This is a genomic window from Treponema parvum (genome assembly GCF_017893945.1).
In the GTDB taxonomy this organism is placed as follows: domain Bacteria; phylum Spirochaetota; class Spirochaetia; order Treponematales; family Treponemataceae; genus Treponema_D; species Treponema_D parvum_A.
In genome coordinates, this window is sequence record NZ_CP054257.1 from 2361533 (window position 1) to 2419203 (window position 57671).

Here is a 57671-nt window from a genome sequence, read left to right on the forward strand (position 1 = left end):
TTCAAGTTCGTTAATTAATGATTTCCTCTCAAAAGCAACTGATTTAAAAGGTAATAGTTTTAATTACCATTTTTCAGATAATATCCAAATAAATTTTTGGAAGAAATTTTCAAATAAAACAAAAGCTCAGATTAATGAACCTGATTTAGTTTTAGAAGATAAGAATAGTATTTTAATAATAGAATGTAAGTACCATTCTCCCTTGGATGAAAAATTTTCAGAAAGTGAGAATGATTACACAAATCAACTTTTGCGATATTCGACAATCATAGAAGATTATTATTCCGAGAAAAAAAACAAAAATATTATTTTTCTAACATTGAAAGATTATGATGTTGAAACTTGTTTGGAAAAAACTCGGAAAAAATTATCACCTGACACAGCAATACGTGTTAAACAGATGTTAGGTGGATTACCCGTTGATTTAATTTACATTACTGAAAAAATAATTGAATTTTAGACTTTAATGCTGCATTTTGCTTATGGAAAGAAAGAGAGATTTCTGTTTTTCCCCACGTTTTTCATTTTCCCTTCTTCTTTTTCGGCGCCGGTAATTCATCATACATCGCGTTAAACAAGCCCGTTATAAATGCTTTGTCCTCAACTCCGTCTACTAAAAGCATTTCTTTTGCGCCCGGGTACGGTAATTCACGAGAAGCGTTCAGCATGTACGCAACTGCCGACGGAAATAAAGCGCTGTATCCAATTATCAAGAAAGTGCATTTGCTCTTTCGTATGAAACCAATGTTCCCCGTCTTTCATGACAGTAAGCGTTGCACCGATTCGATGTGCAAATTCGGAAATTATTTTAAAAGATGTCAAATTGTCTTTTGCGCCGTAGAGAATATGTGTCGGCGCCGTCCAATGGACAGGATGTTCCCTTACATAGCAAAGATATTCCCACGAAAGTTTTTCCCCAAATGGTGTATCGAATTCGCCTTTATCGCGGAGTTCGCTTTCGTTTACATTTGCCTTCTTCATCATGTTTATAATCAGGTTTTCCATGTTCACAACGGGAGAAATAAAATACGCTTTTTCTATCGGCATATCCGATAAAGCGTGCATGGCAAAAAACGCGCCGATACTGTCTGCTATGATCGTCACGGATTTACAGTTTTTAAAAACGGAATCAAAATACGGCGGGAATTCTTTTTTTGCTTCCCATGGAGATTGGGCCCTGTAATCAAAACCGATAACATCACCGTCTGCAAAAAGCGCTTGATAATGCGAGGCTTCTTTTGCGCTCCCGCCTTTTCCGTGTATGTATATGATTGCGTTTTTCATAATTACGCACCATTCAGGCTGACTTTTATTTTCTAAATAACTCAGAATGTGAACCGGCTCTATGCAACATAAGAACAAGGACGTCATTTAGATGCTCATACACAAGAAGCCAATCAGGATCTATGTGGCACTCCCTTGTTCCCTTATACTTTCCCGACAAGGCATGATCTCTATACTTTGCTTCAAGAGGTTTCCCATGCACAAGTAAATCGATAACGCCAAACAACTTATTTAAGTTTCGATTTTGTTTTTCTGCACGTTTAATATCTTTTTTGAATTGAGTTGTAAATTTTACTTCATATTTCATACTTCCAGTGCTTTTCTTAAATCGCTTATATTTGAATATCCTTTTACACTGTCATCATAAGCAATCTTTCTTCCTTCTGTTATTGCCGATTCCGTAAGATTGTTCGGAATATCCAATCTTAAAGTGAAAGGAATGCCATTTTCCCTGAGTGCCGTTCGCAAAAACATATTTACAGCCGCCGTCATAGTAAGCCCAAGCTCAGAAAAAAGCGCTTCCGCACGGTCTTTAATATCTTTATCGGTTCTAATATTGAGATTTGTAGTTGTCACTTGTTAGCCCCCGTTTATATATACATTATGCTTGTTTTTCTGTCTGTTGTCAACATGTTGTCATCATTTAATAATATGATATAAAGATGATAGACGCAATTCCTTTTTTACATGCTATAGACGGAGTGCTATATAGTAATCGGTAACTTTGCGTTTGTATTTTGAGAAAACCGTGCTACAATAAAAATCCACACCATTATTTTAAAAACAAGCGCGGTACCGTCAGAAAATTCACCGCCGTTACACTCCATTAAGCCTTCATAGCTAGACGAATGGGAAATTTCGAGTTTTGTCAAACTCGAAATCGAACCTAAAAGGCCGAATTTCACTGCCGTCGGAAATTCTGATGATACCGCTTGAAGCTTCGTATTTTATTTTATAAAAAGTTTTTTTACGTCAAACTTATTGTCAATCATTCCGGAAGCGTACATAAAGTCAGCGGTTTTTTGCCAACCTTCCATATCCGCCTGCGTAAGTTCCGTTGAAAAATCGTAAGCTGCAGACATGTCTTTTACAGCCTGCTCCGTAAGTCCAAGATATTTTGCCGTTGTTGCAAACGCTTGGTCTTTGTTTTTTGCTATGTAGTCTGCAATTTTTTTCTGTGCTGAAGCCACTTTTTTTATCACATCAGGATTTTGCTTATAAAACTTTTCCGTTGTTGCAACTGCAATAATTGCGGCAATGTATCCGTCGCCGTCGGTAATCTTATGGTAGCCCTGAGCTCCTGCATTATATGCTGCGGCGCCGGCAAGAAGCGCAACATCGATGCTGCCGCCGTCCAAAGCGGCTTTTGCAGCGGGAATTCCCATGCTCACGTAGCTGACATCCGTGATTTTCATTCCTGCAGAAGCCAGATATGCCGTTAAAAGTTCGTGAAGATTTGTTCCGGCGGGACCTGCAATCTTTTTTCCTCTAAGTGATTCAGGGGAATTGAGCGAAGCGTCTTTTGAATACAGACAGAACGCTTTAGGCGCACGGCTGTACATGTTAAGAACTTTGATATCCGCGCCGTTTGCTGCAGAAAGTATTACGGAAGAACCGCCTACGGCGTACAAAACCTGTACGTCACCTGAAGCAAGAGCCTGTGTCTGTTCCGCGCCGGAAGTGATTTCCGCGTATTCCACCGGAGTCCCCTTAAACTCATTTGCAAAAATCTTCTGATCTTTTTCAATGATTGAAGGAATATTAAGCGGAGAAGTTACATAAGTGAACGTAAGCTTCTTTAATTCTTTTGCCTTGGCAAAAACTGCTGACGATGTTGCCATTAACATTGCTGCCGACAACACAATGATAAATTTTTTCATATAAACTCCTCGCACATTCGCAATGAAATGAGAATGTGCAATTGATAAAAAAGTTTGCAACGCAAACTTTGTAAATAAAAACTTTGGCAATATTTATGACAAAGTTTTTATTATGACCTCCTATAAAAAATTTATTTATTAATTAAAATCTAACTGCGCCATAACCTGCCGCTTAAGATTTAAAAAATACTCGTCCATGAGATTTCTATTCTCTTTTTCAAAATCAATATCAAATTCGCGCTTAACCCTGCCCTTTTCTATTATGGCAATCTTATCTGCCAAAGTTATAGCTTCGTCTATACTGTGGGTTACAAACAGAAGGCTCTTGTTTTCCTTTTTTTCTATTGAAATCAGCTCTTTTTGCATTTGCTCACGCGTAAAATAATCCAAGGCGGCAAACGGCTCGTCAAGCATTATAAAATCGGCCTTATAGGCAAGCGCTCTTGCTATCGCAACCCGTTGCTGCATTCCCCCTGAAAGTTGGAAAGGATACGCTTTAATAAAATCCTTGAGCCCTACCATTTCTATAAGCCTGAATACTTCTTCTTTTTTGTATTCCGATTTTTTTAGACCGAACTTCGTGTTTCCAAGCACGTTGAGCCATGGCATTAACCTTGGCTCTTGAAAAACAAATGTTGTCTTAAAATCCTTTTTAAACTCAATTTCTCCGGAATCCGCGGTTTCAAGCCCGCCGACAAGCCTTAGGAGCGTTGTTTTACCGCAGCCGCTTTTTCCGAGCAGTACGGTTATCTTGTTTTCCGGAATCTGCAAATTTATATCGTTGAGAACATCAATTTTTTTTGAATCGACAGTAAATGATTTTTTTATGTGTTTTAAATTAATTCCAGCCATTTTCTGCCTTTCCCTTTAGAACTTTGTTTAAAACAATTCCGAAAACCTTGTCCGTAAGATAGCCGACAAGTCCTATTACGACGATGCCCACTATCACTCTGTCTGTTCTGGACATTGTCTGCGAAAACAAAATCATGTGGCCGAGCCCCGTAGAGGCTGCAACCATTTCCGCGCCGATTATCGCTCTCCACGCGTAACCGAGCCCGACTCTCATTCCCACTAAAATGTCGGAAATTGCGTTTGGAAGAATGATTTTTGAAAAACATTCCAGCCGTGAATATCCGAATGATTTTCCGACTTCTATCAATTTTTTGTCGCAGCCGGTAAATCCTTTAACGATATTCATATACATAGGAAAAAACGATGCAAGGATGATTATTATTGTCTTAGTAGTTTCTCCGATTCCGCACCACAAAATAAGAAGAGGAATCATGCTGATCGGAGGAACGTTTTTAAAAAATTGAATTAAGTATTCAAAAAAATGTTTTGAAAACGGAACTACCGAACTTATCATCCCCAAAACAAAGGCGATTATAAACGCCAGCGAAAATCCCCTTGCCACTCGCGAAAGGCTTATCCCGATATCAATAAAGATGTCTCCCGATTTTATCATTGCGACAAGGCTTCTAAAGCATTTTTCAGGCGAAGGAAGAATATAAGGGCTTATTATTCCCAGTTTGCAGATTACAGACCAAAGGAGCACAACTGAAAAAATAGTGAGTACCGCAGGAATAAATTTTAAAGAATCGGCTTTTATTTTTTTCATAAAACGCCGTCTCCGTTGTTGCAGCCGTTTTTGCAGTAGAGCATTTCAATCAACTTATAGCCGGACACATCCTCTTTTTCAAAAAAATTTTGTATTTCTTCGCTTCCGGTTATGCTTTTTGTCTTTACTTTAAGGGGAGAAAAAAATCCGGGAGGAATGGGACTTTCGCTGAGAATTGTTTTTTTTAAACCGCATCCGATTTTTTTTGCAAAATCATTCCACGTAATAAAGATTGTATTTTGCAGATTGAGCGCATTACCGTATTCCGCTAAAGATTCGCACGGCGTGGTTATAAATATTTTTCCTTTATCCGCATAGTTTTGCGATATTTCTTTTGCGCAGTGAATCAAAATCGGTTCTATCGAAGGATATCTGACATCCAATTTCGGAAAGGAATTTTTTACTAATTGAACGGCAGGAGGGCAGCGCATATCTATTACGGTTTTATTTGCAGACAAAACCCTTTGTTTATATTTATTGATAACTTTCTTTATCCAGTCGGTTTTACACTCGACAATTTCAAAACCCTTAGCTGAGATAAAGTTGTTTAATTCCCTCTTGTCGTACATGTTTTTAGAAACGGGATTTATAAATACAAAGTTCATAAAGTTTATCTGTGCTAACAGAGAGTAGCAAAAACTAATTACCTAGTCAATTATTTAAGAAATAAAACTTCTTCAGCAAAAAAAAGGAAATTAAATCGGCGGCAACTTCGATTCTTAAAAAAAATATGCAGTTATAAAAATCTTTTTAAAAAGCGTGTTTTCGCTACGCTCACCCTTCCAAGCCCTTGTGCACACGGAGGTACGACTTACAAGACGCTTGCTTAACCGGACACACTAGTCGGCGTTGCGAACAAGGCGGAAGCCATAGTAACGAGTGCGGTTTTGAGGATTGTTATTGCTACGTTCAGAAACCTTTGCATCATTTGCACCAACATACCAATGACCGCCACGTCGGCAGCGGTAAGAGCCGGACGACGAGCCTATATAAGGTGTGGTATCAGATATAGTTCCGTACCAGTCCCAGCACCATTCTCCAGCGTTGCCGCTCATGTCGTACAGCCCATAGCCGTTCGCTTTCCTTACATTGACTTCCCTCGTCCCGTTTTTGCCTGTGTTTGAATCATACCATGCAACTTCATTTATATCGTTGCTTCCGGCGTAGGTATAGTTTTCTCCGCCACGAGCAGCCCATTCCCATTCCGCTTCCGTCGGAAGACGATAGCCGTCGGCAGCAAAGTCGCAGGTTACGGCGTTCCATGTAGCGTTGCCTGAAGTTGTTGGAACAGCACCCCAGTCATCGGGATTAGTCGAATTGCTAATTGTATAGCATGGGGTAAGCCTTTGTTTGATGGAAAGTTTGTTGCAGTATACAATTGCGTCATACCAGTTGACTCCGGTTACGGAATTCTTTCCTGCATCGTCTCCTGTAAGTTCGTTGCCGGTTTTGTCGTAAGCCTTTGCCATATCATTCGGGAGGCTTTCCATAACGTTCTTATACTCCTCCCTCGTAACTTCGTGATCGCTCATGTAAAATGTTTTTATCTCCAGAATGCGACCGTTTATAAATACGCTTGAAGCCGGTATCCAGTTTTCCGTTCCTGCGATTGATTTGCCTCGAACTTCCCTAAAATCTTCAGGGATTCCGACTTTTCAGTCCATTTTGCGTCAATTGAAATATTTTCCGCACCAAAGCTATAAGGCGCATCGCTTTTATCGGAGCTTACAACCCAGCGATATAAATTTTTTCCGAGAGGAGCGTCAAGTTCGGTTGCTTTAGGTTTTTGTACAGCAGAACCGAAAAGCCCTTTTATCTCTTTTGTTTTAGCTCCGTCTTTAAACGCTCCTTCTCCTGTGTTGAATGTGTAGATAATCTCGTTTCTGTCGTAAAATATATAGACCGCGCTTTCGTTTTGGCTCATCGATTTTGCGGTAAAACCTGTATATGTTTTTGCAAGAGCGGCAAGCATTGTGTTTGCTTCAACCGTTTTATCGGTTTCCGTATCAGATGTTTGTAAAACATAATCCGCAATTGCCTTACCGCCTGTCGGCTTTTGTTGTAGGTGGTAAATAGTATAAGTCCCTGTCGGAAGGGCTGTTGTGTATACCGGCTTTTCAACTTCCACAGTCGTCGGTTGAGTTACAATCTTGCATCCTGTAATTCCAATTAACGTGATGAGCGCCGCTACTGCAAGTATTCCAATTTTTCTTAAAGCGTTCATGCCTTCTCCAGCAAAAGTTTTCGCTAGAAATATTTTTTCCGTCCCATTCTGTTCCACTCAAGTTTATGTTTCTCCGAAAACTCTTGTCAAAAAAAATCCCACCTTTTGTATTATAACGCATTTTTTCGGATTTTTCAATTATGTGGCTCAAACTTATACAATAGAACAAATTTACGCAAAAAATATAATATCGTTCAAGTTTTTTAACATATCTTTAAAAATAAACGGTTCAACAAGTTGCATAAATTCCGGCAGAGTTTCATAATATTATACGGTTAGCGTTCGCTAACAAATTATAGCGAGGTAGCATTATGGTTCAAAAAAAATCTGCTTTGGGCTGGATTTTGGATTTTGCAAGTTCTAAAAAACGGCTTTACGTTTATTCCGTTTTTCTTGCAACCGTCGGCGTTATGTTCAGCGTTATTCCGTATGTTATTTTAGGCGGAATAGTTGTCAAGCTGATTCAAGGCAACACGGATTGGAGCTTCTACCTAAGGCAATGCGGATTTATGGCTGTGTGCTGGGTTTTGCGCGGACTTTTTCACAGCTTTAGTACGTCATGTTCGCATATTGCAACTTTCAACGTGCTTGCAAGAACAAGAGCTCTTTGCCTTGATAAAATTGCCCGAATGCCGCTCGGTGATGTTCTTGATAAATCAAGCGGAAGCATTAAAAACACAATCTGCGAGCGCATAGATCAAATGGAAACTACTCTTGCTCACGTTACGCCGGAATTTACGGCAAACATTCTCGGTTCTATCGCGGTTTTCGTTCTGATTTTCAATATCAACTGGAAACTCGGACTTTCATCCCTTGTTACAATTCCGCTAGGCTTTTTGTTTTACTCGTTTATGACAATCGACTACAAGCCCAAATTTGAACGCACCGTAAAAAGCACAAAGGTTTTAAACGATACCGCCGTTGAATACATAAACGGGATTGAAGTGATCAAAGCCTTTGGAAAAGCCGACAGTTCATACGAAAAATTTGCTCTTGCCGCAAAAGAAGGAAGCGCGTGTTTTGTGGACTGGCAAAAATCCGTAAACGTTTGGTTTTCTCTTGCGATGTCGATTTTTCCTGCAACGCTCGTTTCCGTTCTGCCTTTAGGCGCAATTTTGATAATCAACGGAACGCTTGAACCTTATCAACTGATTTACGGAATTATATTGAGCATCTGCTCAGTTCAGCCTTTGTTAACCGTAGCGACATATACGGATGATCTTGCGCAGATAGGCGTTATCGTAGGCGAAGTTGCCGATATTTTGCAAAGCGAAGAACTTACACGGCCTGCAGTTTTGGCAAGCGATGATAAACAGTCGCTCAAAAACAAAGAGTTAAACGTAACCCTTGAAGACGTTCATTTTGCCTACAAAGAAAAAGAAATATTACATGGAATCAGCATGGAAATTCCTTCCGGAAAAGTTACCGCCTTTGTGGGGCCGAGCGGTTCCGGAAAATCAACCGTAGCAAAACTCATAGCAAGTTTGTGGGACGTTAAAAAAGGTTCTATAAAAATCGGCGGCGTTGATGTTAAAAAGATTCCGCTTGAAGAATTGAACAATCTTGTAGCGTATGTAAACCAGGATAACTTTCTTTTTGACAGAACCGTACGCGAAAATATACGAATCGGGAAACCCGGTGCAAGCGACGCGGAAGTTGAAGAAATTACTAAGAAGGCGGGCTGTTACGATTTTATAATGAGCCTTGAAAACGGCTTTGAAACAATGTGTGGAACATCCGGCGGGCACTTGAGCGGCGGAGAAAAACAGCGCATCTGTATTGCACGGGCAATGCTCAAAGACGCTCCGATCGTAATTCTTGACGAAGCGACGGCGTACACGGATCCCGAAAGCGAAGCGGTTATTCAAGCCTCCGTAGCGTCCCTTGTAAAAGGCAAAACTCTGATCGTAATTGCCCACAGGCTTTCCACGATTTGCGAATCCGACAGAATCTATGTAATAAATGACGGGAATATAGAAAACTTCGGCACGCATGCAGAGCTTCTGAACAAATGCGCTCTGTATAAAACTATGTGGCAAAGTCACATAGGCGTAAAAGATGAATAGGGTTTGGGCGGATTTATGGCACATCCGTGTGCGACTGCGGCAGGGATTGGAGGGGCGCGGAGCGTTGGCGGCTTGCCGCCAATGGAGCGAAAGCGGAACCCCGAAAAGCCCGGTTTTGCGAAGCAAAAGCCGCCCGTAAAGTTTTGAAGATACGTATTTTTGGAGAATTTTATGATAAAGATTTTTAGAAACTTTTTTAATTTTTGTGGAAAGCAAAATAAAAAGAAAATGGTCGCTTCCATGTGGCTGGGCGTTTTAAAGTCCGTGTTTGAGGCGCTTAGAATTCCCGCCGTTTACATAATGCTAACCGCTCTTCTTTCAAACAGCGTTACCTACACCGTTGTTTTTGAATGCCTTGGCGTAATGATTTTAAGTATTACAGGCTCTGCGATAATTCAAAGCCGAATAACAATGCTGCAATGCCAGGCTGGCTACGGAACTTGCGCCGACAAACGAATGGAAATTGCAGAACATCTGCGCTACGTGCCTATGGGCTACTTTAATAAAAACTCGCTCGGCACAATAACAAGCATTACGACAAACACCCTTGAACTATTGGCAAGCATGGCGACCAGAGTTGTTATGATAAGCACTCAAGGCTATCTTTCCACGGCGGTAGTTACTCTTATGGTTTTACTTTGGAACTGGAAGATCGGACTTATTCTTTTGTGCGGAATTGTTTTTTTTATTATTGTAAACTCATATATGCAAAAAAAGGCAAGTCTTTTGGCAAACAGAAAATATACTTCCGATTCGAATCTTGTCTCAAAAGCGATTGAGTACATTCTTGGAATTGCGGAAGTTAAGGCGTACAACATGACAGGTTCTTCAAGGAAAGAACTTAACGACGCAAATAACGAAAACAAGGACGTAAATATAAAGTTGGAACTTACCTTTGTTCCGCTAATGTGTTTGCAGGGCATGATTATAAAACTTACGGGCGTTGCAATGATTTTGGCTTCTCTTGGATTTTATTTTGCAGGAACGATGAAGCTTGTCGACTCGCTTTGTATGATAATATGTTCTTTTATAATTTATTCTCATCTCGATTCTGCAGGAAGTTTTTCTGCGCTCTTAAAGAATGTGAATCTCTGTATGGAGCGAGTAAACGAGGTCTTAAAAACGCCTACAATGGATTTGGAAGGAAAACAGGGGCAGGGCGAAGATTCTACGATAAGCGACGACAGGAGCATTTTTATCAAAGATATTTCGTTCAGTTATGAAAATAAAAAAATCATAGACGACATAAGCTTAAAAATTCCTCTCGGAACTTCAACCGCATTTGTAGGCTCGTCAGGAAGCGGAAAAACGACGCTTTGCCATTTGATAAGCAGATTTTGGGACGTGGACGAAGGTGCGATTTATCTTAAAGGCAAAAATATAAAAGATTACAAATACGACGATCTGATGAAAAATTTCAGTTTCGTATTCCAGAACGTATATCTTTTTAAAGACACGGTTGCAAACAACATTGCATTCGGACAAAACGACGCCCCCAGAGAAAAAATAATCGAAGCGGCAAAAAAAGCCTGCTGCCACGAATTTATCATGAACCTGCCTCAAGGCTACGACACTGTAATCGGAGAAGGAGGCGCAAGTTTGAGCGGAGGCGAAAAACAGCGCATTTCAATTGCACGGGCAATAATGAAAGACAGCCCTATAATAATTTTGGACGAAGCGACGGCAAACGTTGACCCTGAAAACGAAGCGGATTTAATACACGCAATCGAAGAACTTACAAAAAGCAAAACTATTATCATGATTGCTCATCGCTTAAAAACCGTGCGAAATGCGGACAACATTGTCGTCATAGACAGCGGCAAAATAGCCGAAATGGGAAAACACGACAATCTTATGAAAAAAGGTGGAATCTATGCTCGCTTTGTAGAAAGCCGCCAAAAAGCCGCCGGCTGGAAAATTTGAGGAATTGTGCGACGTTGATGTCCATGTTTTAATTAAACTGTGCCGTTTACACAGAAAATTTTACAGGATCAAAATTTTACAAGGCCTAGCAAATAATTAGATAGCAAATCTCAGCTCAGCCAAACCGGCCACTTGTTCTATTTTGCCGTCAATGTGCGTATATAATTCAGGATATTTACTCTTGATTTCTCTGATTGTTGACAGCCATTTATAAAAAACAAGCTTATTTTTCTTATGTGCAAGTTTTTTCAATGTATTTGGAATTAGTTTAATAAATTTTATATTTTTATCATTATCACCGTTCAGTTTTGAAATGATTTCAGCCAACTCTTCTTCCTTATCTTCACAAACACAAAGCTCTAAGCGAGAATGTAATAGTGACAAGGCCTGATTTGACAGTTCATTAATATTATCGGGCTGTTCAATAGTGAAGAAACTGTTTGTTTTTATAACAATCTGTTGATCATTGATTACAAATAACAAAGATTCTTTATCAAAAGAATTACAAACTTCTTTTAATTTTCGTTCATTAAAAGTCTGCTTAAATAACAACATCGCTTTTTTTCTAATAAAGATAGAATCTAATTGTTCTTCTGTTGTTTTAGAAGCTTTTTTTGCAGTATTGATGCAAAGGATAAATTCAATGTTCGTGTTTTGTCTTTTGTTACTCTGTTTTCCACCTCTGTATGTTGTGTACTCATTTGTAACAATAGATACTTTTCCCTTGCTCATACAGATTCTCTGCATTTCTTCAAAAGGAATAATTCCATCGGTACTGTAACTTATAAGAATAGATTTTGCTTTAATTTTAGAAATTAAGTTTTCAAAAGCTAAAGCTGCTTCTTCCTTATAGCAATAATGAGAACGTGTATTTATCCAATCATGTCTAATAGCGGCTTTTTCCCTTAATTCACCTTTTTCATTTAGCTCCAATTCTGCAGGAATATGGTCCCATTTTGCGATTGTATTAAGCATATGGTAATTACTACCGTATTGGTGCTGATTATAAGGGGGATCTAAATAGACGATATCTACTTCTTCAAGTTTTTCAACAAGTTTATTTGCATCTTCTTGAAAAACATGAACAGGGAAATCGGAATCAATCAATACCGGTCCATTCAATTTAATTTCACCAAGGATGCGTGTTAATGCATCTTTATTATGACCGCCAAATCCTTTGTGGCATGCTTTAAATACTCCGGAAGTATTGTTGTGAGTCGCGGCCTCATAAATAAGTTCAGCTAAAAGAATATTTCTTATCTGTAATTTTTTTTCCGAATTGTCATTAAGCGGAAAGTTTGATTCGATATAATTACGAATTTTATCAATATTTAATGCATTTTGATGTGTGTAAAAAAGTCTCTCCGTTTTATAATCCGCTGCATCGATATCATCTTCTTTAGGAGCATAATATTTGGCTATGTACTGTTCATTTTCTCTTGGGGCGGGTAATGTATTAATTCTATCCAATAAAGCTTGAAAGTTTTCTTCGGAGCCGAAAAGAGTAACAATGTCTTTCTTGTTAGTTTTAAGATAACAGTTTGCAATAATATACGAATAATATTCCCAGTCGTTGGTGTAAATTTCAAAATTAAGCATTTTTGCCAATCTGGAAACAACACCGCTCCCTGCAAAAGCATCAAAAAACTTTAAACCCGGTTTTATTTCAATTCCGGTTTGTTGTATTGCTTTTAGTATCAATCCTAAGAGTTTTCTTTTATTGCCAATGTACGCAATTATTTGCCGGGTTAGATAATCATTAGCTAGATTCATTGCAAAAATCCTTTATAGAAACAGAATCTATAAGGTTTACAAGATCTTCACAATGTTTTTTTGCAAGGTTTTCCATTGAAAGTTTTTCTTCCGGGGTGCTGTTGCCTGTATTGAACATTCCGATTGAATTTTTTGCGTGCGTATGCCCTGTTACAATTAAAATATTTTTCATATTTACCTCCAAAATTCCGGTTTTATCCTGCATTACAAGATATCTTTAAAATATAAACTTTCAAGCAGATATTTTTGATTGTATTCTTTGGCGAGCGACCAAAGCGTCTTTTTAAGCTGCCCCGCTTTGCTTCCCCCGGCAACTTTGTCTATCATCCTTGAAACCTTGTCGTGCGTTTTTTTATCTGCAAGTTTATCAAAGTAGCCCCAGACGTGCTGGGCGGCGTTTACAATCTGACCGGAAGCGGCTGGATGCGAAAGCGCCTTATCAATTAAATCATAAAATTCCAAAACCGGATAAGCATTTTTATCTTTTAACAATTCTCTTATTTCGTTATAAATTAAAGGAGAATGCTCCAGTACAAGATATTTATATCTTGCCCATTCTTTTTCAAGAGCGGTGATATCGGATCTTTCCACTGCATTTATAGCCTTTACCGCCGAAAGATTTTTGTCTTTGACTTCAAGCATAATGTCTATTTTATCGCCGCCGACTTCTTTATAAAAGTCGGAAAATATTTTTGCATTGATAGTTTGAGAATGTGAACCAGGCTTTTTATCTTCGGCTTGTTGTGAATAATGAATTTTTTGCCTGCCGTCTTTTGCAGTCCAAGTCTTGCTTACTTTTTCAATCCAGTATTTATCGGTCTCTTCGCCGCTTGGATTCGTTGCGTTATGTAAATTGTCGTAAATGACAGGAACCTTCAAAGCAAGCCCTAAATCCAAGACCTCTTCTATATTGAATATTTTGTCGTCATTTTCTATGACCAGTCTGTTTTTGATTCGCTCATCCAATTTTTTATAGTTTTCTGCAAAGCGGTTGAGCGCTTCTTTCTTGTTGCCGTATGCTCCTCCTATATGAAGAATCATTTTGCCGCTCTGATCAAGGCCGAGGCTGTCTAAAAATCTTGCATGATACAAAAGGTCTTCCGCCGCTTTTTTTACAACTTCTTCGCCGGGGGAATTAAGCACCGTGTACTGCCCCGGATGCATAGAAAGCCGGATTCCGTTATCCTTAGCCTTTTTTCCCAGAAGAAAAAGCTCGTTTTCATATATCTCCCACCATTTTACCTGATTAACTGGATGAGAGCCGAACGGAATGATGTCCGACGTGATTCTCATCATCTTGATGCCGTTTTCAATGTTATAATCGAGCATTCTGTCTAAAGAGGTCAGATTTACACTGATAATCTCTTTCAGCGTTTTTTCATCGGCATTTTCTTTGCGGCAGGTTTTATAATTTACACCTTCCACGCCGACAGTCAAACAGGCGTAGCCAATGGCCATATTCTCTCCCAAAAAAAGATCAGCGCAAACAAGCAGGTCAAATATCGAGTTTTTAAAATATCAAGGTTTAACTTCGACCGCTGAATAGTCGCGGTCTTGTTAAACGACGAGTTTACTGCGCAAACCTCGCTTATCAACTGTGCGCAAGGAGCGCATGAAGCCGGCGGGCGCGGCGGTACTTAACCTGCGAGTTTCGGACAAGCCTAACCCGCAGGTTATAAGAAAAATTTCCGGACGTCCTTGTAATTAAAAATACTGCCTCTTTGACGCCGCGCGGGGATGCAAAATCCAGTCCACGTCTTCGTCGGAAAGATTCATTCCGTAAAACCGTTTATAATACTCTTTGATTTTTTGATTCATGTCTATGTCGCCGAAAAGATCGGGGCGGGCGTTTTTTGCAACCCACCACATCGCAAGCGGCGTATCCGTAGTTGGCGGACACCAGCGGTGCATGCCAAACGGGAATTTAAATACCTGCCGGTTTTTTACGGCGTTTATTCCGCTCCAGTCATGTCCGGGCGCGGCCGTGTTGTTGTAAAGATCGTCGGGCGTTTTATCGGAAAAGGTTAGGATAAAAATCTGATCGGGCTGCCAGCTGTATACCTGTTCCATATTCAGCGCGCCTTTAGCCGCAGTGCCGCCCAAATTTATTCCGCCTACCAATGTTGCCCAATACTGACCGAACGATTTTTTACCCATAGCCGCCAACACGCTGTCGGTATAGTTGCTTATGAACAATATTTTCTTTTGTTCGGAAAGAGGATTTGCGGCGATGCGAGCCTTAATTTCTTTTTCTACGTTTTCACCGTAGGCGATAATTTCCTCTGCGGGGCTTTTTGTCTGAAGCACTTGAGACATCGTATCCATCCACGACTTTAAAGTTAAAAGCGGACTTGCATCTCCTCCTGTTGCGGGGTGTACTAAAGCTACCGCCGCAATGCCCGCTTGGCGAAGCGGATCGGCAACCGCCGCATCCATATAAAAAACGACATCGGGTTTAAGCTTTACCAGCTCTTCCAAATTCACTTTTCCGCCGTTATAAAACGAATACGAAATATTCTGAAAATTCGGCGCATACTTTGAAAATATGCTGTGCTTGGCCCCGTTGACGGAATCCGGAGAAACTCCGACTATGTTGCTCGTCTTGCCTTGCTGGAAAACCGTCAAAACGGTCGGCGCGGGCAATGGCCCTAAAACGACTATTCGCTCAATTTTATTGGGAACTTCAACCGAATTTCCTTTAAAATCCACAACCGTGTGAGTGCCTGTTTCGACACTCACCTTATTCTCGGCCGCTTTAGCCGATTCATCTTTTTGGCCGGATGCGTACATTCCGCCCAATACCACAGAAAAAAATAATATAGCTGCAAATATTTTTTTCATATTCCACACTCCTTGCTGTTATATATTTCAGTCACAATAAAGAGACTGCCGTTACCGCATGATAATTCACTCCCAAATAGGAAGCCTGTAAAATATCCACGTGAACCCTAAAAATGTCCTCCATCGTCTTTGAAGTGATGACTTCATCCGATGGGCCGAATAAGCTTTCGCCGTCGCGTGACAGAACCAGCGACAGGTCGGATATCCGCAGGGCGTGCGCGGGATAATGGGTGTTAAAGACACAGCATAATCCGTCCTCTTTTGACAAGCGGCGGACGGTTTCCAAAATAATAAGCTGGTTCCTAAAATCCAGATTCGATTCGGGTTCGTCCAACACCAGCATCTTAGGCCGGCTGCACAGCGCACGGGCGATAAGCACCATCTGCAGTTCTCCGCCGCTTAAACGGTTGCAGTGTTTGGTTCTCAAATGCGTAATTCCCACGGCGGCCATCGCTTCTTCACAAAATTGCCGGTCTTTTTCTCCGGGCGTACCGAATAATCCCGTGTGAACGCTGCGTCCCAATAAAATCATTTCTTCTACGGTAAAGGCAAAGGGCATGTATTTTGCTTGCGGAACGTATGCAATCTGCCGCCAAAGCTCCCGCTCGGAAATCTCCGCAATATTTTGGCTGTCGACGTAACTACCGCCTGACTGCCACGGGAGCATGCCCATCATACAGCGCAGCAGGGTCGTTTTCCCGACTCCGTTGGGGCCGAGGATTGACAGCACGCAGCGGCTTTCTATAGAAAAGTTTATGTTTTGTAAAATCGGAGCTACGCCTTTAAACGAAAAGGTTCCGCTGCGGACTTCAAATTTCAATTCCAGCCGCCTCCTGTCCGTTTGAGCAGGATGATAAAAAAAGGCGCGCCCACTATGGCCGTAAGAACGGAAAGAGGTATTTCGGACTGAGTTGCGCTCCGGGCAACAGTATCCAGAAGCAGCATAAACACCGCGCCGATACTGGCGCTTGCGGGAATAACTCTCTGATTGTCGCTTCCGAACAGCATGCGGCATATGTGCGGCACCACCAAGCCTACCCAGCCGATCTGCCCGCACATGGAAACGCTGGATGCGATTATCGCCGCCGATGCGATGATAATCAGCAGCCGTATTTTGCGCAGATTGACGCCCATGGATTTAGCTTCGTCTTCGGATAAGGTCAGCACATTGCACTTCCAGCGCGCAAGAATTAAAATCAGCGTTCCCGCAAAAATAATCGGAGCGCCTACGGCCAAGCCCTTCCATGTTGCGTTATTCAGACTGCCCAATAGCCAATAGGTAATCGTAGGCAGTTTTTCTTCCGAGTCCGCCGTATACTTAATCAAAGAAACCATTGCCTGAAACAGCGCGGACACCATGACGCCGGACAGCACCAGCATAACCATGGAGTGCTGCCTCTTCATTTTTCCCGCTTGATACGTAAGATACAAAGCCAGAAGACCGAACGTCAGTGCGCTCAACTGCACTATGAGCAATCGCTGATCCAAAAGCAGGGCCAGAGCAGCGCCGAAGCTCGCTCCCGAAGCTATCCCCAGAGTGTCGGGGGAAACCAGCGGATTCGACAATAGCGCCTGCAGACCAGCTCCGGCCGTTGCCAGCGCACAGCCGCACAAAAGCCCCAAGAGAATGCGGGGAAGCCTGATGCCGATAATAATTTGCGCTTCGACATCATCCTTCGCCAGCGCTACGCTTTTATTGACAAGAAGTTGAACTACGGCTCGAACCGTGTCGCTCGCCGGAACGGAATATCTTCCGATAGATAAGCTTACGATCATTGCGATGATCGGCAAAGCGAACAAAAAAAGACCGAATAAAACGGGAGATTCGCGGCGAGGAATATGTTCGTCTGTTTTATAGTTCGGAAGTATCGGCATTGCTAAAAGTTAGCATAAGCTAACAACAAATGCTGTTGCCGCCGCAACAAAAGCGATAAAAACTATTTCGGCTGCTCGAATTTTATTCACTTTGCCAGTAAATAGCTTTTATCTATTCTATGACAAATTTCTTCCATAGGAACGGAACCGTTCAAAACGACGGTATACCAATGCTTTTTATTCATGTGCCAGCCGGGAAAATAGCGTTCGCCATCAATCAGTTTTTCCAATGCCGCCGGTTTGCTTCTAAGATCGATGATCTCGGCCGTTTCATCGGACTCAATACCAAGTTTGCGTTTAGATACTGTCAACAGGGCTCCATACCATTTTTGATTATCTTTTCGTCTCCATACCGCATTGGCAGGGAATTTTTCCCATAAATATTCCGGATCATCACCGTATTTTTTGCGGACATAGTCAATGAGTTTGACAGTCTGCTCAGCTTTAAAAATCGCCGTTTCATAGCATTTGTCGGCAATATTTTGAAGGACATATGCAACGGCCGCTCTGACCTCGCCCACAAACGTACCGGCGATATCCATTTTATAGAGCACATATTCCTCTTCTGTGACATATTCGGTCAGCCTCGTATCGGGAACGGCTCCTTTACCGACAGCAACTTCCAGCTGAAATTCTCCGTTCAGAATATCGACCCTGTACTTGTGTGCAGAGTCTTCTTTTTTAAAACCGTATGCCGCAAGCTTTTCGGGAATTACTTTTTTATGCAGAAAAATATCTTCAAACATTCTATGAACGAGCGCCTTCCTGTTAAAAAACTTCGATTTCTCCCCTTATATGAAATCAGCTCTCCTTCTTTCAAACTTCTATCCGCCAAACAGGGGTTTTCTTTTAGGATGTGATTTAGCTTTGAGCGGGAAAGGAGCGGTTCGCTCATCACACAAAATCCGCCCGTTTGCTTGCTGCCTGAAACGATATAAACATATCGTTCCTTTTGCAGCTTATATTCTTCTATTGCCTGTGCCGAAAAAGTTATTTCTCCATGCTCGCGTATTTGAATCCAACCGAAAATATATTTTCCGCCCTTATTCATCTGCGGCATGCTCAGTGTCCTCCAATGTCTGTTTCGTTATACGGATGGCGCCTCTCGTGTGAATACGAACAACAGGATGCGAATCATGTTCCGCAAACCATTCCAATTTTTCCAAATACGGTTCTACGGAATGCGGCAGCCGTTTTCCCATCAATTATTCTCAGAGCGATGTTTTTTTATCACTTTACCGCTACTCCGCTTTTCTTAAGCCACGCCGCTGAACAAAACGGCGCAGAACACATTTTACGTTTTTATTATACAAGTTGAAGTTCGGTGTAAGTCAAGCCTCCGCGGTTATCAAAAGAATAAACGCCATTTTGCGGAAAGTCGTTGTGAACGGAAAAAGATCTACGGCACAGATTAATTATTATGCGCTGCCGAGCGGTTTACGTTTCTCTGTGTTTTTTTCAGCGCTTTTTTTAAGCACTTTATCGCCCAATCGTAATGGCTAGACGTTGCGGAAACACAGTAGCTGCCGAGCGTCGTCGTGCCCGTCCAATCGAAGGCGCCCTTTGAAAAAAGTTTGTCATCTGAAAACGTTTCGATAAGCGACATGACGTCTTTATGCGTCTTTTTTAGCATTTGTTCCGCGTCGGCATACGGCGTTCCCCGATGCTTTTTCCAAAACCCGATGTTCATCGCAGGATAGGTTTTCCAATTATAAGGCTCGGGCAAAAATGCGGCGGATTTCCCGCTCGTATTCGACTTTATCCAATTGAGTAAAAGGCAGTGCCATTCATAGAGGTGCACCAAAACGTCGCGCACGTTTTTATCGCGCTCATTCGGAAAGATATCGGCGGCTTTTTCTTCTTCGGCCATTCCGCCGACCAGTTCCCACAGCTTTGCAAATTGCGCGTTCGCCGCCAAAATTAAATCGGATTTGGTTTTAGGTCTGGGCATATTTTTCTCCTATAAAGCTATGTTTGCCGCAAAGCAAATTCGGCATAAAAAACGCCAGCGATATTTCAGACGGCGCTTTTTATCATTATTTATTATAATTACATACTTAGTTATAAATAATACAGATTAATACGTATACCATATTTCCTCACATAAAAATCTAACCCAAATGCGTATCCTTGACAACCGGTATATATATTGTATATACTGATTGCCAAGGAGTATCGTGTGCAGACTATAGTTCATAAATGGGGTAACAGTTTAGGTTTCAGAATTCCTTCGCTTTGGGCTAAAGATAATGATATAAAAAACGGCAGTAAAGTTGAAGTGATTATAGAAAAAGGAAAGATCGTTATTCTTCCGCAGAAAAAATCTCTTGATGATATGCTGGCTCTGGTAAATGAAGAGAATATACATTCGGAAGTTTCTACCGGATATGCCGTTGGTAAAGAAGCATGGTAAATTCAAATTATGTTCCTGAAAAAGGAGATCTGGTCTGGCTTGATTTTGATCCTCAAACAGGACATGAGCAGAAAGGCCGCCGTCCTGCAATTTGTATTTCTCATAAAAGCTATAATCAAAAAATCGGACTTGCTTTATTCTGTCCGATTACGAGCCGTATAAAGGGGTATCCTTTTGAGATCGTGTTGAATCAACATTCTATAAACGGATGCATATTAAGCGATCAGATAAAAAACCTTAATTGGAAACAGAGAAATTGCGATTTCATAGAAAAAGCAGCAGATGAAGAAATTGATTCCGTAGTTCAAAATATAAAATTGATGATTGAATGACAGGGGCGACGGCCGTTTGAAAGGGCGGTTTCTGTTTTTATGGAAAAATAAAAAAAACCTGCAAGCGCAAAGTTAATACATAAATATTAAAAAAATCGCGCTATGGCAAACATCGAGGCTCCAGTGAGTTAATTGTCTGTATTGGGTATGTCCGATTCCATAATAGCTATTGTTTCTTCTTGCGTAGATAATCTTATTTTATCGTCCTTCTTTAGTGCGTATTGCGGATAACCGACGCAAGCCCCCTCTTGTGCTTTTAGCCATATCGAATATATTTTATAGCCTTTCCAATCGGGGCGGGCTTCATGTGTCAAAATCTGCGCTATGTTCGCCGATAAACAGGCGCGCGCCGGAATACGATACCGTATTATTTTTTTGAAAAAGTTTATGCCGCGCTAAAAAAAACGCAATATATTGACAATGTCAATATATTTATTTACAGTAACAAAAAGGAGTTACTACTATGGCACAGACAAACATAAATATTCGTATGGACGAGGACTTAAAAAAACAGTTTGAAGCCTTTTGTTCCGATATTGGAATGACCATGACAACAGCATTTTGCGTGTTTGCAAAAACAGCGGTTAGAAAACAAAAAATACCGTTTGAAATATCAACAGATCCGTTCTACAGCGAAAGCAACATGGCTCACTTACGCCGCGGCATTGAAGCTCTGAACGCCGGAAAAGGGGTAGAACATGAGCTTATCAAGGCGGGCGAATGAAAAAAATATGGTTTGATGAAGCATGGGAAGATTATGTGTATTGGCAAACACAAGATAAGAAAACAATAAAGCGTATCAATATGCTGGTTAAAGATATTGAACGTAGAAAATTTGACGGTATAGGAAAACCTGAACCCCTAAAGGGCGACTTGAGCGGGTTTTGGAGTCGCCGTATTGATGAAGTGAACAGGCTTGTGTATCGAGTGAGCAAAAATACTTTAGAAATTCTCTCCTGCCGTGGGCATTATGAGGATTAATTGAAATGCGATTACATCACACCATTTATTGCCGCCTCTGTTAAAAATTTACTTGACGTAAGGTTTTTTAAGCTTATATACTTAAACGATATCAGTTCAAATAATTAAAGTATCGCAAGCCGGAATACGAGCAGATCGTATTCCCTACAAATTTATCTTCCATAGATTTTACGGAATTATAAAACACTAAAATAAGAGGTAAAGAATGAGCGTAGCTATTACTATCAAAGACGCGGTAAAAAAATACGGAGACGCCGTTATAATAAAAAATCTCGACTTGAAGATACGGCAAGGAGAGTTTTTTACACTGCTCGGCCCGTCCGGATGCGGCAAGACGACTCTTTTAAGAATGATCGCAGGTTTTAATTCCATCGAAGGCGGAGACTTTTATTTTAACGATAAAAGAATAAACGATATGGATCCGGGCAAAAGGAATATCGGAATGGTCTTTCAAAACTACGCGATTTTCCCTCACCTTACGGTGCGTAAAAACGTCGAATTCGGCCTTACGAATAAGCCCCAGTTTACAAAACAACAAATTCCGTCCCAAGCGCAAAAATTCATGAAACTCATGCAGATAGATCAACTTGCCGACAGAATGCCCGAACGGCTTTCAGGCGGTCAGCAGCAGAGAGTCGCTCTTGCGCGCGCCCTCTGCATAGAACCCGACGTGCTTTTGATGGACGAACCTCTTTCAAACTTGGACGCAAAGCTGCGCATAGAAATGCGGACGGTAATCAAAAACATCCAGCGCAGCGTGGGAATTACGACGGTCTACGTCACCCACGATCAGGAAGAAGCCATGGCCGTTTCCGACAGGATAGCCGTAATGAATAACGGAGTCATCCAGCACATAGGAAAACCGAAAGATCTTTATCAGCGGCCTGCAAATATATTTGTTGCAACGTTCATAGGACGGTCGAATCTTTTAAACGGAAAGCTTGAAATCGAAAACGATAAAGCGTATTTTGTCACCAAGTGCGGATACAAGGCTGAAATGAAAAACATAGATCCAAAAGAAAAGCGCGAGCAAAATATCATTATTTCCGCACGGCCTGAAGAATTGCTTCTCACATCCGACAACAGCGCTTACGGGATAAAAGGAACCGTAGACGACTGTGTGTTCCTTGGCCTTAACACTCATTACTTTGTACATCTTTCCACAGGCGAAGAAGTCGTGATAATCCAAGAATCCACAATTGATTCAACCATTGAGCCAGGAACGGAAATAAAACTCTCCGTCAACACTCAAAAAGTAAATCTTTTTAACGAAGACGGCAGCAAAAACATTCTTCAAGGCGTTAATAACGATCTGGAAAACCAATAAGGAATTAAACAGCGCGCAATGTGCGCACGAAAACGGCATTATAGGAAGTCAAAATTTCCTTGCATGCCGTTTTATAAGGAAAGGCATATGGCTAACACAAAAAATATCGGAACTGTTAAACACAAAAAAATGGAAATTTGGACGCTGCTGTCCATAGGCATCCTTTGCGTATTCGGTCTTTATCTTGTTTATCCCTTGTACGGACTTCTAAAAGAATCTATAAGAAATCCCCAGGGAGGATATACCTTTTCGTATTTTACGAAATTCTTTAGTACGCCGTACTATATGATCACGATCTGGCACAGTTTTCACAGCTCGATAGTGATCGCATTCGTCTCGTTGCTGATCGGCATTCCGCTTTCGTATTTTTACTCTTTTTACAAACTTAAAGGCGCAAAAGTTCTCTTTGTCACAAGCATTCTTTGCTGTATGTCGGCACCGTTTCTCGGAGCTTATGCGTGGGTAATGCTTTTGGGACGCGGCGGAGTCATAACAAGTTTTTTGAGGAACATAGGAATCGACATAGGCTCCATTTACGGATTTAAAGGAATAGTGCTTGCTCAGTCTTTAAAACTTTTTCCTCTCGTATTTATTTACATGAACGGGGCTTTTAAAAACATCGATAATTCTCTTTTGGAAGCGTCCGCAAACATGGGCTGTACGGGATTTTCACGATTCCGAAAAATCGTAATAGCTCTTTCAATGCCTACGGTTCTTGCAGCAGCTCTTATCGTTTTTATGAGAGCTTTTGCGGATTTCGGAACTCCGCAGATCATCGGCGAAGGCTATGAGACCATGCCCGTTTTGATCTACGATCAGTATTTGGGCGAAAACGGCCAGGATTACAACTTTGCAGCCGCTATGTCCATCATTGCGATCGGAGTTACGGCCTTGGTATTCTTCGTTCAAAAATGGACTACAAATAAATTCAGATTTTCCATAAACGCGCTTCATTCGGTAGATAAAAAAGATCCTAAGGGCATCGCAGGCTTTTTTATGTATCTTTACAGCTACATAATCATTTTTCTTGCAGTTCTGCCTCAGGCGTTTATAATCTATCTTTCTTTTAGAAACAGCAAAGGTTCCGTTTTTCTTCCGGGATTTTCGATGGGAAATTACCAACAGGCGGTAAAAAGGCTTTTGGTGCGTTCCATACAGAATACTACGATTCTCGGCGTGGGCTCTTTAGCGATAATAATCCTGCTCGCCATTATCATCGCATACTTGGTGGTAAGACGCGGCAACTTTATCAATAACACGATCGACACCATTTCCATGATGCCGTATATTATGCCCGGCTCCGTCATAGGTATCGCCATGCTGCTTGCGTTCGGGAAAAAGCCTTTTGCGCTTACGGGAACTCTTGCCATAATGATAATCTCTTTGGTAGTACGAAGGATGCCCTACACTATCCGTTCCGCTACTGCAAACCTAATGCAGATTCCTATGTCTATAGAAGACGCCGCGATAAGTTTGGGCGCAAGCAAAATGAAGACCTTTTTTAAGGTAACCGTGCCCATGATGTCAAACGGAATACTCGCAGGCGCTATATTAAGCTGGGTTTCCATAGTGACGGAAGTGAGTTCCGCCATCATCCTGTACAACAATAAAACGATCACCCTTACTATGTCTTCGTACGTAGCTATAGAACGGGGCAACTACGGATTGGCTTCGGCGTTTGCAGCCATACTTACGGTCATAACAGGTATTTCGCTGATGTTCTATCTTGCTATAAGCAAGTCGGAAGACGTAAACCTCTGATCGATTGAATTGAATCGATCAAGTTGCGCCGAATCAGGGATCAAATCGAGTCGAGCGCCGGCCTGACAAAGCGGCACAGCTTTGTCAGGAGAATCACCGCGCGGTCGTTTTTGATTGATTGAATTACAGCTGGGGCTACGGCTTTTTGCCCATCGGCAGATAAGTAATAGTTTTGGTTTAAATTAATTTTCATCATAGGAGGTTTATAAGATGAAAAAATTATTAACTGTCATATTGACATTATTCTTTGCGGGTGCGCTTGTTTTCGCCGCGGGTGACAAAGATACTTCTTCACAGAAGGATTCTTCAGGGCTTGGGACAAAGCTCGTTCTTTATTCTTCAATGACGGAATTCGATCTTGAAGCTCTTCTTTCATGTTTTAATGAAAAGTATCCCAACATCAATGTCGAAGTTGTGAGCGGAGCCGCAGGTGAATTTGTTGCAAGGATCAAGGCCGAAGCCAATAATCCTCAGGGAGACGTTACTTGGGGCGGGCTGTGCGATTCCGACGGAGACAGATATTCGGATCTTTTCGAGCACTGGGTTTCCGATGAAACAAAATATGCGATGGAAGGTTATTCTACCCCGAACGGATTTTATTCTATGGATCACCTTTCAACCGTGTGTTTTTGCGTTAACACCGAATTGGAAGCAAAACTCGGTATGAAGATCACTTCTTATGCGGACCTTCTTGACCCGAGACTCAAAGGAAAGATAGTCCTTTCCAACCCGAACAGCTCTTCCGCCGCATGGAATAACTTATGCAATATTTTTTCCGTATTCGGCTATGACACTCCGGAAGCATGGAACTATATGGAAAAACTTATGGCCAACTTAATCGTCGTAAAATCATCGTCAGTATGCTTCAATTCCGTACATGACGGAGAATACGTCGTCGGTCTTACATACGAAGACGGTGCCGTAAAACTTTTACAAAACGGAGCTAAAAACATCCGCGTTCAATACCCCGACGAAGGAACTTCCGCCGCCGCATACGGTGTTGCGGTCATTAAAAACGCGCCTCACATGGCGGCTGCCAAAGCCTTTGCGGATTTTATCTGCTCGGCGGAAGGACAAACCGCAGTTGCAAAATACATGGAAGGCACCTTACGCCTTACAAACCGCAACTACAAGATTCCTTCAGGCGCATGGCTTAAGGCTTCTTCCGATATAAAATGGGTAAACCGCCCCGTAAAAAAAGTAACCGACGGCAAAACCGAAATGCTCGATAAATGGAACACCCTTTGGGCTAGAATAAGCAAATAAACTGAAGACCCGGAATTGTCCGGGTCTTTTTTATAGCGCATGCGCTCGAAATTTAAAGATATAAGACCCGCCGCTTGAATGTGCAGATCCTCCGTCCGCTACGCAAACTTCGCCGCTTTAGATCTGTTCTTTTTTTGAAACGTTCAAGGCGGCGCTAAGATCGTCTATACCCTTTTGGATGTGCTCCTGCATGACGCCATCAATTCCTCATTAACCGGCGCTTTAATCATCTCCAAGAAGAAAAATAGCCGTTCGCAGGATTTGTGACTATCGATATGAATTTATCCAAAAGTCCGGTTTCATAGAGAAGATCGCACACGGTGTACCTGTTCCGCATCATCTGCGCCACGCGCATTCCGTAAATGTGATCTTCGTTGGAAAGTCCGATCATCACAGGCTCAGTGGGGCAATCCACTTCCGAAAACATTTTTTTCAGTTCAACAAACGGAATGATCTGTCCCTTTATTTTTTCTTTTATGAGATCCCATTTTTCAATTATCTCCTGCTGGCGCTTTTTAAGCTTTTCGCCTTCAAGAAATTTTTTTGAACAAATTTCAATTTGCCTGTCCTGTACCGAAGGAATTTTTACCGCCTGTCTTATCGAAGCCTGTCTTTCATCCCATGTCTGAGGGACATAAGATGAAACTTGCTTTTTTATGTCTTCTTTTGAGAGCTTAAGAATCTCTTCCATGCAGGCGGTGCTTGAAAGGGTTCCTATGGCGACTTTAAATCCGTGTGAAGCAGCCTTGCCGTCGACTTCGCAGCTGTCATTCATTTCCCAGACGTGGCTTTGCAAGTGATCGTATCCGCTTGCAGGTCTCGAATCAAAGTATTCCTGCATCGCAAATCCGGTATGAATAAGACCGTCAAACACCGCCCCTATCGCCGAAGGTTCTCTGGATTTTAAAGCTTTCGGGGAGGAAAGTTTTTCCTTGAGCGCAGGCTGTACCATTTCCCACACTTTGCGGTCGATTTTTTCTATGCCGAGGATGTCCGCTATAAACCAGTCGGCGCCGGCCGGCACCTTTGCCGCAAGATCGCCGTAACCGGACGCGATCATAGGCATGGGCGCATCGGACAGAATGTCGGGATCCGCAATAACAAGCAGCGGAGCGGGACAAGAAAGCGTCACTTTAAGTCCCTTATCGGTAATCGAAGCTCCGTTGCTGGTAAAACCGTCCACGGAAGGGGCCGTGGCAATGCACATGTATTGTCTTTCTCCCGCAACATAAGAAGCTCTTTTGCATAAATCATTTATTGTACCCGCGCCGACGGCTACGGCAATATAATCACTGTCTTTTAAAAGAAGATCGCGGACAATGTCCACATGTTTGTCGTCCGCATAAACTTCGGAGCCGTCAAAAACATACGTATCGCAGCCGCCGAAGTTTTTTACGACATAGTCTCCTGCGACTTTTTTCGTGTTCGTGTCTTCTATCACCAACGGTTTTTTACCGGGGAATATTTCTGCAAAAGCTTTTGCGGCTTCGTTAAGCGCACCGCGCTGCAGCATTAATTTTGAAATAATCATAAATTCTCCTATAAATAATCTGATCTTCGAAAGAAAACCTATCGGTTAAGTACTGTCACTGTTTTGAAGTCAAACCGCCGTCCACAAAGAGGATCTGCCCCGTAATAAATTCCACCGCATCGCTGCAAAAAAACAAGGCCGCATAGGCCAGATCCTTTGTAGTGCATATTCTACCCAAAGGAATCCTGTTTATCAAATTCTTATAAAAAACGGGATCGTCCAGCTGAAAAGAATTTATGGCAGTCCGCGTAAAAGTGGGAGCGATAGCGTTAACCGTTATTCCATATTTTCCCCATTCGCACGCCAACTGCTTCGTATACATGTTTACGGCGCCCTTTGACGCACAATATGCGATGTAATCCTGATCCGTCCCTATCAAAGATTTTACCGACGACACTGAAAGAATTCTTCCGTAGCGCTGATCGATCATATGCTTTCCCACGGCGGAAGTTACCAAATGCAATCCGCGTAAATTTATTCCAAGAACATAGTCCCAAGTTTCATCATCGTATTCTTCCGCTTTTTAAGCTTATTTACGCCTGCGGCGTTTACCAAAATATCGATACGTCCGGTTTTTAAGGCGGCTTCTTCCGCCATATTTGTGCAGCTTTTTGCGTCAAGCAAATCAACCTTTACAAAAAAATACTTTTTATGATTTTTTTTTGCAATCTCCGGTAAAGGGTTTTCAGCTTTTTTTTCCTTTGCGCCTGCAAGGATAATATCGGCGCCGTTTTCCATAAGCGCCTGAGCGATGGGAAGCCCTATGCCCCCTCCGCCGACAATTAAAGCCGTCTTTCCTTCAAATGAAAAAACATTCTTAAAATCGTCCATTCAATCCTCCGGTACCGATTCATTATACTCATAAAAAAATTTTTTTGAATACGGGCATGCGCAAATAACGGCCGTACGCACATGATATACGCTCAGGCATATGCACGCACACACGGCGGCGATCATGTAGTCGTTCACGGAAGATAAGCGCAACAACACAGCAACAATGCGGTCGATTTACAGAGACGGTTATGTTATAATGGTAAAACAATATGAAATTTATCTGTTTCGGAGAAATACTTTTTGACATATTCAAAGATTCGGCAAGAATCGGCGGCGCTCCTCTGAACGTGGCCGCGCATTTTCAAAAACTCGGCGCAACGGGAACTATCGTCAGCGCGGTAGGAGACGACGAATTGGGACGATCGGCGTTGGACGCCGTTAAAAAATTCGGAATAGGGACCGACCACATTCATATAAGCGAATTTCCTACCGGAAAGGCTGAAGTTTTTCTTGTCGACGGAATAGCCGACTACGCTTTTAACGAGCCGTGCGCTTGGGACGACATAAAAATTTCCGATGAGCTAAAAGGGCCGTTCGACGTTTTATGTTACGGAACTCTTGCACAACGCAGCGAACAAAACCGAAAAGCCCTCTGCCGAATATGGAACACTCTCGACGTCCCCGTAAGATTTTTTGACGTAAATATCCGTAAAAATTTTTACAGCAAGAAAATAATCGATCAAGGGCTTCGTCACGCCACAGTCCTTAAAATTAATGATGACGAAATTCACGTTATAGCAAACGCCGTAGACATCGGTAAAAAGAGTTTCGATGAAACGATAGCGGAACTTTTTTGCCGGTATCCGCTCGATATAATCTTAGTAACTCTCGGGAAAAAAGGTTCGGTTTGCTGTACGAAGGATGGAAAAATTTTCCGACAGGACTGTAAAGACATAACCGTCGTAGATACGGTCGGCGCGGGAGACAGTTTGTCCGCCGGTTTTTTGTACATGATTCTTAAAGGCGCTCCCCTGCAGAAGGCACTGGCCTTCGGATCCGTCCTTGCGGATTATGTCTGCGCGCATCAGGGCGCAATTCCCGAATACGACGAAGAGCTTTTAAATAAATTTAAAGAATTCGGTATTTAACCCGAAAAAAGCCTTGCAAAATATCAAAATAACAATAGAATAGCGAAAAAGAAAAATCATCGAAATGCGGCGGTTTTTATCTTTAAAAATTTACGTAGTAAATTAAAATTCATATTTTCGTATAGACTCTACAGGAGAAAAAATGGAAGCACAAAAAATAGGCGCAAACGTTAAAAACACTCTTACGGATTTTAAAAAATTCATCAGCAAAGGAAATATTATCGATTTATCTTTAGGCGTCGTGATAGGTACCGCCTTCGGAAAAATCACTACATCTTTAGTAAACGACGTCATTATGCCGATCATCGGTATAATTATCGGCGGAATAAATTTTCAGGATCTGGTATTTAAATACGGCGAAGCCGTTATCGGTTACGGTAAATTCATTCAGAGCATCATTGACTTTTTAATCATAGCCGCCTGTGTGTTTACCTTCACTAAGATATTCAGCAAATTTAAAGCAAAAGAAGAAGCAAAGCCTGCCGCTCCCGATCCCAATATCGTATTGCTCGAATCCATAAGGGACGAATTGGTAAAATTGAACGAAAAGAAATAAATACGCAAACTTAGGCGGTACGGCATGCGCCGCCTAAGTTCCGGCGATAAGGCTTAACCTTCGCGGCACACGTTTGTGTTAGGAATTCTCCTTTATGGGTAACCCCAAACGGATATATTGATCGACCGGCGCACCTGCCCATTTCATCAATTTTATAAGTTTTTTCTGCATTTCAACTTCAAGCTTATCGTCTTTTAAAGGGGAATTTTGCTCCCAATCGTTTTCATAGTCGAACAGAAGAGAATCTCTGATAAATTTCGTTGATTTAAAATGCCCTATGGGAAAATAAGCCGGTATTTTATAAACTGGAAAATCCGTGTATTCAAGGAAACGCCCCATTTCTATTTCGTCCCGTTTCGTCTGTCCCATAAATTTCAGCAGCGTCATCGGCATCGAACAATAATTATATAAGGGTCTGTTATCTTCTCGCACGGCAGCCTTAAAATACGTATGTTTCCCGTCAAAAACATTTACGGCTCCGCCGAACCATCCGTATATTATTTCCTTTCTTGTTTTTGCTTTTTCAAGACCAAGCAAAGACGTGCCAAGCATGGTTTTGGGAGCCGGTACGTTAAAATAATCAAGGAGCGTTACCGGAATATCTATTGTCTGTGAAAGATTATTTATGCGGCTCTTTGCACCTTCTCCCTTAGGCTTTTTAATCATAAAAGGTATGTTGGAAAGCTGATTATAACCGTGCATAAAATTTTTTCCGGTAAAGCCGTGTTCGCCCAGTAAGTGACCGTGATCCGTCGTCAACATTATGAGGGTTTCATCATAAATGCCCAAATCTTTCAGTTTTGTTATCAATTTACCGAACCAATGATCGGCCATTGTAATGCAGGCCGAATATCGTTTTTTAAGATGTTCTATAGCCTCGGGAGGTTCGGTCACTTCATCGTATGACGAACAATTAAAGCGAGGACCTGAGTATGTGTCGTTATAGGCGTCAAGGTATTTTTGAGGAGTTTCAAACGGTTCATGAGGATCAAATACTTCCACTTGCAAAAAATAATTATCTTCATCTTTATTTTTTTCAAGCCAGTCGCAAGCGGCCATAAATGTCCGAGGCGTGGGATAGTCCGTTTCTTTTACAAAGGCTGTGCGGTTCCTTTCATATTGGGTAAAAATCTTCCCATAGTGTTCGCCGACGGAAGGTGCGGTAACCGTAGATATCCACGGATCGTATTCCTGCCCTCGTATATAATCCCATGTGCTGTATTCTTGAAGATAATTTTCACCTCCGCGATCCATATAATGACAGTGATCAGTCACAATGTGGCAAAATATCCCATTCTTCTTTAAAAGATCCGGCATCGTTATATCATATGCTTCTACCGGTCCCCAACATCTTTCTAAAAAATCGGGACGCCCCGTCAAAAGATCGTGTCTTGCCGGCATACAAGGTGCTGAACTTATAAAGTGCCGATCAAAAACACAGGCCTCTTTTGAAAAAGCATTTATGTTGGGACTTAAAACTTGACTTTTATCGTTATAACATGTCAAATAATTTCTATTCAGACTGTCCATCAAGACCAAGATCGCTTTCACACTTTTCTCCTTTTTCTATAATTTATTCACCTTGATCGATATCCGCCTTGGCGACATTCAATATATCGTTTCTCTTTTTTGCTTTTTTATTGTACCTTGCATTTAAAACAGGAATTATTATTGCAAGAATCAAAAACACCGTCCCTGCTCTAAAAACATTGTTTGTCAAAACCGAACTTAAAGAACCGAAGGCCATAATCGATCTGCGGAAATTCAGTTCAATTATCGAACCCAATATAAAGCCTAGAATCAAAGGCCCCAAAGGATATTTATTTTTTTCCAAAACATAACCCAGAATTCCGAAAAACAGCATTCCCCAGCAGTCAAACGAACGGTTATTTACGCTGCTTACGCCGACAACACAAAATACAATTATGAGCGGATAAAGAAAATACTTTGGAATCGCCAGTATCTTTACAAATCCTTTTATGGCAAAAGATTCTATAATCAGCATGAGAACATTCGCAATAAATATTCCTATGATGATGTTTCTGATAAGTTCAGGGTTGGCGCCAAACAAAAGAGGACCGACTTCTACGCCGTGCAAGGTAAGTCCGCCCATGATGATCGCTGTTACGGCATTACCCGGTATGCCAAGGGCAAGCATGGGAATCAGAGCTCCGCCTGAAACGGCATTATTCGACGTTTCCGACGCGGCAAGCCCTTCCATACTGCCTTTGCCAAATTTTTCCGGTTCTTTAGAAGTTCTTTTCGCCTGTGAATATGAAATTAAAGCTGCTTCCGGGCCGCTCAATCCAGGAAGTATACCAATTATCGTTCCGATCACGCTTGATCGTAAAAAAGTTCTTGTAAGATATTTCATTTCTTTGAGTTTCGGAAAAAATCCGTCCTTTTTAGAAAATTCTATTGCTTTACGGTTTTTTTGAGAAATATTCCCTACCTGCGAGAGCATTTCCGAAATTGCAAATACGCCGATTATCACGGTAATAACATTGAAACCGTTATCCAAATCATGATTTCCAAAAGTGAATCTGGCTCTGCCGTCTATGGGACTGGTACCGAAAAATGAAAACAAAATGCCCAGCAGAGTAGCAATCAGCCCTTTTAAAGGATTCCCGTCTATTAACATGCTTACAAGACTTAATGAAAATACGGTGATTCCGAAATAATCGAACGGGCTAAATGCGATGGTTATCTTTGCAAGCAGCGGTGATAAAAACAGCAACATAACGGAGCTGAATATTCCTCCTATAAAAGACGAGATTATCGCCAGACCGAGCGCAATTCCTGCTCTGCCAGATTGCGCCATGGGATAACCGTCAAAGGTAGTCATGATGGAAGAAGGCGTACCCGGTATTCTTAAAAGTATTGCGGATATCAGCCCGCCTGAAACGCCGCCTACATAAACGGCAATAAGCACATTGATTGCCAGCGTAGGATCCATGCCGAATGTGAGGGGAATAAGCAATGCTACAGCAACGCTTGAAGTAAGACCGGGAATCGCTCCGAATATGATCCCGTAGAAAACAGCAAAGGACATACACACTATATTGACAATAAAATTCACAATCGTCTCCTTATTTTAGAACAAGAGGCCTTTCGGCAGGATAACATGCATTAAACCGACAAATATAAAACGCACAAAAAAGGCGGCCGCTACGGAAAAAAGAACCCTGAAAATTATACCTTTTTTTGTTCCAATGGTCGCATTATTTTTATAATACAAAAAATTAGTGGTAAAACACAAAAACAATATCGTTGAGACCGTAAAACCCAATACCTGCAAAAGGGCCAAATATAATACCAAACTCAACAGAACTACGCCTCTTTCTTTTAAAAACAAACTTGCAAATTCGAATTTTGTCTTATCCTTTTTTAAAATTTTCCAAACCGCATAGCACAAGACGGTAATCAAAAGCAAAACAATAATATACTTTGGGAAAAGTCCCGGACCGCCTGAAGTATCAAAGGACGCAACTCCGTATGACATTGATTCTTTTAAAAATAAGATTGAAAAAACGGCAATTATGCCGATAAAAATATATTCCATTGTTTTGTTACCTCTTGTGTACACCCATTCTATTGTATCTGCAACCGCCGCATTAATGTATGCGTGAGCAGCTGCCGTATGTGCGTAAATTTACACGAGCTTAGCGGTCAAAATTAATCGTGCTTAATCTTTTTTAATTTTAACCGCATATTATTACAGCATAGAAAAAGCTTTTATTTTATAAATGTCGCGTTTTTTCTGACATCGGCTTCGTAATTTTCAAGGAACAATTTATAATCCGCCGTATTTTTATAAGACACCTTCGTATAAATCTTTTTCATCTCTTCTTTAAATGCCGCGTCTTCGCAAATTTTTTTGATTGCGGCATTCATAGAATCAATTGCCTTCTGCGGAGTTCCTTTCGGCGCCCACACGCCGATGACTTCTTCCAAAAGAGTATTAAATCCGGATTCCTTTAAAATTTGAACATCGGGAAGAAATTCGCTTCTTTCGGGGCCCCAAACGCCTATAGCTTTAAATTCATTTGAATTTATATACGGGATGGTTTTTGCAGTTGAATCAAAATAAGCGTCAACACGGCCGCTCATAAGTTCGGGTGCTTTTACGGAAACGCCGCCTATATCGATTATATTGAATTTAACGCCCAATTCCTGCTGCATTGCAAGAACTCCCATAAATAACGATGTTCCCATAGGCGCTCCGAATTTTACTTTTCCAGGATTTGCTTTTGCATCGGCAATAAGTTCCGAAAATGAATTATATGGGGAATCTTTTTTTACTACTAAGACTTGCTCCGACGAAGCAAATGCCGCCACCACTTCAAAATCTCTAAATGTAAAATCCAAATTTTGCAAAACTCTTTGAACAGCAAAACCCGGAACCGCAATGAGAAAATTGTATCCGTCCGCCTTGGAATTCAAAACCTGTCTTGCGCCTACGGAACCTCCTGAACCGGTCACGCTATTTAACACAACATCGACGGAGTATTCCTTGTCAAGAAAACGAACAAAGGACTGAGCAATCGTACCCGTAGATCCGCCAAGCGGAAACGGAACAATAAATTGGATTGCATTTACAGGATAATCGGCTTCCGCGCTCCCCTTGTTTTCACTTGTCCCCGACGCAAATACTAAAGCCGAACAAATCAAAGCATAAAACATTAAAATATGAATTTTTTTCATACCGTCCTCCTCCTTATTATTTAGAACTTAATAAAACCTTATAACACAAATTCAAATAAAACAACTATTTTTTTTATTTTTTTGATCTTTCAATCATAAATCGAACATAAACCCTATTATAAAATCATTTATTTCCAATATGCGGTTACACCATCAGTTTCCCGGTGATTCTTTACAGATTTTATTGAAAATTTTCATTTTAAGATTGACAATTTTTAAAATGAGGGTATAAAATGAAATACACTCTGCAAACGTTTGCAGAGTGTATTACGGCTATCGGCCGAAATTTTTAGGAGAAAAAAAATGAAAAAAATCCTTACAATCCTGTTTGCCTTCACTGCGGCAACGGTTGTCTTTGCTGCAGGCGGCAAAGAACAAGGTACGTCATCCGGAACCGTCACGATCGGTATTATTCAGGACACAACAGGCGCAACTGCGACTCTCGGCAAATCCGTTCAAAAAGGGGTTGAAGACGCCATTGCGGACATTAACGCTTCAGGCGGTATTGCCGGCAAACAGGTAAAGTACATCGAATACGATACGGCGGCAAACGTGGACACGGCTATTGCAGCTTATATCAGAGCGGTGACCGTCGATCAGGTAGATTTTCTTTTCGGCCCGCCCATAGCAAACATTGTATCAGGGATTAAAGCAACTACGGCTTCTTACGGTGTTCCCATGATCACTTTTGCCGTCGATCCTAAATGTTATACGGATAATAACGGTAAAATCTACGAATATCTTTTCTGTGCTCAGCCTTCAACCGTCGTTCAAGGACAAATTATGGCTGAATTTGCCATTCAAAACGGTTTTAAAAAATTCGGTGTTTTTTATACTCAGGACAATTCGTATTCTGTCTCTCTACTTAGCCCGTTTGTAGACACTGCAAGGGCGAAAGGCGCCACGATTGAAAATAAAAACATCATCGGGTATAACTCTTCCGAAACCGATATAAAAACTCTCATCCAACCTATCATTAAGGCGGGCGTAGACGCCATATATTGTCCCAATTACCCGGCTCCTCTTGTTCTTATAAAAAAGGCTTGCGATGAACTCGGCTACAAGGGGGCTATCATTTCAGGACTGGACGGCTCTCCTGCATTCAATAAACAAGTGGGCTCGGATTGTTCCAACGTTTACTACATAAACAATATTGATGTATACGAAGCCGAAACCGCAAAAACAATTGCGGAAAGATGTTCCGACGTAGGAGCACCGAACAAATATTTCCTAGGATATGATTCCATGCGTATGGCCGCAAAAGTGATGGCACAGGTAGGCACAAAGGGAGCCGATGTCGCTAAGGCGCTTTCTACGGCTCAGTATGATGGCCTTACCGGCACAATAAAGATGGATCCTGCAACACACATGCCAGTACTCGGAACTCCCATGTTTATGTATAAATACGACGGAATAAAGCCTGTAATGCTTCAAAAATATCCTGCGTCAAAATAAAATTATCCGTCTTGCAATTTGCAAACACGGATAGCAAAAACCAACCGGAGTTGAACGTTACGCCGACCTCCGGTTGGAAAAATACAGAGTCTAATCGGTATCAACCCGTGGGGCAACCGGTTGGACTTCCGCCATAAGACGCAAAAAGTTTTGTTTTTTCACGTATAGTTTTTTGAGGAAAATATTATGTCGTTTCAGGTTATGACCAACGGTATTTCAACCGGAACAGTATACGCTTTAATTGCCATAGGCTTCGCGCTTGTATTCAACATACTTAAATTTTCAAATTTTTCTTACGGCGCTACTATGACGGCTTCGGCTTTTATCGCCTATTTTCTTGTGTCATCCAAGGGACTAGGTCTTGTTCCCTCTCTAATAGGTTCCGCCTTGTCCGGCGCTGTTATCAGTGTTATAGGCGAATTTATAGGTTTTAGAACTCTTTTAAAAAATCATTCTCCGTCAACATATTTTTTTGTATCATCGATCACACTCGGTACCTTATACGAGGGTCTTGTTACTCTTAAGACGGGGACCAATTTTTATGTGTATCCGAATTTTTTCAAAGAAGCTTCCGTAAAAATATTAAACGCCGTGGTTTCCAAGGAAAATATTCTAATGTTGGTAATAAGTGCGGGCGCTCTCATAACGCTTGCTCTTGTAATTCAAAAAACCCGCATAGGAAGAGCTATCCGCGCCGTGTCTTTTGACCGCAACACTTCGGAACTTATGGGCATAAATGCAACTCTTATAATCCAAATTGTTTTTGTTATTTCCGGCATATTCGGCGGATTGGCAGGATGCTTTCTCGGAATTAAATATACACTTACCTCAACTCTAGGCTCCCTCGTTGTAAAAGGTTTTATCGCCTCTGTCATCGGAGGACTTGGAAGTCTTACAGGGGCCGTAATCGGCGCAATGCTTTTAGGAATAATGGAAGCCGTGTTTCTCAGCACGATCGGCTCCGGATGGGCGACGATTGCATCGTTTGCCGTAATGCTTGTCTTTTTGCTCGTAAGACCTCAAGGCATCGCCGGCAGCAATGTTCAGGAAAAAGCGTAAGGGGGAATTATGCGGTTATTTCTTTATGTTCTTACACAGGTATGTATCACGCTCGTATCCGTCTGCGGGATTAACATACTCACCGGACTTACAGGCATGTTTTCCCTAGGATCGGCGGCCTTTATGGCCATAGGCGCCTATGTATCGGGACTTTTGGTTTTAAGACTCGGCATCAGCATGTACCTTGCGTTTATCATTGCCATCGCCTTTTCCGTGTGCGTAGGCTTTATAATAGGCTTCCCCGTTGTAAGACTGAGAAGGGATTATATTTCCCTAGTAACGCTGGGCTTCGGCGAATCGATAGCTCAGCTCATACTGCAGCTTAGCCAATACACCGGCGGGGCGTTCGGTCTTATAGGAGTTCCCAGAAAGGTGAATGTGTGGTTTACCCTTGTAGCGGCGATAGCTGCAATCAGCATTACCGCATGGTTTAAAAACAGCAAATACGGCAGACAATGCATTGCAATAAAGAGTGATGAACTTGCAGCGAAAGCCATGGGTATAAACGCTCCAAAAGTAAAAATGATCGCCTTTCTTTTGTCCTGCGCCATGACCGCTTTTGCAGGCTGTTTATATGCTTTTTACGTAGGCTATGTAGGACCCACAGACTTCGGATGGAAAAAATCGGCTGATTGGGTAATCATGGTATTTTTCGGCGGAGTAAACAGCCTTACCGGATCAATTTTCGGAGGAGCCTTTTTAACTTTTTTGCCGCAATACATGCAAAGTCTAAACAAATATAGGTATATTGTTTACGCCATCCTTGTGCTGCTCATACTGAATTTTAAACCCAATGGAATTTTCGGAGAATGGGAACTCAGCCGTAATAATCTAAAAAGACTCTTCAAAAAATCCACAAAAAATAAGGAAAGAGATTAAATGGCATTACTGGAAATAAAACACATAAGTAAGAATTTCGGCGGCGTTAAAGCCATCATAGATTTTTCCCTAAAAGCCGATCCAGGTCAGATCCACGGTATTATCGGTCCTAACGGCGCAGGAAAAACGACCGTATTCAATACCATTTCAGGTGTGTATCAAGCCGACAGCGGACAAGTGATCCTTGACGGACAGGACATAACAAAACTTCCCCAATACAAAATAACGAGACTAGGGATGGGCAGAACCTTTCAAAACATAAGAATTTTTAAAGGTCTGACTATCGAAGAAAACGTTTTATGCGCCTTTGATCCTCAAAGCAAGTATTCAATTGTCGGAGGTCTTCTTCCTACCCCCGCCAGACACAAGGAAGAAAAAAGGGGCCGGCAGCTTGCTCAAAGATACCTTGAAGTTGTCGGAATGGCGGACAAAAAAAATGAAAAACCTGAAAATCTTTCTTACGGCAGCCAACGAAAGATCGAAATCGCAAGAGCTCTTATGTGTGAGCCGAAGGTGCTTCTTCTTGACGAACCGGCGGCAGGTCTTACCCCGACCGAAGTAACTGAACTTACCGAGCTTATAAAAAAGATTTCTCTTGATTTCGGATTCGCAATATTACTGATAGAACATAGGCTGGATCTTGTCATGTCGATATCCGATCTTATACATGTGCAAAATTTCGGACAGACTATCGCTGTTGGAACCGCAGATGAAGTTAGGCACGATCCGGCAGTGATTGAAGCATATTTGGGGGCGGAAGAATGAATGATCACATAATGCTGAACGTAGAAGGCCTTTCTGTAAACTACGGTCACGTAGAAGCTTTAAAAGACGTAAGCATAAAAGTAAAAAAAGGTCAGATCTGTTCCATTATCGGAGCGAACGGGGCAGGAAAGTCTACTCTGTTAAAATCCATAAGCGGCCTTGTAAAGCCGTTACGCGGTTCCGTTTATTTTGAAAATGAGAAACTCCCCAAAAGAGCTTACAAAATCGTAAGTAAAGGAATTATCCATGTTCCCGAAGGGCGAAAGACATTTTCCGGGCTCACAATAGAAGACAATCTTCTTGTAGGCGCATATCTTTCGGACAAAAAGATCATAAAAGAAGACTTACAAAAGCAATATGAACTTTTTCCCATCCTGAAAGAACGCAAACACCAGTTTGCGGGAACTCTTTCCGGAGGAGAACAGCAAATGCTTGCCGTATGCAGAGGTTTGATGTCGCACCCGAAAATCCTTCTTTTAGATGAGCCTTCAATGGGGCTTGCACCCATAATAGTAAATCAAATTTATGATTTAATCGTAAAGATACGAGAATCGGGAATAACCGTTCTGTTAGTCGAACAAAACGCAAAAAAAGCTCTTTCTATCTGCGACTATGCCTACGTGCTTGAAAACGGAAAAATAAAACTTTCAGGCACGGGTAAAGAACTTTTAAACTCCGACGAAGTCAGAAAAGCGTATCTCGGGGGATAAAATGCAATGTTCGTTTACGCACCGCAGAGTGTACCGCTCTGTGGCATGACCGATGGGGTATAAAGTGGAAATAAAGAACTTTGAAGACATACCTTTTATGGAATTTCCTACGGGAAGAAGGACGCATGTAATGATCGGGCAAAACGGCGCAATAAAAGGGCAAAAATTTTGTCAGGGTTTTGTTGAAATCTTTCCGGGAGGATCAATTCCCGAGCATAATCACAAAACAGTTGAGTCTTATACAATCCTAGAAGGAGAAGGAGAGATAACCGTTGACGGAGTAACGCTGCCGATCAAAAAGGGGCAATACGTCTTTATGGAAGCATGGCAAAAACACAGCCTTGTAAATACCGGGAAAGAAAAAATGCTTATGATGTTCGTTTATGCACCGCAGATAGTCGCGGATCACTGGGCTAAAGAAATAAAATCCTGATCAAACAAGGATGAAAAGTATGAAACATGAAAAATTTCATTATAAATCCCTCGAAGAGATAAAGGCAAAATGTAAGGAGCTTGGGATCGACATTCCTTTTGCCCGCGACACAAAAATCCTAGGCGAACCTCTAAAAATCAAAAACATAACGCTGCATAACAGACTGGGCATAGCTCCGATGGAAGGCGCCGATTCCACTCCCGACGGGAGGCCTACCGATTATACTGAACGACGATACACAAACGAAGCCGTCGGAGGCGTCGCCGTCATATGGTACGAAGCGATCTCAATCGTAGAAGAAGGACGCTCTTCAAAAACACAGCTTCTTCTTACGGAAAAAACGCTTGACGATTTTAAACAGATGAATGAAAAAGTAAAGGAAGCGGGGCTTAAAGCAAACGGATTTTACCCGTATCTTGTAATGCAGGCCAATCATTCAGGACGTTATTCAAATCCCGACAATAAACCTTCTCCTCTCATCGCACAACGCAACGCTTGGCTTGAGTCCTTTAGAGCGGCGAACGACGATTGTATAGTTTCCGATGATTATCTTAAACAGCTTGAAGAAAAATTCGGAAAATCCGCGCTGTTGGCAAAAAAAGCGGGCTTTGACGCAGTGGACATTAAATCCTGCCACGGATACCTTTTTCAGGAAGTAATTGCAGCGTATGACCGTCCCGGAGAATACGGAGGTTCTTACGAAAACCGCGCAAGGCTCCTTAAAAATTCGATCAAAGCGGCAAAGGCGTATGAAGACGATACTTTTATGATCACATCCAGAATAGGAATTTATGACGGATATCCATCAGGATCAATAGGATTCGGACAAAGAGCCGACGGATCGATAGATTTGACGGAGCCCAAACGGCTTATAAAGGAACTTCACGAAGATCTCGGCTTAAGCCTTGTAAACATAACTATGGGCAATCCCTATGCGACAACCCATGTTACGCGCCCTTTCGACGCCGGTAAATATCCTCCGGACGAGCATCCTTTTGAAGGCCTTTACCGCATTCTAATCGGCACACATGAAATAAAAAAGACCGTTCCAGACATGGCAGTCTTAGGTTCGGCGCCCACTTATCTTAGAGAATATGCCGATCTTTACGCGGCGGGAGCGGTTGAACAGGGCGTTTGCGACGGATTTCTTTTCGGCAGGATGGCATTTGCGGATCCGGATTTTGCAAATGAAATCGTAAAAAAAGGAAGAATCGACCCCAAGAGAGTCTGTCTTACCTGCGGCAAGTGCGGCGACCTTATCCGCTCCCACAAGCCTACAGGCTGCGTCATAAGAGACAGTAAAACATATATGCCATTCTATAAAGAATTCATTGAAGAAAAAAAATCTCTCCCTTCCAATTTCAGGGGATAAAGGAGTTTTATGAAAAAAACGGCAGTAATAACCGGAGCAAGCCGCGGAATCGGTTTCGCGATTGCAAGAAAGCTCGGTAAAGACGGTTTTAATGTTGTTATCGTTGCAACCGGTTCTAAAGAAAAAAATCAGGAAAACATGGATACTCTCACGGCGGATAAAACAAAATGGGCATATGTCAGGGCTAACATAGCCGACCGTGACGACCGGCTTAGGATAGTAAGAGAGGCCGTCGACGCCTTCGGCAGAATAGACGTTCTTGTAAACAATGCAGGCGTAGCGCCTCTTGTAAGATCCGATCTGCTTGAAATGACGGAAGAAAGTTTTGACAGAGTTATCGGCATAAACACAAAAGGCACTATGTTCCTCACGCAGGCCGTCGCAAAGCAAATGTTAAAGCAGGAAATTCTTGGAAAAAAAAGAGGAACTATCATAAACATATCCTCGTGTTCTGCAGAAGTTTCTTCAATATCGCGCGGAGAATACTGCGTTTCCAAAGCCGGAGTGAGCATGCTCACTACATTATACGCAGACAGACTTGCAAAAGAGGGTATCCTGGTTCATGAAATACGGCCGGGAGTGATAGCTACGGATATGACTTTAGCAGTTACCGAAAAATATGACAAACTCATAGGGGACGGTCTTTTCCCTATCGCGAGATGGGGCAGCCCGGAAGATATCGCCGCGGCAGTTTCGGCATTTGCCGACGACCATTTTCTTTACACAACCGGAAACTACGTGGATGTCGACGGAGGCTTTCACATAAAGAGGCTTTAAATGAAAGCATGCGGAACAATTTCAAACCTTAAAGCGTATCGCGTCGAAACTGTAATATTGGGAAGCGGGGCTGCAGGATTTAATGCGGCAGACCTTTTACATAAAGGCGGCGCAAAAGACATAGTTTTGGTAACGGAAAGTATAAGGGCGGGAACAAGCAGGAATACGGGATCGGACAAACAAACATATTATAAATTGTCCCTTGCAGGATCCGATTTGGACAGCATAAGAGCTCTGGCAGGCGATCTTTTTAAAGGAAGATGCGTCGACGGCGATATAGCTCTTTGCGAAGCATCTCTGTCCGCTCCTTCCTTTCTTCGCCTTGCAGACATGGGCGTTCCGTTTCCGCAAAACAGATACGGCGAATACATCGGTTATAAAACCGACCACGATCCGTTCAGAAGAGCCACTTCCGCAGGCCCGTACACTTCAAAGTTTATGACCGAATGTCTTGAAAAAGCCGTCCTTGCAGACAGCATTGAAATAGCCGACGGCCTTCAGTGCGTAAAAATCCTCGTAAAAAACAACCAAGTCAAAGGAATCGTCGTCTTAAGCCGAAAGACGGCGGAACTCTCCGTAATATTTTGCCGCTCCCTTGTGCTTGCCACAGGAGGACCTGCGGGAATTTATTCTATGAGCGTATATCCTGAAAGCCAGTACGGCGCCACGGGAATAGCTTTTGAAGCGGGTTGCAAGGGAAAAAATCTTACGGAATGGCAATACGGACTTGCTTCCGTAAAGCCCAGATGGAATGTTTCAGGTTCGTATATGCAGGTCTTACCTAGGTTTGTGTCGGTAGATAAAAACAATAACGAATACGATTTTTTATCCGACTATCCGTATTCAAGACCCGAAATGCTTTCAAGGGTCTTTTTAAAAGGTTATCAATGGCCTTTTGACATAAGAAAGCTTGAAAAAGGATCTTCAATCATAGATATGCTTTGCCACCTTGAAATTGAAAAAGGCAGAAAGGTCTACCTGGATTACACTCACAATCCCGACGGCAAAGAAATTCCGTGGAAAGAACTTTCCGAAGAAGCGAGAAGCTACCTTGAATCTTCCGGAGCGACGGAGGATACTCCCGTTAAGCGGCTCAGAAAGCTAAACGAACCGGCCTACAATTTTTATCTTGATAAGGGCGTAGACCTTGAAAAAGAATATCTTGAAATTTCTTTATCGGCGCAGCACAATAACGGGGGCCTTTCGATTGACGCCTGGTGGCAGTCTAATGTCGAAGGAATATTTCCTGTAGGCGAATGCGCAGCCAGTCACGGCGTCTACAGGCCCGGCGGAAGCGCATTAAATGCCGGCCAGTGCGGTTCAAGACGAGCGGCTGCATGGATATTGGCAAAAAGAACCGGCGATTGGGAATGCGATACAAAAGGTCTTGACGATCAAATTCGCGATGTTTCCGTCTTGCTTTCGGACGCCTTGAGCGGTTCATCCGACGCCCGGGAAGCTTACGAAAACGCCAAGCAAAGAATGAGCCTTTCAGGTTCGGCGATAAGGAGCGCCGATGCAATCCGCGAAGCGCTTAAATTTGTCTGCCTTTCCCTTGAAAATTTCAAGACATTTAAAGTCGACCGAAAATCTCAAATATGGATATTATTCGAATTCAGGAACGCCCTTTTAACGCAAAAGGTATACCTTGCTTCAATGCTCGACTATCTTGAAAACGGCGGGGAAAGCAGGGGGTCGTCTCTTTATTCCGATCCCCGCGGCAAAATTCATCCTGTAAACCTTGACAACAGATTTATTTACAATCTCGAAGACGAAAGGGAACCTTCCGTAATACAAGAGGCAAGTCTCGTTTTAGGAACCGACGAGGCGGCAAGCAAGGTCGTTTTTTCAAGACGGCCTCCCCGTCCGATACCCGAAAACGACGACTTTTTTGAAAACGTTTGGGCCCGCTATAGAAGCGACAAATGCGTGTTTTAGGGCTCCTGCCGGCATCACCGAACGCTTTACGTTATGTTCCTTACGGAAGTGCCTTTATAAATTTTGGGGTTTGACAGGGGCGCTAAAATATTGATTATTATATGTGCGCTTTTACGCACAAATTCAGCTACTGCCAAAATTAATATTTTGTTCGAATTTTAAATTTTAATCTTTATTTAAAAACCAGAAATCGTCTAATAAAATAACCATGTATTGGGTTCAAATGAAAATTTAAACTTGACAGATGCAACAGCGCATGCTATTTTAAATTTAGCATTTATTATAACATTATAATAATACAACAAAATGACGTTATAATAAACTAGGAGGCCATATGAAGAAAAGTTTTACAGTATTTTTCTGCCTTTTGTTGAGCTTCGCTTTTGCAGGAGGCACAAAAGAAACAAAGTCGGAGGCCATAAAAGTCGCCTATTCCATTCCCGGCCTTAGCGCTCCAATTTGGACGGCGGCCAGTCAAGGTTTCCTTGCTAAGGCTGCCGAATACGGATTGTCAGCTGAAATTTTAGATCCGAATGATAATCTGGAAAATCAAATTTCACAAATTGATAATGCAATGTTAAAAGGTCTAAAAGGTCTTGCAATTACACCAATAGACGGTCAGGCCGTTTCCACTTTGATGAATAAAGCGCAGGCGCAAAAAATTCCTGTAATAGCAATCGACCGTCAAGTTGCCGGATACTCTTTGGCGACTGTTGAAGCCGACAACTTGCTTATAGGCAAATTATTGGGTGAAAAATATCTTAAAACCATTGGAAACAAAGATGGTCGCGTACTTATCGTAGGCGGTCCGTTATCTTCATCCGCTACTGTAAATAGAACGGAAGGTTTTAAGGCGGCCATAAAAAATGCGAAAAATGTTAAAGTCGTTGCGGAATCAGCGACTGAGATGGATGCGGAAGTCGTCCTTGGGGCAGTAACTAATTATCTCCAGGCAAATCCCGACATTAATGCTATCTTTAGCTGTACTGATTATATACTTCCGTCTGTTATGACCGCTTTAGCAGAGAAAGGCAAGTTGTTTCCTATCGACGATCCTAAACATGTAAATGTATATTCCGTAGATGGAGACGGATACGGGTTGGATCAGGTCTTGGTCGGCAACATTGATGCAACTTACGGGCTGGACCCATACGCGTGGGCAGCTTCAGCAGTTCAAGCTATCAAAGATAACCTTGACGGAAAATCCGTTCAAAAAAATATACTGATTCTGGGTAATATAGTTACAAAAGAGAATCTCAAATCTCTAAAGGAAAAAGGTGCTCTTTGGGGTGCATCTTCAATGGAAAATAAATAAATGTAACGGGAATATACTTCATTTTATCTAGAATATGCATACCGCCAGGTAGGGTAATGAAAAAAATTTAAACGCGGTCGCTAGGCACGATCGCAAAGCGACCAGCGTTTATTTTTTTAAGGAAGCAAATATGCCGGATTCCGTAATAGTTCACATGAAAGACATATCTATCTCATTTTCCGGAAATCTTATACTGAATAAAGTAAATTTTTCACTTCGTCAAGGAGAAATCCATTCATTAATGGGCGCTAACGGGGCAGGCAAAAGTACACTTATAAAGATTCTTAACGGAATATATCATCAGGATGCGGGGAATATTATACTCTTTGGAAAAACTGTTAAAATCAAGGATCCCAAAGATTCCGAACGGTACGGGCTTGCCTTTGTACATCAAGAGTTGAACATGTGTCCTGACATGACTGTTGCAGAAAACATGTTTATAGGTAATTGGGCAAAAACTCCTTACGGGCTATATGATCAAAAGCAAACATCTAAAAATGCCACAGATCTTCTAAATAAGATGGGTATAGATCTTAATCCCGATACTCCTGTAAGAAAACTTAGAACGGCAGAAAAACAGATAATCGAAATTCTAAAGACTCTTACAAGAAATGCAAAGATAGTTGTTTTGGATGAGCCGACCTCAAGCCTTACCGAAAACGAAAAACAAAAATTTTTTGAAATAATATGCCGTTTAAAAAATAAAAATGTATCTATAATTTTTATTTCTCATTTCCTTGAAGACGTAATGCATTTATCGGATCGTGTAACGGTTTTAAAGGACGGTACGGTAAACGGAGAATTTACAAGAGGAGAATATTCTAAAGAAGACCTTGTTCAAGCTATGATGGGCGTAAAAGTAATGCAATCCACGTTTAAACCTTTTGAAAAAACTTTCCATGGGGAGCCCATCCTTAAAGTCGAAAATCTTAATAGTAAAGGCAAATTTAGTAATATTTCTTTTTCAATAAACAAAGGAGATATCGTCGGTGTTTGCGGGCTTCTGGGCGCGGGAAAAACAGAAATAGCCAGAGCAATTTTTGGACTAGACTCGTTTACAAGCGGGAATATTTACATTGACGGAAAATTAATAAAGACCCCGACCCCGAATATTATGCTTAAAAACAAAGTAGCATTACTCACAGAAGAACGAAAAAATGAAGGATTTATTCCTCTTTTATCCGTCCGTGAAAATATAACTCTATCCATAATTAAAAAATTGAAAAAGGGCATTAAAATAAATTTAACAAAACAAAAAAAATTTGCACAAGATATCGCCGAGACGATGTTAATAAAAATGTCTGGTATAGAACAGCCTGTTTTTGCCTTATCCGGGGGAAACCAACAAAAAGTAGTTTTGGCAAAATGTCTTGCAAGCAAACCAAGGTTATTTTTACTTGACGAACCTACTAGAGGCGTTGATGTTCTTGCGAAATCGGAAATATACAAAATACTTCGCAAATATGCAAAAGAAGGTATTTCCGTACTTATCTTTTCTTCAGAAATTGAAGAACTCCTTTCAAACTGTTCAAAAATACTTATTTTACATAAGGGAATTATAATAAATTGTGTCGATTCGTTATCAATAACAAAAAACGATCTTCTAAAGATGCTCGGATAATAAAATCCGCCAAGGATGTGACAAAGATGATAAAAAATTATTTTCAAAAGATAAAAAAAACTGTAGCCGACGATGCAATGAGATTATGCATAATTATAGCCTTTTTTGTTTTTATGCCGATTATCTCACCTTATTTTTTGCAGACTCGTAATATGATGAATATTTTACAAAACGTATCTCTTCAAGGTATAACCGCAATAGGTATGACAATTGTCATTATAACAGGCGGAATAGACATTTCTGTAGGCGGTGTTATGGCTATGTGCGCATGGATTGCCGCATCCTTGATGAAAAACGGTTTGTATTGGCCTCTAGCATTATTTTTATGTATTTTGATTGCCGTCATTTGTGGAATGGTAAACGCTTTTTCTATCGGTATTATGAAAATCCCTCCTATGATAGCTACGCTTGCTATGATGAACATGACGAGGGGATTACAAACTGTCTTATCAAGAGGTAAGACTTTGACCGGCCTTCCAATAAGTTTTCAATTTCTTGGACAAGGGATGTTATTTGATATAATACCCTTGCCGGCAGCAATCATAATCCTATTGTATTTGGCAGCCAGCTGGTTTATGAAAAATACAATTACAGGGCGAAGCATATATGCCGTAGGGGGAAATCCCGAGGCGGCACGTGTGGCCGGCATAAAAAACACACATATCCTTTTTTTCTCTTACATAGCTTGTGCAGTATTTTCTACTATTGCAGGATTGATCTTCATATCCAGAACCAATTCTGCACCTTCTACACTAGGTAATGCTTTGGAAATGCGTGCTATTATGGCAGCCGTAATAGGAGGAACAAGTGTTACCTATGGCGGAAAAGGAAAAATCTTTGGCACCTTTCTTGGTGTAATTATCGTTGGATTGATAACAAATGCATTGGATCTGTTGGGTGTTTCTGCATACTATCAACAGTTTATACAAGGCTTGCTTGTTTTGATTGTAGTTATGCTTGAAGCTTTAAAAACTATGAACCATGCAAAAAAAAGTTAATTGGAGATAATGGATTTATGTCAATAAAACCTAATGCTCTTTATATACAATCAGGAGGACCGACCGCAGTTATTAATTCTTCGGCTTATGGAGTTATAAAAAGCTGGAGGGATAAAGGAGCTTCTGTCGGAAATTTATATGCAGTTTTGAATGGCAATTACGGACTCGTAAATGGATTATTATATGATACTTCCAATATATCAAAGACAACTCTAAAAAGGTTAAAAAACACACCGTCTATGATTTTCGGCTCATCAAGGTATAGAATTGAAGATAGCCCAAAAGGATACAAACAATATGATGAAATAATTAAAACCATCAAAAAACATAACATCCATCATATCTTTTATAATGGCGGGGACGGATCTTTGCGTGCATGCAATGAATTGTCCCTATATTTAAAAAAAGAAAATATCTCATGTTCTGTGATATTTATTCCTAAAACGGTAGACAATGATATAGACGGTATCGATCATGCTCCGGGATTTCCGTCAACCGCCCGACATGTAAATATTTCAATTACAGAACTTATTCATGACATAGAAACTTATGATACTAATATTATTGCTGTAATTGAAGTGATGGGTAGAAAAACAGGTTGGTTAGCAGCTTCCACCATAGCAGCCAAACATTGTGGATACGGCCCCGACCTTATTTATGTCCCGGAACATAAATTCTCTATTTCAAATTTTTTTAATGACATACAAAGAATTTTGAAAAAAAGAGGTAAATGCATTGCTGTTGTCGCCGAAGGTGTAAAAGATGAGCATAATAAATATCTTTTTGAATACAGCAATAAAAACCTACTCCACCCCGAACTGTCTATGGGGGGGATAACGCCTTATTTGACCGATCAACTAAAAAACAACTTCCCTTGTAAAATAAGGGGTATTGATCTTGGGTTAATGCAAAGATGTTCAAGCCATCTTGTTTCTTCCATAGATGTTAAAGAAGCTTCAGACTTAGGGGAACAAGCTGTTTTTTTAGCCTTGGCAGGCGAAAATAGAAAAATAGTATATGTCAAACGTCTTTCTTCATATCCATATACTGCTGTTTTTGACACCATTCCGATTGAAAATGCAATCAACGGCGGACATCCATTGCCGTTGTCATATATAAATGACGCTGGAAACTTTATCAAAGAGTCATTTCTAGATTATATATGTCCTTTAATAGGAAAAATGCCGTTATATGCCAAATTGAACAACAAAAAAATAATAGGGGGTTCTTGAATGTATAAATACCAAGATCTGGGGTTAGTTAATATCAATAAAATGATGGAAAGAGCTTATATAGGGAAATATGCTGTCCCTGCGTTGAATTTTATTTCCATCGAACAGCTTAATGCCATCTGTGATGCTGTTATTAACAAAAAATCTCCTGTCATGCTTCTTGTATCGCCAAATTTACATAGTCAACTGGGGCCTGAAATGATCGCAAGATTAGCACAATGTGCTGCCGACCGTATAAGAAATTCCGGAATAAACAGTGAAATAGCCCTGCATCTTGACCATGGAAAAACATTTGAACAATGTGTCTATGCCATTGAAAACGGGTTTTCATCTGTAATGATAGACGGAAGCGCGTTATCTCTCGAAGCGAATATAGAACTTACAAAAAAAGTAGTTACTTATGCACATGCCCATAACGTTTCTGTAGAAGGAGAACTTGGTGCTCTATGCGGTGTAGAAGAATCATCCGAAAAAGAATCCGGACAAAATATGATGCAATATACGGATCCCTTGTCCGTTAAACGCTTCGTAGATGAAACTCACGTTGATTGTTTGGCAATAGCGATCGGCACTGCGCATGGACTTGTAAAGATGAAGTATAATCCTGACGGCACTTTGCCCAAGTTAAGATTTGACATTCTTGATGAAATAGAACATCTTCTACCAGGGTTCCCCATTGTTTTACATGGAGCGTCTGCAATAAAAAAAGAATTCATTGACATGATCAATACATATGGCGGAGAGGTAAAAGAAGCCGTAGGAATTCCGGAAGATCAAGTCTCTGAAGCGGCAAAAAAAGCAGTTTGCAAAGTAAATATTGCCTCAGACGGATGGATCGCAGCTTTGGCTCTTACGAGAAAAATCCTTGCAGAAAACAGAGATGCTATAGATAGTCGAGTCTTTATGCTTAAAATCCGCCCTATTTTAGCTTCTATATACGAGCATAAGATAGATATCTTGGGAAGCTCCGGAAAATCGGAAATAAAGGATTAAAAAACATGAAATCATTTATTTCATTTGAAGTCGGAGGAACAAATATACGCTTTGGGATAGTCCGCGAGGATCTTAAATTAATGTCATTCGATCGCTTACCAACCGACCGGCTATCCAAGGCACAAAATAAGATCAGTTTTTTTTCATCCATTATACGTGACTTAATTAAAAAATCTACAGTAAAAAATATTACGGCTGTAACTTTTGCCCTAGCGTCATTAATGGATCGTGATCGTACTTACATATATTCCTCGCCGATGATTGATGGTTTTGACAATATTGCCTTTAAGTCAGAACTTGAAAAAGAATTTTCTTTTCCGGTTATATTAGAAAAAGATGTAAATATACTTTTATTATATGAAATTTACAAAAACAAACTGCCTTTAAGAGGTATAATTACCGGATTTTTTTTAGGAACAGGTGTCGGAAATTCTATCAGTATCGACGGAAAGATATATGTAGGAAATTCTGGTGCAGCTTGTGAGTTAGGACACATACCGCTTTATAGTAATACCGAATTTTGCAAATGTGGAAAAAAAGGCTGTGTTGAGACCAAGGCTTCCGGACGTGTACTTGAACAGTTTGCTTCCGACTTTTTCCATTGTCCTATCAAAGAAATCTTTAAATTACACGGCGAGTCACCTGAAATAGTTGAAGTGATCGAATGTTTTGCAACAGCCATTGCAACTGAAATAGGAATTATTGATCCATACTGTATAATACTTGGTGGAGGCTTGATTAATATGGAAAATTTTCCAAAAGAACTATTAATTTCACGCATTAAATCACATTTAAGAATTCCGTATCCTAGAGATTCTCTAGAATTTTTATTCGCCAGCAGCGATGCAGAAGCAGGCGTTATCGGAGCGGTGATTCATGCCCAAAATATATTGCATTAATTTAATATTTTGAGAATAATAAAGTAGTTTGGTATTTGTTATGGAAAAAGATTTGGATTTTAGCGGGAGAACACAGTTATATTTTCAGTTATACGATAAATTTTATGAAAAAATAAAAAACGGAGAATACCCTCCTGGTACGCTCTTGCCTACTGAAACCGAAATAATGGAACAATATAAAATAAGCCGTATCACAGTGCGTAAAGCGATGGATATGTTGTTAAATGACGGACTCATAGTAAAAAAACGAGGATATGGAACATGTGTTCAAAATAAAAAAGTAGAACAAACTATGCAGAGGGTCTTGCATTTTTCCGAAGAAATGAGGAAAAAAGGGATAAAGACTTACACAAAAATGATTCACAATGAAGTTATCTCCGCTACTATGCAAATTGCAAAAGCACTCAACCTTCCTGAAGGAACAAAGCTTGCTCACGTTTATCGTCTTCGGTATGCAAATGACATACCAATGTGCATAGAAAGTGCTTATCTTGAATTAGCATCATGTCCGGATGTCCCTAATCATGACTTTTCTGTAGAATCACTGAGAAAATTTTTAAAAGATACATACAATATCCAATGGGCACACGCCCGACAAAAAATATTTGCAATAAATGCAAATTCCAAACTAGCAAAACAACTTGATATACCACATAACAATGCATTGATATTTATAGAGCGGGTGTCATATACAGAAGACGGACGTCCAGGAGAATTTCTTCAAGGATATTATCGTGGAGACAGCTACTATCTTACGACAGAATTGCAGGCATAAACTAGGCTTATCACAATCCTTCGACTCCTTTCAGAATTCGCACGAAAGAAGACTACGGCGAAAACTTTTTCGAAGCGGTTTCGCTCATAAGCTGACCGGACAATCGACCAATCATCGGCCGTCGGCAGTTGACCGACGCATGACAGTGCGGTAAAGAGCGAAGTTTCCTGCGCAACGGTAAAGCCCATAACAGAGACAGCGGCCTGCTAAACACGACGCTGCGACCGGCAGCAAACCAAAAATCCGGCTTCCCGAACGCTTTACGTTATGTTCCTTATGGAGGTGCCTTTATAAATTCGGGGTTTTAAAAGGCAGGAATAGTCTTTTGACTTATAGTTCGGATTTTTTATCATTTCAATAATGGTCGTACCGAGCAGACGGCCTATTTCTGTTCCGGGATGCAGAGAACAAGTTATGTTTTCACTTTCATAATCGTTCGCCGAATAGTCGAAACACACAACCGAATAATTTTCGGGAATTGAAAGTTTATGCTTTGCCAGAACTGTTTTAATCGCTTTGTAGATCATTATATTGCAGCATACTATTGCGCTGCAGCGGGGTATGGATTTAAGAAAATTCCAAATGATTCTTTCAACGCCTGTCCCTCTGTCAATATTGTCGGAAATCAAAAATTTCACATATTTATCGTCGAAAACCGCATTGTATTTTAAGACGGCTTTTATATACCCTTGGTATTTCATTATACCCTGGTAATTATCGTATAAGAATATGCCGCATATATATCTGTGCCCGTTATCGACAAGCTCTTTTACAAGCAAATCTGCACATTCCATATCGTCTATAATTATCTTGGGATAATTAGTACCCGAATAATAGTTGTTGTAGAATATGAACGGAATGTTTTTAGCGTACAGCGAAGCATAGACGTCCAGATTCGGGTTTACTATATTCGCTTTCACTCCGTCTATTATCATGCCGTCGAATCCGGTTTTGCAAAACTCAAGGCAATTGCGCTCGTTTGCGATCTTGTTGTCGGTATAAAACAACCTTATGTCGGCGTTATGGGTGTTTAGCATGGATTTTGCAGCTTTTATCAGCGCGGAATTGGCTTCCCGGTCATATCCTTGTATTATCAAAGAAATTAAATACCTGTCGCCTTTTTTATTGTCTTCAAAGGATACGGCCTTAGCTCTGTCAAAATAAGTGCCGCCTCCTCTTATCGAATAAACAAGCCCCTTATCCGCCAACACCTTAATGGCCCGTCTGACGGTTTCACGGCAGACGGAAAATTTATGCGTCAAAAAAGTTTCGCTCGGAAGCTTCGTATTTGAAGAGAATTTATTTTGGTCGATATAAATCTTTAAATATTCATAAACGACCAAATGTTTGATTCGCGTCTTCATGGAGCTGCGCTCAATCTCCGATATTTACTTCAAGTCCTTCAACGTCTTTGATCCAACCGATCAATTTTTTCCTAAGCTCGCTCTTAATATTAACATAATCTTTATTATGCGCAAGGTTGTTAAGCTCATAAGGATCGGCCTTTAAATCATACAAAAAATCGTCCACATAGTAATCGCTTCCGCCTTTTTCTCCGCCGTTTAAATTAGGAGCGACGACGGAATATTTCCAATCAGGAGTCCTTACACATCGTCCGACGCGGCTCTCGCTTATCTGTAAAAACACTTCGTTTTTTCGCGCATGCCGTCCCTTCGGTTCGCCGTCTTTTAATTCGCCCGTCTTTCCCATAGCCAAATCCTGAAGCCGCTCTCCGTCCATATAGTTGTCCACGTCAAGTCCTGCAAGAGTAACTATGGTTTTGGGAATGGAAACGGTGGAAACAAGCTCTTTTATCCTTTTCCCTTTGCACTTGAACGGCCCCCCGGAAATTACCAAAGGTATATGGATTGCAGACTCATGGCAAGTTCTCTTGTAATCGTCGTGCCCGTTTAAATTAGCGTCCTTATTCCGCGTCCTAAAATGAGACCCGTGATCGGAAGTGTAAATAATGACGGTATCGTCGTAAACGCCTATTTCCTTAAGCTTTGCAATAACGCGCCCGAAATTTTCATCCACGGAATTACAAGCGCCCAAGTAGTCCGGATATTCTTCCTGCCAATCCCCGCCGGGAATGGCTTTTAAATCTTCCGGCGGAATAAAGTTTTTGTATTTTTCTTTGCTGCCGGCAGGGCCCTGATAGTGATTGGCGTTGTTCTGATGATGAGGTTCGATATGGCTTACCGTTAAAAAAAACGGTTTATGTTTGTCTTTTTTATATTGCTCTAAAAATTCAAGGGCGTAATCGGTGATGCAGCTGCAGCGGTAACCTTTGAATTCGTGCTTTTGCATGTTTTCATCAAAGACAAAGCCTCCTTCACCGTTAGAAGTAAATTCAAGCACATCGCTTGTCCGCCAAAAGCCGGTATATCCGCCCCTGAGTTCGGGAGGGATCGCCTTTGTCTGATAATCTATTACAGGCTTGCTTTCAAGAGCCCCTTCGCTGGCAAGGTGCCACTTACCTACGTAGGCCGTTTCATATCCCGCGCCTTCCATATAGTTGGCGACGGTTTTAAAATTTATGGGAAGCATCTTGTTGTTTCTAAAGCATCCCGTGGAAGTGGCATAAAGCCCCGTCTGAAATATCGCCCTGCAAGGTCCGCATACGGGCTGCGGCGTAAAGGCGTTTTCAAACAGAACACCCTCCTGCGCAAACCGGTCAAGATTCGGAGTTATGTCAAGTTGTTGCCCGTAGCACCCGCAGGTATCGGCTCTCTGCTGATCCGAAAAATAAAATACTATGTTATATTTTTTATCCATTTTTTAATTGTCCTTTTTGAAATCTCTAATTTTACCGTAAATAACGATTACAAGCGTAAGCGCTATTAAAGCTATAAAAGCGAGGCATATTGGGCTTGAAGCAAAGATTTTCGACGAGCCGTCTGACAAAACCAAGCTCCGTCTGAAATTTTCTTCGGTTATGTCGCCCAGTACCAGTCCCAGCAAAATGGGAATGGTCGGAAAATCGACTTTTATAAGAACGTAGGCCAAAAGCGCAAAACAAAGAGAAATAAAAATGTCTATCGTGGAAGTGTTTACGCTGAATGCGCCTGCAAAACAGAACATGACTATGATAGGCGTCAGTATTGCAAGAGGAATGTTGATAACTTTGGCAAAAACGCCCGTCAAGTATCTTCCCTGCAGGAACATGAACAAGTTGACGAACAACAATCCTATCATGATCGCATACATTGTAACGCCGTGTTCTACAAACAAGTTAGGCCCGGGAGTCAAATTGTGTACCATCAAAGCGCCCAGCATAATCGCAACGCAGCCGTCGCCCGGTATTCCCATCGTAAGAAGCGGAATCAAAGTGGCGCCGGTAACAGCATTATTCGCCGTCTCTGCAGCGGCAATCCCTTCGATCGCTCCGTCGCCGAATTTTTCAGGAGTTTTGGACATGTTTTTTGCGTTGTTATAACTGAAAAACGAAGCCATGGTAGCTCCCGTTCCGGGAATAATTCCGATAATCACACCGATCGCCGCTGAAATAAGCGATGGAAGCGCCATCAGTTTATATTCGGCTTTGCTGATCTTACCCTTGTCCTGTTTAAGAATTTTTGCGTCGGCTTTAAGAATTTCTTCTCGTTTACCGCGTGCAAGTATTTCGCTCAAAGCGAAAATTCCGATCAAACATATAACAATATCAAATCCCGAATACAAATTTATATTACCGAAAATATAGCGCGGCTGTCCGGTCACGGGGTCAAGTCCCACTGAAGAAATAAAAAGTCCCAAAGCGCCTGAAATTATACCCTTTACCAGACTTTTGCCTGAAACTCCCGCGATGATCGTAAGGCCGAAAAGGCAGACTAAAAAATATTCGGGCGTGCCCATCTTTTGAGCAAATTTTGCAAACTGGGGAGCAAAAAATAAAAGAGCGAAGGCTGAAAAAAATCCGCCGAACGTGGAAGCGTGGAGCGCAATATTCAACGCCTTTCTGCCTTGTCCGCGCTGCGACATGGGATATCCGTCAATCATGGTAGCGGCGGCGTGCGGAGTACCGGGAGTCTTAATGAGAATGGCGGATATAGAACCGCCGTAGCCTCCGGCGCAATAAATGCCGAGCAAAAACATAAAGGATTCGATCGGACCCATCGTATAAGTGAGAGGTAAGAATAAAACTATGCACAATATTACGGTAAGGCCGGGGATTGCCCCGAAAATGACACCCAATAAAAGTCCTATATTCATCCATATAAAATTCGGGATGTTAAAAAAAACTTTAAATCCTTGTATAAACAGATCCATTTTATCCTCTTTTACGGTAAACGAACGTGTAAAACTTCTCGGAACACTAAGCCGATTATTACTGCAGAAGCTAAAACTATCAGGTAATAATGCCATTTTCTGACTCTAAAGTAAAAAGTCATGGCAACGCCGAAAATCATTGAACTTACGATAAAACCCAAAAGCTTTATCGTAAAAAAATAAGCCAGCAAAATTATAAAAATGAGCAACGCCCTTAATTCCGTTAAAATTTCAATCGTCACCTTTTCGGTTTTTTTCTTTGCGATGATCTTTATCACTTCTTTTACAAAAATAAAAATTGAACAGAATAATATTATTCTAAGCAGTAAAAGAGGAAACGTCTGCGCATTTATAGCGGACGAGCCGGTAATTTTTATTTGTTCCGGCATGATAAAAATAAAGACGGAAGAAAATATTATAAACAAAAGGGAACCTAGAATATTCGCATTAAAGCTGATTGTTTTCCCCTCCAGGCGCTCACCTATATCGTCCAAGCCCTTATTTATTTTATCAAAAAACACAGTTATTCTATTCATTGAATATCCCCGGTTTAAAAGGCTGCCTAATTATCGCGCTTCAAGGCGGTCTAATTAAACAGCCTTTTTTTGTTATTTATTAGCATTAACAATGTCTATTACGTTCTGAATATGAGCGTCGTATTCAGCCTTGTCCATGGGGTTTGCTTCTATCATTAAGTTCTTAAAAAGTTCGACGACTTCCGGTTCCTGCAAAATTTTTAAATAAGCGTCGCGAATTTTGCCGATAACTGCGGGATCCGTTCCTTTTCTGGCAAAAAGACAGCAAGTGTTAGGATAATAGGCCTTGATTCCGTAAGAACCCACGCCTCTAACATTATAAACGTTGTTGCTTACGCCGTCTTTGTTGAACACCACGATAGGTTTTAAAATTCCGGCTTCCACATTCCCCTTTGCCTGCGACTGGTGGGAAACTGCAAATAGGGCTTCTCCCTTTGCCGCCGCATCCAGAGCCAGATTTGCGCCGTTGTAGCTTACCAGTTCATATTCAATACCCAGCTCTTTAAATAAGGCCTTTACTAAAAAAGCTTCGGATCCGGCCGCGCCGTTTACCGCAATCTTGAGTTTTTTTCCCTGTCCGTAGGCTTTAAGGTCATCAAGGTTATTGATATTGAGTTTTGCATTTGCCGTCATAACAAATATGGCCGAATATATGTTTACAATAGGTTCAAAATCGGAATACTTGAATCGGATAGCTTCGGATCCTGCGATATTCGGGGCAATTGAAAAACCGCCTTCTCCTCCGAAAATTAAATTATAAGAATTGGGTTCGTTTTTTAAGTAATTCGTTAATGCAATGTTCCCTCCGGCACCCAATTCATTGGTAGCAATTACGGGAACTCCAAAATATTTGGAACCGAAAGTTGACATTTTTCTGTTTACTATATCGGCAACGCCGCCGACGGCCCACGGGCAAATCACGGTAATTTCTTTTTCAGGCCATTTTAAGGTTCCGGACTCTTTTTGTCCGCCGGCAAATACCGACGACGCCAGCAAAAACACGGTTAAAAACCATACAACTTTTTTCATAAAACCCTCCAATTTCATTTATTTGTTTCAGTATAAAGTGCAATTGTCATAAAACAAGACAAAAATTAAATGTATTTGGAATAAGTTGTATGGTCAAAAGAAAAAAAATTAAAGTTGTCTAAGCGAAAGAATTTTATGTTTTTGGACGCAGTTATTTGGTTGTTATTCGGCAGCTATTCGGCGCGGGCTATGGCGGCAAGCTGCGGCCCCTTGGAATAAGCGCAAAGCGAAAAATTCCAAGTCCAAACGACATGACCCATAACAGGCGCCGCCGACAATGCACCGGACGCACTGCAAACGACGACTGACCTATCGGTCGACCAATCATCAGCGGCCGGA

Annotated in this window: 58 protein-coding genes and 2 pseudogenes (1 of these 60 cut by a window edge); 28 read left to right on the forward strand and 32 right to left on the reverse strand. The window is 41.3% G+C overall.

Annotated features, from left to right (window positions below):
* Window positions 1-460, forward strand: the 3' portion of a protein-coding gene (locus HRI96_RS10460) for a hypothetical protein (RefSeq protein ID WP_210117296.1). The gene continues 101 nt to the left of window position 1, outside the view; 460 of the gene's 561 nt are visible here — the last part of the coding sequence; its start codon lies beyond the left edge, outside the window; its stop codon occupies window positions 458-460.
* Window positions 461-521: 61 nt separating this feature from the next.
* On the opposite strand, the pseudogene HRI96_RS11885 reads toward HRI96_RS10460, so the two are convergent.
* The 10 genes and pseudogenes from HRI96_RS11885 to HRI96_RS10505 all read right to left on the reverse strand — a co-directional run.
* Window positions 522-683 (reverse strand): annotated as a pseudogene (locus HRI96_RS11885) (TfoX/Sxy family protein); the annotation flags it as partial.
* Window positions 649-1284, reverse strand: a complete 636-nt coding sequence (locus HRI96_RS10465; RefSeq protein ID WP_210117297.1) for an alpha/beta hydrolase — start codon at window positions 1282-1284, stop codon at window positions 649-651. The gene HRI96_RS10465 and the pseudogene HRI96_RS11885, both read right to left, overlap by 35 nt.
* Window positions 1285-1309: 25 nt before the next feature.
* Window positions 1310-1591, reverse strand: a complete 282-nt coding sequence (locus tag HRI96_RS10470; protein ID WP_210117298.1) for a type II toxin-antitoxin system YafQ family toxin — start codon at window positions 1589-1591, stop codon at window positions 1310-1312.
* On the reverse strand, window positions 1588-1860 hold the full coding sequence (locus HRI96_RS10475) for a type II toxin-antitoxin system RelB/DinJ family antitoxin (RefSeq protein WP_210117299.1): 273 nt from the start codon (window positions 1858-1860) through the stop codon (window positions 1588-1590). Before HRI96_RS10475 ends, HRI96_RS10470 begins: the two co-directional genes overlap by 4 nt.
* Before the next feature lie 371 nt (window positions 1861-2231).
* Window positions 2232-3164, reverse strand: a complete 933-nt coding sequence (locus HRI96_RS10480; RefSeq protein ID WP_210117300.1) for an ABC transporter substrate-binding protein — start codon at window positions 3162-3164, stop codon at window positions 2232-2234.
* Window positions 3165-3302: 138 nt separating this feature from the next.
* Complete coding sequence (locus HRI96_RS10485) at window positions 3303-4016, reverse strand: ABC transporter ATP-binding protein (RefSeq protein WP_210117301.1); 714 nt, start codon at window positions 4014-4016, stop codon at window positions 3303-3305.
* Window positions 4003-4782 carry an ABC transporter permease gene (locus tag HRI96_RS10490; RefSeq protein WP_210117302.1) on the reverse strand — a complete coding sequence of 260 codons (780 nt, stop codon included), beginning with the start codon at window positions 4780-4782 and terminating at the stop codon, window positions 4003-4005. Before HRI96_RS10490 ends, HRI96_RS10485 begins: the two co-directional genes overlap by 14 nt.
* Window positions 4779-5387, reverse strand: a complete 609-nt coding sequence (locus tag HRI96_RS10495) for a hypothetical protein (RefSeq protein ID WP_210117303.1) — start codon at window positions 5385-5387, stop codon at window positions 4779-4781. Before HRI96_RS10495 ends, HRI96_RS10490 begins: the two co-directional genes overlap by 4 nt.
* Window positions 5388-5621: 234 nt before the next feature.
* Entirely contained in the window at window positions 5622-6428 is an 807-nt protein-coding gene (locus HRI96_RS10500) for a formylglycine-generating enzyme family protein (protein WP_346267178.1), read from the reverse strand.
* Window positions 6347-7006: a hypothetical protein gene (locus HRI96_RS10505; protein ID WP_210117305.1), complete on the reverse strand. Its 660-nt coding sequence runs from the start codon at window positions 7004-7006 to the stop codon at window positions 6347-6349. Before HRI96_RS10505 ends, HRI96_RS10500 begins: the two co-directional genes overlap by 82 nt.
* A 311-nt stretch (window positions 7007-7317) precedes the next feature.
* On the opposite strand from HRI96_RS10505, the gene HRI96_RS10510 reads away from it, so the two are divergent.
* Window positions 7318-9072, forward strand: a complete 1755-nt coding sequence (locus HRI96_RS10510) for an ABC transporter ATP-binding protein (protein WP_210117306.1) — start codon at window positions 7318-7320, stop codon at window positions 9070-9072.
* A gap of 171 nt (window positions 9073-9243) precedes the next feature.
* Complete coding sequence (locus HRI96_RS10515; protein ID WP_210117307.1) at window positions 9244-10995, forward strand: ABC transporter ATP-binding protein; 1752 nt, start codon at window positions 9244-9246, stop codon at window positions 10993-10995.
* A gap of 96 nt (window positions 10996-11091) precedes the next feature.
* Here the strand turns inward: HRI96_RS10515 and HRI96_RS10520 are convergent, their stop codons facing one another.
* The 10 genes from HRI96_RS10520 to HRI96_RS10565 all read right to left on the reverse strand — a co-directional run bounded on the left by HRI96_RS10520 (window position 11092) and on the right by HRI96_RS10565 (window position 19435).
* Complete coding sequence (locus tag HRI96_RS10520; protein ID WP_210117308.1) at window positions 11092-12768, reverse strand: DNA adenine methylase; 1677 nt, start codon at window positions 12766-12768, stop codon at window positions 11092-11094.
* Window positions 12755-12940 (reverse strand): hypothetical protein, encoded by a 186-nt coding sequence (locus HRI96_RS10525; RefSeq protein ID WP_210117309.1) that lies wholly within the window; start codon window positions 12938-12940, stop codon window positions 12755-12757. The genes HRI96_RS10520 and HRI96_RS10525 overlap by 14 nt, the downstream gene beginning before the upstream one ends.
* Before the next feature lie 32 nt (window positions 12941-12972).
* Complete coding sequence (gene uvsE, locus HRI96_RS10530; protein WP_210117310.1) at window positions 12973-14226, reverse strand: UV DNA damage repair endonuclease UvsE; 1254 nt, start codon at window positions 14224-14226, stop codon at window positions 12973-12975.
* A 246-nt stretch (window positions 14227-14472) separates the two neighbouring features.
* Entirely contained in the window at window positions 14473-15609 is a 1137-nt protein-coding gene (locus HRI96_RS10535; protein WP_210117311.1) for an ABC transporter substrate-binding protein, read from the reverse strand.
* Window positions 15610-15640: 31 nt separating this feature from the next.
* On the reverse strand, window positions 15641-16429 hold the full coding sequence (locus tag HRI96_RS10540; RefSeq protein ID WP_210117312.1) for an ABC transporter ATP-binding protein: 789 nt from the start codon (window positions 16427-16429) through the stop codon (window positions 15641-15643).
* The gene (locus HRI96_RS10545; RefSeq protein WP_210117313.1) at window positions 16426-17484 is read right to left on the reverse strand and encodes a FecCD family ABC transporter permease; all 1059 of its coding nucleotides are present in this window, start codon (window positions 17482-17484) and stop codon (window positions 16426-16428) included. The genes HRI96_RS10540 and HRI96_RS10545 overlap by 4 nt, the downstream gene beginning before the upstream one ends.
* 86 nt (window positions 17485-17570) lie before the next feature.
* A complete protein-coding gene (locus HRI96_RS10550) occupies window positions 17571-18230 on the reverse strand; it encodes an MmcQ/YjbR family DNA-binding protein (RefSeq protein ID WP_210117314.1) in 660 nt (219 codons plus the stop codon).
* On the reverse strand, window positions 18197-18544 hold the full coding sequence (locus HRI96_RS10555; RefSeq protein WP_256729227.1) for a hypothetical protein: 348 nt from the start codon (window positions 18542-18544) through the stop codon (window positions 18197-18199). The genes HRI96_RS10550 and HRI96_RS10555 overlap by 34 nt, the downstream gene beginning before the upstream one ends.
* Window positions 18528-18686, reverse strand: a complete 159-nt coding sequence (locus HRI96_RS10560) for a hypothetical protein (protein WP_256729228.1) — start codon at window positions 18684-18686, stop codon at window positions 18528-18530. The genes HRI96_RS10555 and HRI96_RS10560 overlap by 17 nt, the downstream gene beginning before the upstream one ends.
* Before the next feature lie 209 nt (window positions 18687-18895).
* Window positions 18896-19435 carry a ClbS/DfsB family four-helix bundle protein gene (locus tag HRI96_RS10565; protein WP_210117315.1) on the reverse strand — a complete coding sequence of 180 codons (540 nt, stop codon included), beginning with the start codon at window positions 19433-19435 and terminating at the stop codon, window positions 18896-18898.
* A gap of 228 nt (window positions 19436-19663) precedes the next feature.
* Here HRI96_RS10565 and HRI96_RS10570 point away from each other — a divergent pair, with 228 nt between their 5' ends.
* The 6 genes from HRI96_RS10570 to HRI96_RS10595 all read left to right on the forward strand — a co-directional run bounded on the left by HRI96_RS10570 (window position 19664) and on the right by HRI96_RS10595 (window position 24298).
* Complete coding sequence (locus HRI96_RS10570; protein ID WP_210117316.1) at window positions 19664-19897, forward strand: AbrB/MazE/SpoVT family DNA-binding domain-containing protein; 234 nt, start codon at window positions 19664-19666, stop codon at window positions 19895-19897.
* Entirely contained in the window at window positions 19891-20229 is a 339-nt protein-coding gene (gene mazF / locus HRI96_RS10575) for an endoribonuclease MazF (protein WP_210117317.1), read from the forward strand. Before HRI96_RS10570 ends, mazF begins: the two co-directional genes overlap by 7 nt.
* Before the next feature lie 463 nt (window positions 20230-20692).
* Window positions 20693-20953: a type II toxin-antitoxin system RelB/DinJ family antitoxin gene (locus HRI96_RS10580; protein WP_210117318.1), complete on the forward strand. Its 261-nt coding sequence runs from the start codon at window positions 20693-20695 to the stop codon at window positions 20951-20953.
* Entirely contained in the window at window positions 20950-21210 is a 261-nt protein-coding gene (locus HRI96_RS10585; protein WP_210117319.1) for a Txe/YoeB family addiction module toxin, read from the forward strand. Before HRI96_RS10580 ends, HRI96_RS10585 begins: the two co-directional genes overlap by 4 nt.
* A gap of 205 nt (window positions 21211-21415) precedes the next feature.
* On the forward strand, window positions 21416-22537 hold the full coding sequence (locus HRI96_RS10590) for an ABC transporter ATP-binding protein (protein WP_210117320.1): 1122 nt from the start codon (window positions 21416-21418) through the stop codon (window positions 22535-22537).
* Window positions 22538-22624: 87 nt separating this feature from the next.
* A complete protein-coding gene (locus HRI96_RS10595) occupies window positions 22625-24298 on the forward strand; it encodes an ABC transporter permease (protein ID WP_210117321.1) in 1674 nt (557 codons plus the stop codon).
* A gap of 40 nt (window positions 24299-24338) precedes the next feature.
* On the opposite strand, the gene HRI96_RS10600 is transcribed toward HRI96_RS10595, so the two are convergent.
* Complete coding sequence (locus HRI96_RS10600) at window positions 24339-24494, reverse strand: hypothetical protein (RefSeq protein ID WP_210117322.1); 156 nt, start codon at window positions 24492-24494, stop codon at window positions 24339-24341.
* Between the two features lie 14 nt (window positions 24495-24508).
* Between HRI96_RS10600 and HRI96_RS10605 the strand changes: the two genes are divergently transcribed.
* Window positions 24509-25564 (forward strand): extracellular solute-binding protein, encoded by a 1056-nt coding sequence (locus HRI96_RS10605; RefSeq protein ID WP_210117323.1) that lies wholly within the window; start codon window positions 24509-24511, stop codon window positions 25562-25564.
* Window positions 25565-25790: 226 nt separating this feature from the next.
* Here HRI96_RS10605 and HRI96_RS10610 read toward each other — a convergent pair whose 3' ends face one another.
* Window positions 25791-27095: a sn-glycerol-1-phosphate dehydrogenase gene (locus tag HRI96_RS10610; protein WP_210117324.1), complete on the reverse strand. Its 1305-nt coding sequence runs from the start codon at window positions 27093-27095 to the stop codon at window positions 25791-25793.
* A gap of 55 nt (window positions 27096-27150) precedes the next feature.
* Window positions 27151-27890 (reverse strand): annotated as a pseudogene (locus HRI96_RS11930) (SDR family NAD(P)-dependent oxidoreductase); the annotation flags it as partial.
* Window positions 27891-28138: 248 nt separating this feature from the next.
* Between HRI96_RS11930 and HRI96_RS10625 the strand changes: the two are divergent.
* Both HRI96_RS10625 and mscL read left to right on the forward strand, forming a co-directional pair.
* A complete protein-coding gene (locus tag HRI96_RS10625) occupies window positions 28139-29017 on the forward strand; it encodes a PfkB family carbohydrate kinase (RefSeq protein WP_210117326.1) in 879 nt (292 codons plus the stop codon).
* A gap of 142 nt (window positions 29018-29159) precedes the next feature.
* Complete coding sequence (gene mscL / locus HRI96_RS10630) at window positions 29160-29573, forward strand: large conductance mechanosensitive channel protein MscL (protein ID WP_210117327.1); 414 nt, start codon at window positions 29160-29162, stop codon at window positions 29571-29573.
* Between the two features lie 78 nt (window positions 29574-29651).
* Here the strand turns inward: mscL and HRI96_RS10635 are convergent, their stop codons facing one another.
* The 4 genes from HRI96_RS10635 to HRI96_RS10650 all read right to left on the reverse strand — a co-directional run bounded on the left by HRI96_RS10635 (window position 29652) and on the right by HRI96_RS10650 (window position 34277).
* Window positions 29652-31124, reverse strand: coding sequence for a sulfatase (locus tag HRI96_RS10635; RefSeq protein ID WP_210117328.1), 1473 nt, complete (start codon window positions 31122-31124; stop codon window positions 29652-29654).
* Between the two features lie 22 nt (window positions 31125-31146).
* Window positions 31147-32652, reverse strand: a complete 1506-nt coding sequence (locus HRI96_RS10640; protein ID WP_210117329.1) for a tripartite tricarboxylate transporter permease — start codon at window positions 32650-32652, stop codon at window positions 31147-31149.
* A gap of 15 nt (window positions 32653-32667) precedes the next feature.
* Window positions 32668-33135: a tripartite tricarboxylate transporter TctB family protein gene (locus HRI96_RS10645; protein WP_210117330.1), complete on the reverse strand. Its 468-nt coding sequence runs from the start codon at window positions 33133-33135 to the stop codon at window positions 32668-32670.
* Between the two features lie 173 nt (window positions 33136-33308).
* Window positions 33309-34277 (reverse strand): tripartite tricarboxylate transporter substrate binding protein, encoded by a 969-nt coding sequence (locus tag HRI96_RS10650; RefSeq protein ID WP_210117331.1) that lies wholly within the window; start codon window positions 34275-34277, stop codon window positions 33309-33311.
* A 303-nt stretch (window positions 34278-34580) separates the two neighbouring features.
* Between HRI96_RS10650 and HRI96_RS10655 the strand changes: the two genes are divergently transcribed.
* The 16 genes from HRI96_RS10655 to HRI96_RS10730 all read left to right on the forward strand — a co-directional run bounded on the left by HRI96_RS10655 (window position 34581) and on the right by HRI96_RS10730 (window position 51498).
* The gene (locus HRI96_RS10655) at window positions 34581-35732 is read left to right on the forward strand and encodes an ABC transporter substrate-binding protein (RefSeq protein ID WP_210117332.1); all 1152 of its coding nucleotides are present in this window, start codon (window positions 34581-34583) and stop codon (window positions 35730-35732) included.
* Between the two features lie 186 nt (window positions 35733-35918).
* Window positions 35919-36791, forward strand: coding sequence for a branched-chain amino acid ABC transporter permease (locus HRI96_RS10660; RefSeq protein WP_210117333.1), 873 nt, complete (start codon window positions 35919-35921; stop codon window positions 36789-36791).
* A gap of 9 nt (window positions 36792-36800) precedes the next feature.
* A complete protein-coding gene (locus tag HRI96_RS10665) occupies window positions 36801-37670 on the forward strand; it encodes a branched-chain amino acid ABC transporter permease (protein ID WP_210117334.1) in 870 nt (289 codons plus the stop codon).
* Entirely contained in the window at window positions 37671-38435 is a 765-nt protein-coding gene (locus tag HRI96_RS10670) for an ABC transporter ATP-binding protein (RefSeq protein ID WP_210117335.1), read from the forward strand.
* The gene (locus tag HRI96_RS10675; protein ID WP_256729230.1) at window positions 38432-39145 is read left to right on the forward strand and encodes an ABC transporter ATP-binding protein; all 714 of its coding nucleotides are present in this window, start codon (window positions 38432-38434) and stop codon (window positions 39143-39145) included. The genes HRI96_RS10670 and HRI96_RS10675 overlap by 4 nt, the downstream gene beginning before the upstream one ends.
* Window positions 39146-39209: 64 nt before the next feature.
* Entirely contained in the window at window positions 39210-39578 is a 369-nt protein-coding gene (locus tag HRI96_RS10680) for a cupin domain-containing protein (RefSeq protein ID WP_256729231.1), read from the forward strand.
* Window positions 39579-39597: 19 nt separating this feature from the next.
* Window positions 39598-40950, forward strand: a complete 1353-nt coding sequence (locus HRI96_RS10685) for an oxidoreductase (RefSeq protein WP_210117337.1) — start codon at window positions 39598-39600, stop codon at window positions 40948-40950.
* Window positions 40951-40959: 9 nt separating this feature from the next.
* Window positions 40960-41727: a 3-ketoacyl-ACP reductase gene (locus HRI96_RS10690; RefSeq protein WP_210117338.1), complete on the forward strand. Its 768-nt coding sequence runs from the start codon at window positions 40960-40962 to the stop codon at window positions 41725-41727.
* A complete protein-coding gene (locus HRI96_RS10695) occupies window positions 41728-43665 on the forward strand; it encodes an FAD-dependent oxidoreductase (RefSeq protein WP_210117339.1) in 1938 nt (645 codons plus the stop codon). It abuts the gene before it with no gap.
* A 334-nt stretch (window positions 43666-43999) separates the two neighbouring features.
* Window positions 44000-44980, forward strand: a complete 981-nt coding sequence (locus tag HRI96_RS10700; protein WP_210117340.1) for a sugar ABC transporter substrate-binding protein — start codon at window positions 44000-44002, stop codon at window positions 44978-44980.
* 130 nt (window positions 44981-45110) lie between these two features.
* Window positions 45111-46601 carry a sugar ABC transporter ATP-binding protein gene (locus tag HRI96_RS10705; protein WP_210117341.1) on the forward strand — a complete coding sequence of 497 codons (1491 nt, stop codon included), beginning with the start codon at window positions 45111-45113 and terminating at the stop codon, window positions 46599-46601.
* 26 nt (window positions 46602-46627) lie between these two features.
* On the forward strand, window positions 46628-47599 hold the full coding sequence (locus HRI96_RS10710) for an ABC transporter permease (RefSeq protein WP_256729334.1): 972 nt from the start codon (window positions 46628-46630) through the stop codon (window positions 47597-47599).
* Between the two features lie 17 nt (window positions 47600-47616).
* The gene (locus HRI96_RS10715) at window positions 47617-48831 is read left to right on the forward strand and encodes a diphosphate--fructose-6-phosphate 1-phosphotransferase (RefSeq protein ID WP_210117343.1); all 1215 of its coding nucleotides are present in this window, start codon (window positions 47617-47619) and stop codon (window positions 48829-48831) included.
* Entirely contained in the window at window positions 48832-49824 is a 993-nt protein-coding gene (locus HRI96_RS10720; RefSeq protein WP_210117344.1) for a ketose-bisphosphate aldolase, read from the forward strand.
* Window positions 49825-49829: 5 nt separating this feature from the next.
* Window positions 49830-50723, forward strand: a complete 894-nt coding sequence (gene alsK, locus HRI96_RS10725) for an allose kinase (RefSeq protein ID WP_210117345.1) — start codon at window positions 49830-49832, stop codon at window positions 50721-50723.
* A 40-nt stretch (window positions 50724-50763) separates the two neighbouring features.
* Complete coding sequence (locus HRI96_RS10730; RefSeq protein ID WP_210117346.1) at window positions 50764-51498, forward strand: GntR family transcriptional regulator; 735 nt, start codon at window positions 50764-50766, stop codon at window positions 51496-51498.
* A gap of 260 nt (window positions 51499-51758) precedes the next feature.
* Here HRI96_RS10730 and HRI96_RS10735 read toward each other — a convergent pair whose 3' ends face one another.
* From HRI96_RS10735 to HRI96_RS10755, 5 genes are all read right to left on the reverse strand, one after another.
* Complete coding sequence (locus tag HRI96_RS10735) at window positions 51759-52862, reverse strand: GntR family transcriptional regulator (RefSeq protein ID WP_210117347.1); 1104 nt, start codon at window positions 52860-52862, stop codon at window positions 51759-51761.
* A 10-nt stretch (window positions 52863-52872) separates the two neighbouring features.
* Window positions 52873-54276 carry a sulfatase family protein gene (locus HRI96_RS10740; protein ID WP_210117348.1) on the reverse strand — a complete coding sequence of 468 codons (1404 nt, stop codon included), beginning with the start codon at window positions 54274-54276 and terminating at the stop codon, window positions 52873-52875.
* A gap of 3 nt (window positions 54277-54279) precedes the next feature.
* Window positions 54280-55767, reverse strand: a complete 1488-nt coding sequence (locus HRI96_RS10745) for a tripartite tricarboxylate transporter permease (protein WP_210117349.1) — start codon at window positions 55765-55767, stop codon at window positions 54280-54282.
* Between the two features lie 11 nt (window positions 55768-55778).
* On the reverse strand, window positions 55779-56303 hold the full coding sequence (locus HRI96_RS10750) for a tripartite tricarboxylate transporter TctB family protein (RefSeq protein WP_210117350.1): 525 nt from the start codon (window positions 56301-56303) through the stop codon (window positions 55779-55781).
* A gap of 72 nt (window positions 56304-56375) precedes the next feature.
* Entirely contained in the window at window positions 56376-57332 is a 957-nt protein-coding gene (locus HRI96_RS10755) for a tripartite tricarboxylate transporter substrate-binding protein (RefSeq protein WP_210117351.1), read from the reverse strand.
* Window positions 57333-57671: the final 339 nt, after the last annotated feature.

Excerpts from the sequence above, each read along its gene's own strand:
- HRI96_RS10465 (WP_210117297.1), bottom strand. The coding sequence starts at position 1,284 with ATGAAAAACGCAATCATATACATACACGGAAAAGGCGGGAGCGCAAAA.
- HRI96_RS10470 (WP_210117298.1), bottom strand. The coding sequence starts at position 1,591 with ATGAAATATGAAGTAAAATTTACAACTCAATTCAAAAAAGATATTAAA.
- HRI96_RS10480 (WP_210117300.1), bottom strand. The coding sequence starts at position 3,164 with ATGAAAAAATTTATCATTGTGTTGTCGGCAGCAATGTTAATGGCAACA.
- HRI96_RS10485 (WP_210117301.1), bottom strand. The coding sequence starts at position 4,016 with ATGGCTGGAATTAATTTAAAACACATAAAAAAATCATTTACTGTCGAT.
- HRI96_RS10490 (WP_210117302.1), bottom strand. The coding sequence starts at position 4,782 with ATGAAAAAAATAAAAGCCGATTCTTTAAAATTTATTCCTGCGGTACTC.
- HRI96_RS10495 (WP_210117303.1), bottom strand. The coding sequence starts at position 5,387 with ATGAACTTTGTATTTATAAATCCCGTTTCTAAAAACATGTACGACAAG.
- HRI96_RS10505 (WP_210117305.1), bottom strand. The coding sequence starts at position 7,006 with ATGAACGCTTTAAGAAAAATTGGAATACTTGCAGTAGCGGCGCTCATC.
- HRI96_RS10510 (WP_210117306.1), top strand. The coding sequence starts at position 7,318 with ATGGTTCAAAAAAAATCTGCTTTGGGCTGGATTTTGGATTTTGCAAGT.
- HRI96_RS10515 (WP_210117307.1), top strand. The coding sequence starts at position 9,244 with ATGATAAAGATTTTTAGAAACTTTTTTAATTTTTGTGGAAAGCAAAAT.
- HRI96_RS10520 (WP_210117308.1), bottom strand. The coding sequence starts at position 12,768 with ATGAATCTAGCTAATGATTATCTAACCCGGCAAATAATTGCGTACATT.
- HRI96_RS10525 (WP_210117309.1), bottom strand. The coding sequence starts at position 12,940 with ATGAAAAATATTTTAATTGTAACAGGGCATACGCACGCAAAAAATTCA.
- uvsE (WP_210117310.1), bottom strand. The coding sequence starts at position 14,226 with ATGGCCATTGGCTACGCCTGTTTGACTGTCGGCGTGGAAGGTGTAAAT.
- HRI96_RS10535 (WP_210117311.1), bottom strand. The coding sequence starts at position 15,609 with ATGAAAAAAATATTTGCAGCTATATTATTTTTTTCTGTGGTATTGGGC.
- HRI96_RS10545 (WP_210117313.1), bottom strand. The coding sequence starts at position 17,484 with ATGCCGATACTTCCGAACTATAAAACAGACGAACATATTCCTCGCCGC.
- HRI96_RS10550 (WP_210117314.1), bottom strand. The coding sequence starts at position 18,230 with ATGTTTGAAGATATTTTTCTGCATAAAAAAGTAATTCCCGAAAAGCTT.
- HRI96_RS10555 (WP_256729227.1), bottom strand. The coding sequence starts at position 18,544 with ATGCCGCAGATGAATAAGGGCGGAAAATATATTTTCGGTTGGATTCAA.
- HRI96_RS10560 (WP_256729228.1), bottom strand. The coding sequence starts at position 18,686 with ATGGGAAAACGGCTGCCGCATTCCGTAGAACCGTATTTGGAAAAATTG.
- HRI96_RS10565 (WP_210117315.1), bottom strand. The coding sequence starts at position 19,435 with ATGCCCAGACCTAAAACCAAATCCGATTTAATTTTGGCGGCGAACGCG.
- mazF (WP_210117317.1), top strand. The coding sequence starts at position 19,891 with ATGGTAAATTCAAATTATGTTCCTGAAAAAGGAGATCTGGTCTGGCTT.
- HRI96_RS10580 (WP_210117318.1), top strand. The coding sequence starts at position 20,693 with ATGGCACAGACAAACATAAATATTCGTATGGACGAGGACTTAAAAAAA.
- HRI96_RS10585 (WP_210117319.1), top strand. The coding sequence starts at position 20,950 with ATGAAAAAAATATGGTTTGATGAAGCATGGGAAGATTATGTGTATTGG.
- HRI96_RS10590 (WP_210117320.1), top strand. The coding sequence starts at position 21,416 with ATGAGCGTAGCTATTACTATCAAAGACGCGGTAAAAAAATACGGAGAC.
- HRI96_RS10595 (WP_210117321.1), top strand. The coding sequence starts at position 22,625 with ATGGCTAACACAAAAAATATCGGAACTGTTAAACACAAAAAAATGGAA.
- HRI96_RS10600 (WP_210117322.1), bottom strand. The coding sequence starts at position 24,494 with ATGATGAAAATTAATTTAAACCAAAACTATTACTTATCTGCCGATGGG.
- HRI96_RS10605 (WP_210117323.1), top strand. The coding sequence starts at position 24,509 with ATGAAAAAATTATTAACTGTCATATTGACATTATTCTTTGCGGGTGCG.
- HRI96_RS10610 (WP_210117324.1), bottom strand. The coding sequence starts at position 27,095 with ATGATTATTTCAAAATTAATGCTGCAGCGCGGTGCGCTTAACGAAGCC.
- HRI96_RS10625 (WP_210117326.1), top strand. The coding sequence starts at position 28,139 with ATGAAATTTATCTGTTTCGGAGAAATACTTTTTGACATATTCAAAGAT.
- mscL (WP_210117327.1), top strand. The coding sequence starts at position 29,160 with ATGGAAGCACAAAAAATAGGCGCAAACGTTAAAAACACTCTTACGGAT.
- HRI96_RS10645 (WP_210117330.1), bottom strand. The coding sequence starts at position 33,135 with ATGGAATATATTTTTATCGGCATAATTGCCGTTTTTTCAATCTTATTT.
- HRI96_RS10650 (WP_210117331.1), bottom strand. The coding sequence starts at position 34,277 with ATGAAAAAAATTCATATTTTAATGTTTTATGCTTTGATTTGTTCGGCT.
- HRI96_RS10655 (WP_210117332.1), top strand. The coding sequence starts at position 34,581 with ATGAAAAAAATCCTTACAATCCTGTTTGCCTTCACTGCGGCAACGGTT.
- HRI96_RS10660 (WP_210117333.1), top strand. The coding sequence starts at position 35,919 with ATGTCGTTTCAGGTTATGACCAACGGTATTTCAACCGGAACAGTATAC.
- HRI96_RS10665 (WP_210117334.1), top strand. The coding sequence starts at position 36,801 with ATGCGGTTATTTCTTTATGTTCTTACACAGGTATGTATCACGCTCGTA.
- HRI96_RS10670 (WP_210117335.1), top strand. The coding sequence starts at position 37,671 with ATGGCATTACTGGAAATAAAACACATAAGTAAGAATTTCGGCGGCGTT.
- HRI96_RS10675 (WP_256729230.1), top strand. The coding sequence starts at position 38,432 with ATGAATGATCACATAATGCTGAACGTAGAAGGCCTTTCTGTAAACTAC.
- HRI96_RS10685 (WP_210117337.1), top strand. The coding sequence starts at position 39,598 with ATGAAACATGAAAAATTTCATTATAAATCCCTCGAAGAGATAAAGGCA.
- HRI96_RS10690 (WP_210117338.1), top strand. The coding sequence starts at position 40,960 with ATGAAAAAAACGGCAGTAATAACCGGAGCAAGCCGCGGAATCGGTTTC.
- HRI96_RS10695 (WP_210117339.1), top strand. The coding sequence starts at position 41,728 with ATGAAAGCATGCGGAACAATTTCAAACCTTAAAGCGTATCGCGTCGAA.
- HRI96_RS10700 (WP_210117340.1), top strand. The coding sequence starts at position 44,000 with ATGAAGAAAAGTTTTACAGTATTTTTCTGCCTTTTGTTGAGCTTCGCT.
- HRI96_RS10705 (WP_210117341.1), top strand. The coding sequence starts at position 45,111 with ATGCCGGATTCCGTAATAGTTCACATGAAAGACATATCTATCTCATTT.
- HRI96_RS10710 (WP_256729334.1), top strand. The coding sequence starts at position 46,628 with ATGATAAAAAATTATTTTCAAAAGATAAAAAAAACTGTAGCCGACGAT.
- HRI96_RS10715 (WP_210117343.1), top strand. The coding sequence starts at position 47,617 with ATGTCAATAAAACCTAATGCTCTTTATATACAATCAGGAGGACCGACC.
- HRI96_RS10720 (WP_210117344.1), top strand. The coding sequence starts at position 48,832 with ATGTATAAATACCAAGATCTGGGGTTAGTTAATATCAATAAAATGATG.
- alsK (WP_210117345.1), top strand. The coding sequence starts at position 49,830 with ATGAAATCATTTATTTCATTTGAAGTCGGAGGAACAAATATACGCTTT.
- HRI96_RS10730 (WP_210117346.1), top strand. The coding sequence starts at position 50,764 with ATGGAAAAAGATTTGGATTTTAGCGGGAGAACACAGTTATATTTTCAG.
- HRI96_RS10735 (WP_210117347.1), bottom strand. The coding sequence starts at position 52,862 with ATGAAGACGCGAATCAAACATTTGGTCGTTTATGAATATTTAAAGATT.
- HRI96_RS10740 (WP_210117348.1), bottom strand. The coding sequence starts at position 54,276 with ATGGATAAAAAATATAACATAGTATTTTATTTTTCGGATCAGCAGAGA.
- HRI96_RS10745 (WP_210117349.1), bottom strand. The coding sequence starts at position 55,767 with ATGGATCTGTTTATACAAGGATTTAAAGTTTTTTTTAACATCCCGAAT.
- HRI96_RS10750 (WP_210117350.1), bottom strand. The coding sequence starts at position 56,303 with ATGAATAGAATAACTGTGTTTTTTGATAAAATAAATAAGGGCTTGGAC.
- HRI96_RS10755 (WP_210117351.1), bottom strand. The coding sequence starts at position 57,332 with ATGAAAAAAGTTGTATGGTTTTTAACCGTGTTTTTGCTGGCGTCGTCG.